54 protein-coding genes (1 of these 54 running past the window's edge) are annotated in these 55490 nt (G+C 64.1%); 20 read left to right on the forward strand and 34 right to left on the reverse strand.

What is annotated here, in order from left to right; all coding sequences use genetic code 11:
- Positions 1-91: 91 nt before the first annotated feature.
- A complete protein-coding gene (locus AAHM40_RS19735; protein WP_342246149.1) occupies positions 92-1057 on the reverse strand; it encodes an SDR family oxidoreductase in 966 nt (321 codons plus the stop codon).
- Complete coding sequence (locus AAHM40_RS19740; protein ID WP_342246150.1) at positions 1045-1959, reverse strand: bile acid:sodium symporter family protein; 915 nt, start codon at positions 1957-1959, stop codon at positions 1045-1047. The genes AAHM40_RS19735 and AAHM40_RS19740 overlap by 13 nt, the downstream gene beginning before the upstream one ends.
- Positions 1960-2149: 190 nt before the next feature.
- Here AAHM40_RS19740 and AAHM40_RS19745 point away from each other — a divergent pair, with 190 nt between their 5' ends.
- Both AAHM40_RS19745 and AAHM40_RS19750 read left to right on the forward strand, forming a co-directional pair.
- Positions 2150-2653 carry a GNAT family N-acetyltransferase gene (locus tag AAHM40_RS19745; RefSeq protein ID WP_342246151.1) on the forward strand — a complete coding sequence of 168 codons (504 nt, stop codon included), beginning with the start codon at positions 2150-2152 and terminating at the stop codon, positions 2651-2653.
- 93 nt (positions 2654-2746) lie between these two features.
- The gene (locus AAHM40_RS19750) at positions 2747-3790 is read left to right on the forward strand and encodes a DUF5924 family protein (RefSeq protein WP_342246152.1); all 1044 of its coding nucleotides are present in this window, start codon (positions 2747-2749) and stop codon (positions 3788-3790) included.
- Between the two features lie 142 nt (positions 3791-3932).
- On the opposite strand, the gene AAHM40_RS19755 is transcribed toward AAHM40_RS19750, so the two are convergent.
- Positions 3933-5159 (reverse strand): nucleoside recognition domain-containing protein, encoded by a 1227-nt coding sequence (locus AAHM40_RS19755; RefSeq protein ID WP_342246153.1) that lies wholly within the window; start codon positions 5157-5159, stop codon positions 3933-3935.
- A gap of 197 nt (positions 5160-5356) precedes the next feature.
- A complete protein-coding gene (gene gltP / locus AAHM40_RS19760; protein WP_342246154.1) occupies positions 5357-6688 on the reverse strand; it encodes a glutamate/aspartate:proton symporter GltP in 1332 nt (443 codons plus the stop codon).
- Between the two features lie 306 nt (positions 6689-6994).
- Here gltP and wrbA point away from each other — a divergent pair, with 306 nt between their 5' ends.
- Positions 6995-7591 carry an NAD(P)H:quinone oxidoreductase gene (wrbA, locus tag AAHM40_RS19765; RefSeq protein ID WP_342246155.1) on the forward strand — a complete coding sequence of 199 codons (597 nt, stop codon included), beginning with the start codon at positions 6995-6997 and terminating at the stop codon, positions 7589-7591.
- A 226-nt stretch (positions 7592-7817) separates the two neighbouring features.
- Here wrbA and AAHM40_RS19770 read toward each other — a convergent pair whose 3' ends face one another.
- Complete coding sequence (locus AAHM40_RS19770; protein ID WP_028627098.1) at positions 7818-7979, reverse strand: DUF1328 domain-containing protein; 162 nt, start codon at positions 7977-7979, stop codon at positions 7818-7820.
- A gap of 201 nt (positions 7980-8180) precedes the next feature.
- On the reverse strand, positions 8181-8420 hold the full coding sequence (locus AAHM40_RS19775) for a hypothetical protein (protein WP_342246156.1): 240 nt from the start codon (positions 8418-8420) through the stop codon (positions 8181-8183).
- Positions 8421-8869: 449 nt separating this feature from the next.
- Here AAHM40_RS19775 and algB point away from each other — a divergent pair, with 449 nt between their 5' ends.
- Positions 8870-10216, forward strand: a complete 1347-nt coding sequence (gene algB, locus AAHM40_RS19780; RefSeq protein WP_342246157.1) for a sigma-54-dependent response regulator transcription factor AlgB — start codon at positions 8870-8872, stop codon at positions 10214-10216.
- Between the two features lie 13 nt (positions 10217-10229).
- Entirely contained in the window at positions 10230-12005 is a 1776-nt protein-coding gene (locus tag AAHM40_RS19785; RefSeq protein ID WP_342246158.1) for a KinB sensor domain-containing domain, read from the forward strand.
- Positions 12006-12011: 6 nt separating this feature from the next.
- Here AAHM40_RS19785 and AAHM40_RS19790 read toward each other — a convergent pair whose 3' ends face one another.
- Positions 12012-12791, reverse strand: coding sequence for an N-acetylmuramoyl-L-alanine amidase (locus tag AAHM40_RS19790; RefSeq protein ID WP_342246159.1), 780 nt, complete (start codon positions 12789-12791; stop codon positions 12012-12014).
- Positions 12788-13381, reverse strand: a complete 594-nt coding sequence (locus AAHM40_RS19795) for a MarC family protein (RefSeq protein ID WP_342246160.1) — start codon at positions 13379-13381, stop codon at positions 12788-12790. Before AAHM40_RS19795 ends, AAHM40_RS19790 begins: the two co-directional genes overlap by 4 nt.
- A gap of 261 nt (positions 13382-13642) precedes the next feature.
- Between AAHM40_RS19795 and AAHM40_RS19800 the strand changes: the two genes are divergently transcribed.
- Complete coding sequence (locus AAHM40_RS19800) at positions 13643-15061, forward strand: DASH family cryptochrome (RefSeq protein WP_342246161.1); 1419 nt, start codon at positions 13643-13645, stop codon at positions 15059-15061.
- Positions 15062-15075: 14 nt separating this feature from the next.
- On the opposite strand, the gene AAHM40_RS19805 is transcribed toward AAHM40_RS19800, so the two are convergent.
- The 5 genes from AAHM40_RS19805 to AAHM40_RS19825 form a co-directional block, all read right to left on the reverse strand.
- The gene (locus AAHM40_RS19805) at positions 15076-17004 is read right to left on the reverse strand and encodes a diguanylate cyclase (RefSeq protein WP_342246162.1); all 1929 of its coding nucleotides are present in this window, start codon (positions 17002-17004) and stop codon (positions 15076-15078) included.
- Positions 17001-17879 (reverse strand): endonuclease/exonuclease/phosphatase family protein, encoded by an 879-nt coding sequence (locus tag AAHM40_RS19810; RefSeq protein ID WP_342246163.1) that lies wholly within the window; start codon positions 17877-17879, stop codon positions 17001-17003. Before AAHM40_RS19810 ends, AAHM40_RS19805 begins: the two co-directional genes overlap by 4 nt.
- A gap of 16 nt (positions 17880-17895) precedes the next feature.
- The gene (locus AAHM40_RS19815; RefSeq protein ID WP_342246164.1) at positions 17896-18528 is read right to left on the reverse strand and encodes a thiol:disulfide interchange protein DsbA/DsbL; all 633 of its coding nucleotides are present in this window, start codon (positions 18526-18528) and stop codon (positions 17896-17898) included.
- Positions 18529-18670: 142 nt separating this feature from the next.
- The gene (locus AAHM40_RS19820; protein ID WP_342246165.1) at positions 18671-19276 is read right to left on the reverse strand and encodes a c-type cytochrome; all 606 of its coding nucleotides are present in this window, start codon (positions 19274-19276) and stop codon (positions 18671-18673) included.
- A 51-nt stretch (positions 19277-19327) separates the two neighbouring features.
- The gene (locus AAHM40_RS19825) at positions 19328-19618 is read right to left on the reverse strand and encodes a c-type cytochrome (protein ID WP_028627087.1); all 291 of its coding nucleotides are present in this window, start codon (positions 19616-19618) and stop codon (positions 19328-19330) included.
- Between the two features lie 175 nt (positions 19619-19793).
- Between AAHM40_RS19825 and yihA the strand changes: the two genes are divergently transcribed.
- Positions 19794-20435, forward strand: a complete 642-nt coding sequence (gene yihA, locus AAHM40_RS19830) for a ribosome biogenesis GTP-binding protein YihA/YsxC (RefSeq protein ID WP_342246166.1) — start codon at positions 19794-19796, stop codon at positions 20433-20435.
- A 278-nt stretch (positions 20436-20713) separates the two neighbouring features.
- Here the strand turns inward: yihA and polA are convergent, their stop codons facing one another.
- On the reverse strand, positions 20714-23461 hold the full coding sequence (gene polA / locus AAHM40_RS19835) for a DNA polymerase I (protein WP_342246167.1): 2748 nt from the start codon (positions 23459-23461) through the stop codon (positions 20714-20716).
- Between the two features lie 74 nt (positions 23462-23535).
- Here polA and AAHM40_RS19840 point away from each other — a divergent pair, with 74 nt between their 5' ends.
- Complete coding sequence (locus AAHM40_RS19840; protein WP_342246168.1) at positions 23536-23817, forward strand: DUF2782 domain-containing protein; 282 nt, start codon at positions 23536-23538, stop codon at positions 23815-23817.
- A gap of 31 nt (positions 23818-23848) precedes the next feature.
- Complete coding sequence (locus tag AAHM40_RS19845; protein WP_342246169.1) at positions 23849-24799, forward strand: homoserine kinase; 951 nt, start codon at positions 23849-23851, stop codon at positions 24797-24799.
- Between the two features lie 971 nt (positions 24800-25770).
- Here AAHM40_RS19845 and AAHM40_RS19850 read toward each other — a convergent pair.
- The 3 genes from AAHM40_RS19850 to AAHM40_RS19860 form a co-directional block, all read right to left on the reverse strand.
- Complete coding sequence (locus AAHM40_RS19850; RefSeq protein ID WP_342246170.1) at positions 25771-26457, reverse strand: TSCPD domain-containing protein; 687 nt, start codon at positions 26455-26457, stop codon at positions 25771-25773.
- Between the two features lie 16 nt (positions 26458-26473).
- On the reverse strand, positions 26474-29737 hold the full coding sequence (locus AAHM40_RS19855; RefSeq protein ID WP_342246171.1) for an LAGLIDADG family homing endonuclease: 3264 nt from the start codon (positions 29735-29737) through the stop codon (positions 26474-26476).
- 151 nt (positions 29738-29888) lie between these two features.
- Entirely contained in the window at positions 29889-30806 is a 918-nt protein-coding gene (locus tag AAHM40_RS19860) for a zinc ABC transporter substrate-binding protein (RefSeq protein WP_342246172.1), read from the reverse strand.
- Between the two features lie 64 nt (positions 30807-30870).
- Between AAHM40_RS19860 and AAHM40_RS19865 the strand changes: the two genes are divergently transcribed.
- The 3 genes from AAHM40_RS19865 to znuB are packed head-to-tail and all read left to right on the forward strand — an operon-like array spanning position 30871 to position 32946.
- Positions 30871-31371 carry a Fur family transcriptional regulator gene (locus AAHM40_RS19865; protein WP_342246173.1) on the forward strand — a complete coding sequence of 167 codons (501 nt, stop codon included), beginning with the start codon at positions 30871-30873 and terminating at the stop codon, positions 31369-31371.
- On the forward strand, positions 31368-32168 hold the full coding sequence (gene znuC / locus AAHM40_RS19870; RefSeq protein ID WP_342246174.1) for a zinc ABC transporter ATP-binding protein ZnuC: 801 nt from the start codon (positions 31368-31370) through the stop codon (positions 32166-32168). The genes AAHM40_RS19865 and znuC overlap by 4 nt, the downstream gene beginning before the upstream one ends.
- Positions 32161-32946 carry a zinc ABC transporter permease subunit ZnuB gene (gene znuB / locus AAHM40_RS19875; protein WP_342246175.1) on the forward strand — a complete coding sequence of 262 codons (786 nt, stop codon included), beginning with the start codon at positions 32161-32163 and terminating at the stop codon, positions 32944-32946. The genes znuC and znuB overlap by 8 nt, the downstream gene beginning before the upstream one ends.
- Here the strand turns inward: znuB and AAHM40_RS19880 are convergent.
- Complete coding sequence (locus tag AAHM40_RS19880) at positions 32918-34546, reverse strand: GMC family oxidoreductase (RefSeq protein ID WP_342246176.1); 1629 nt, start codon at positions 34544-34546, stop codon at positions 32918-32920. The genes znuB and AAHM40_RS19880 overlap by 29 nt on opposite strands.
- Positions 34547-34746: 200 nt before the next feature.
- Here AAHM40_RS19880 and AAHM40_RS19885 point away from each other — a divergent pair, with 200 nt between their 5' ends.
- From AAHM40_RS19885 to AAHM40_RS19900, 4 genes are all read left to right on the forward strand, one after another.
- Complete coding sequence (locus AAHM40_RS19885) at positions 34747-35592, forward strand: PA5502 family lipoprotein (protein ID WP_342246177.1); 846 nt, start codon at positions 34747-34749, stop codon at positions 35590-35592.
- A 164-nt stretch (positions 35593-35756) separates the two neighbouring features.
- The gene (locus AAHM40_RS19890; RefSeq protein ID WP_342246178.1) at positions 35757-36764 is read left to right on the forward strand and encodes a methionine ABC transporter ATP-binding protein; all 1008 of its coding nucleotides are present in this window, start codon (positions 35757-35759) and stop codon (positions 36762-36764) included.
- Positions 36764-37429: a methionine ABC transporter permease gene (locus AAHM40_RS19895; RefSeq protein ID WP_028627074.1), complete on the forward strand. Its 666-nt coding sequence runs from the start codon at positions 36764-36766 to the stop codon at positions 37427-37429. Before AAHM40_RS19890 ends, AAHM40_RS19895 begins: the two co-directional genes overlap by 1 nt.
- A gap of 52 nt (positions 37430-37481) precedes the next feature.
- Positions 37482-38258 carry a MetQ/NlpA family ABC transporter substrate-binding protein gene (locus AAHM40_RS19900; protein WP_342246179.1) on the forward strand — a complete coding sequence of 259 codons (777 nt, stop codon included), beginning with the start codon at positions 37482-37484 and terminating at the stop codon, positions 38256-38258.
- 98 nt (positions 38259-38356) lie between these two features.
- On the opposite strand, the gene AAHM40_RS19905 is transcribed toward AAHM40_RS19900, so the two are convergent.
- From AAHM40_RS19905 to AAHM40_RS19925, 5 genes are read right to left on the reverse strand one after another with little or no spacing between them, the layout of a single operon-like run.
- Positions 38357-38992, reverse strand: a complete 636-nt coding sequence (locus AAHM40_RS19905; protein WP_280285100.1) for an SCO family protein — start codon at positions 38990-38992, stop codon at positions 38357-38359.
- The gene (gene cyoE / locus AAHM40_RS19910) at positions 38989-39894 is read right to left on the reverse strand and encodes a heme o synthase (RefSeq protein ID WP_342246180.1); all 906 of its coding nucleotides are present in this window, start codon (positions 39892-39894) and stop codon (positions 38989-38991) included. The genes AAHM40_RS19905 and cyoE overlap by 4 nt, the downstream gene beginning before the upstream one ends.
- Before the next feature lie 12 nt (positions 39895-39906).
- Positions 39907-40992, reverse strand: coding sequence for a COX15/CtaA family protein (locus AAHM40_RS19915; RefSeq protein ID WP_342246181.1), 1086 nt, complete (start codon positions 40990-40992; stop codon positions 39907-39909).
- 37 nt (positions 40993-41029) lie between these two features.
- Positions 41030-41611 carry a hypothetical protein gene (locus AAHM40_RS19920; RefSeq protein WP_446731597.1) on the reverse strand — a complete coding sequence of 194 codons (582 nt, stop codon included), beginning with the start codon at positions 41609-41611 and terminating at the stop codon, positions 41030-41032.
- Entirely contained in the window at positions 41586-42314 is a 729-nt protein-coding gene (locus AAHM40_RS19925) for an SURF1 family protein (RefSeq protein ID WP_342246182.1), read from the reverse strand. The genes AAHM40_RS19920 and AAHM40_RS19925 overlap by 26 nt, the downstream gene beginning before the upstream one ends.
- 69 nt (positions 42315-42383) lie before the next feature.
- Here AAHM40_RS19925 and AAHM40_RS19930 point away from each other — a divergent pair, with 69 nt between their 5' ends.
- Positions 42384-42587: a twin transmembrane helix small protein gene (locus AAHM40_RS19930; protein ID WP_028627068.1), complete on the forward strand. Its 204-nt coding sequence runs from the start codon at positions 42384-42386 to the stop codon at positions 42585-42587.
- A 30-nt stretch (positions 42588-42617) separates the two neighbouring features.
- Here the strand turns inward: AAHM40_RS19930 and AAHM40_RS19935 are convergent, their stop codons facing one another.
- The 4 genes from AAHM40_RS19935 to coxB are packed head-to-tail and all read right to left on the reverse strand — an operon-like array spanning position 42618 to position 46830.
- A complete protein-coding gene (locus AAHM40_RS19935) occupies positions 42618-43505 on the reverse strand; it encodes a cytochrome c oxidase subunit 3 (RefSeq protein ID WP_342246183.1) in 888 nt (295 codons plus the stop codon).
- Between the two features lie 25 nt (positions 43506-43530).
- Positions 43531-44082, reverse strand: a complete 552-nt coding sequence (locus AAHM40_RS19940; RefSeq protein WP_342246184.1) for a cytochrome c oxidase assembly protein — start codon at positions 44080-44082, stop codon at positions 43531-43533.
- A 1-nt stretch (position 44083) separates the two neighbouring features.
- Positions 44084-45673 carry a cytochrome c oxidase subunit I gene (gene ctaD / locus AAHM40_RS19945; protein ID WP_342246185.1) on the reverse strand — a complete coding sequence of 530 codons (1590 nt, stop codon included), beginning with the start codon at positions 45671-45673 and terminating at the stop codon, positions 44084-44086.
- Positions 45674-45702: 29 nt separating this feature from the next.
- The gene (gene coxB / locus AAHM40_RS19950) at positions 45703-46830 is read right to left on the reverse strand and encodes a cytochrome c oxidase subunit II (protein ID WP_342246186.1); all 1128 of its coding nucleotides are present in this window, start codon (positions 46828-46830) and stop codon (positions 45703-45705) included.
- A gap of 385 nt (positions 46831-47215) precedes the next feature.
- Here coxB and AAHM40_RS19955 point away from each other — a divergent pair, with 385 nt between their 5' ends.
- On the forward strand, positions 47216-47875 hold the full coding sequence (locus AAHM40_RS19955) for a hypothetical protein (protein ID WP_342246187.1): 660 nt from the start codon (positions 47216-47218) through the stop codon (positions 47873-47875).
- A gap of 57 nt (positions 47876-47932) precedes the next feature.
- On the opposite strand, the gene AAHM40_RS19960 is transcribed toward AAHM40_RS19955, so the two are convergent.
- The 5 genes from AAHM40_RS19960 to prlC form a co-directional block, all read right to left on the reverse strand.
- Positions 47933-48640 (reverse strand): carbonic anhydrase, encoded by a 708-nt coding sequence (locus tag AAHM40_RS19960; RefSeq protein WP_342246188.1) that lies wholly within the window; start codon positions 48638-48640, stop codon positions 47933-47935.
- 110 nt (positions 48641-48750) lie between these two features.
- On the reverse strand, positions 48751-49809 hold the full coding sequence (locus AAHM40_RS19965; RefSeq protein ID WP_342246189.1) for a PA0069 family radical SAM protein: 1059 nt from the start codon (positions 49807-49809) through the stop codon (positions 48751-48753).
- A 175-nt stretch (positions 49810-49984) separates the two neighbouring features.
- A complete protein-coding gene (locus AAHM40_RS19970) occupies positions 49985-50764 on the reverse strand; it encodes a DUF3658 domain-containing protein (RefSeq protein ID WP_342246190.1) in 780 nt (259 codons plus the stop codon).
- A gap of 21 nt (positions 50765-50785) precedes the next feature.
- Positions 50786-51052: a YheV family putative zinc ribbon protein gene (locus tag AAHM40_RS19975; RefSeq protein WP_342246191.1), complete on the reverse strand. Its 267-nt coding sequence runs from the start codon at positions 51050-51052 to the stop codon at positions 50786-50788.
- The gene (gene prlC, locus AAHM40_RS19980; RefSeq protein ID WP_342246192.1) at positions 51049-53097 is read right to left on the reverse strand and encodes an oligopeptidase A; all 2049 of its coding nucleotides are present in this window, start codon (positions 53095-53097) and stop codon (positions 51049-51051) included. Before prlC ends, AAHM40_RS19975 begins: the two co-directional genes overlap by 4 nt.
- Positions 53098-53209: 112 nt before the next feature.
- Here prlC and AAHM40_RS19985 point away from each other — a divergent pair, with 112 nt between their 5' ends.
- Positions 53210-53755 carry a gamma carbonic anhydrase family protein gene (locus AAHM40_RS19985; protein ID WP_342246193.1) on the forward strand — a complete coding sequence of 182 codons (546 nt, stop codon included), beginning with the start codon at positions 53210-53212 and terminating at the stop codon, positions 53753-53755.
- A 4-nt stretch (positions 53756-53759) separates the two neighbouring features.
- Entirely contained in the window at positions 53760-54404 is a 645-nt protein-coding gene (locus AAHM40_RS19990; protein WP_342246194.1) for an HAD family hydrolase, read from the forward strand.
- A gap of 548 nt (positions 54405-54952) precedes the next feature.
- Here AAHM40_RS19990 and AAHM40_RS19995 read toward each other — a convergent pair.
- On the reverse strand, positions 54953-55186 hold the full coding sequence (locus AAHM40_RS19995) for a DUF1161 domain-containing protein (RefSeq protein WP_342246195.1): 234 nt from the start codon (positions 55184-55186) through the stop codon (positions 54953-54955).
- A gap of 58 nt (positions 55187-55244) precedes the next feature.
- Positions 55245-55490, reverse strand: the end of a protein-coding gene (locus tag AAHM40_RS20000) for an aminopeptidase (protein ID WP_342246196.1). The gene runs 831 nt beyond the window's last position; 246 of the gene's 1077 nt are visible here — the last part of the coding sequence; its start codon lies off the right edge, out of view; it ends in the stop codon at positions 55245-55247.

A 55490-nucleotide genomic window follows, 5' to 3' on the forward strand; every position in this document is an offset into this window, starting at 1 on the left:
AAAGCCAGCTCCTACAAGGCTCTTGGCCAGAGGGTAAATCGCTCGCAACGGCTAACGCAGACATAGCGAATGAACTCGCCCCTACAAGGAGTCAGCCCACCTCGGGTGCAATTCCCCGCGCCTTGAGAAACGCCAGGAACGCCTCACGGCTGGAATACGTCGGCCGGTAGCCGAACTCTTCCTTCAGGCGGCGGTTGTCCAGTACCGGGCGATAGCGCAGGAAATCCAGTTGCTCCGGGCCGTACTGGGTCAGGCCGAGTGGCTTGAGCAGGGCCAGGGCGGTGCGCAGCAGGCCGGCAGGGAGGGGGCGATAGGGCTTGCCGAGTATGCCGGCAATCTCGGCCATGCTCAGCGCACCATCACCGGCCAGGTTGTAAATACCTTCGGCGCTGCGCTCCAGGCCCTCGCGAATGATCGCCACCACGTCCTGGTCCCAGATGAACACGAAGCGGCTCTCATGACCCCTGATACCCAGCACCGAGCGCTTCTGGAACAGTTCGGTGATTTGGTTGTTCACCTGCTCGCCGAGGATGGTGCCGGGGCGCAGGACCAGTTGGCGCAGCTGCGGATGTTGCCTTCGCGCATCGGCCAGCAGCAGTTCCACCTCACGCTTGTGACGGGCATAGGCGAAAAGGTCGTGGCCACGCAGCGGGTGCTGTTCGTCGATCCACTCGGCGTTCTCCGGGTAATAGCCGTAGGCGGCGCCGGAACTGGTGACGATCAACTGGCCCACGCCATGAGCCACAGCCGCGTCCAGCACCGCACGGGTGCCGCCGACGTCGATGGCGTGCAGGCGCGCTTCACTCATGCCGCGCGGCGGCGTCACCACCGAAGCCAGGTGCACGATAGCGTCGGGCTTCCAGCGCTGCACGCAGGCGGCCACTTCGCGGGACAGGCTGATGTCCAGCGACACCGGCTCGATGTTGGACTTTAGCCCTTTATGACTCAGCGGACGGATGTCCGCGGCCACCAGGGTCCAGTCCGGGTGACTCGCGGCCAGGTCGTCCAAGACCTGCAGGCCAATGAAACCGGCGGCGCCGGTGATCAGGACACGCACGGCATTTCCTCCTGGACACGGGGCGCACGGCGCCGCCAGACAGCCACCAGCAAGAGGCCGGACACGATGTGCCAAAGCCCCCAGAAGCCCGCCACCAGGGCCATGTCCAACTGGCCGCCGAACTGGGTCAGGATCAGCCCCAGCGCCAACCCGGAGTTCTGCATGCCAACCTCGATGGTCAGGGCGCGGCGGTCTGCCTCGGCCAGTCCGACCAGACGCGAGGCGCTCCAGCCCAGCAGCAAGGCGCTGGCGTTGTGGCCAACCACCACCAGCAGCACCAGGCCAGCGTTGGCCACCAGCAATTGCCAATTGCCTGCTGCCGCCACGACCAGGAATCCACCAAAGGCCAGCAGCGAAAAGCGTTTGAACCAGGGCAGTACGCGTGCGCTCAGGGCCGGCGCGAGGTTGCCCGCGGCCATTCCGGCCAACAGCGGCAGCACCAGCAGTACAACCAGGCCTCCGATGATGCCGCCGGCATCGACATCCAGGCTGCTCATCTGGCCCTGGAGGAAGGCGGCGGTGTCCGGATTGAGGCTGGCGGTGGCGGCGAAGTTCAGCGGCAGGCTGATGATCGCCAGCAGGCTCGAAAGGCTGGTAACGCTTACCGACAGCGCGGTATTGCCGCGCGCCAGATGGGTGATGACGTTGGACAGGTTGCCGCCAGGGCACGCGGCGACCAGCAACATGCCCAGCTCCAGGCCGGGGCGCAGATCAAGGAAGAGGGTGACGACGAGGGTCAGCCAGGGCAGCAGCAGGCACTGGCAGAGCAGCCCCACCAGGGCCGGCAGCGGCCGTTTCAGTACCAGGAGGAAATGGGCCAGGCGCAGTTCCAGGGCCACACCGAACATCAGCGCGGCGAGCACCAGCCCGAGTATCAATTGCTGACTGCTGTCGTAGTTCATCGAGGAGAGTCTCTTGGTGTTCTTCTGTCGCCAATGCAGGCACAAGGCCAGAGCAGCTTAGCCCCCAACCCTCGCGGCGGCAGTGGCCGACATCGCCAGGCCGAGTGGCCAATCGCGACAGGCACCGGCCGGTTGCCAGGCCACGCGCACTGGGCCAGAGTGCCAACATTCGCCCCGGAGCAGGACGCCCATGTCGATCAGGAAACTGCGCATCAGCGATATCGAAGCCTTGCACCGGCTGTTCGCCGACGTCAGCGCCGAAGGCGAGTTTCTCCTGCGCGCCGAAGCGCCGCCGATCGAGCCTATGCGCGCCATGCTACTGCGCGCGCTGCCATTGAACCTGCCGCAGTTCGTCGCCGATTCGGAAGGCGAGCTGGTGGGCTCCATCGAGATTTTCCCGGCCAGTTTCTGCCAGCAAGAGGACGACTCGGGCGAAGACTTCGGCTTGCTCGGCATGCAGGTGCTCAAGGCCCATCGCGGCCAAGGCCTGGGAGGCTTGCTGATGGAAGCGGCGCTGGAGCAGTGCCGGCTACTGGGCATGCCGCGGGTCGACCTGACGGTGCTGAAGTCCAACCTCCCGGCCATCCGCCTCTACAAGCGCTTCGATTTCCACTGGGTGGAAGACCTGCCGCCCGTGACCCTGCCCAACGGCCGCCCCGACCAACCGCAGAAGATGCGCTTGCGCCTGGTCTGAGCCGCAGGCCGTCAGGCCGGTCGCCGCGCGCCTTTTCAGGGCTGGCGGGGGGCAGTATCCTGCGCGCCTCAGCCCCCAGCCCTGTGGCGACCGATGCTGCTGCCCGCCTTCAAACCCCATGTCCTCAAGCTGATCGAGCTGTTGCAGCGTCACCCACGACTGATCGCCCTCTATGGCTTCTGCTCGGGCATGGCGAGCTTCTTCCTGGTCGATCGGGGCGCGCGGGTGGCCAAGGTGATCGCCATCCTGTTGCTGGTGAGCTGGGTCTGGCTGATGCTGGAGAACATTTTCCGGCGTGGCGTCGAGCGGCTCTTCGGTATCGAACTACCGCCACCCTTGATGCGCTTCCTGACCCAATTGATCCACCAGGAAAGCCTGTTCTTCGTACTGCCGTTCTTTGCCATCACCACCAGTTGGAACAGCGGCCAGGCCCTGTTCACCGGCCTGCTGGGCGCGGCAGCGCTTTGCTCGATTACCGACCCGATCTACAACCGCCATCTGGCGCCGCGCCGCTGGCTGTTCCTCGCCTATCACACGCTCACGCTGTTCGCCGTGCTGCTGGCGGCGCTGCCGCTGATCCTCCAGCAGACCACCGCTCAGAGCTACCGCTGGGCGCTGGGCATCGCCGTGGCGCTGTCCTTCGTCAGTCTGTTCGGTGTCATCCGCGTGCAGAGCTGGTGGCGCGGCCTGGGGCTGGTAGGCCTGACGCTGGCCCTGGGTGGGCTGGGCTGGGTGACGCGGAGCTGGGTGCCGCCGGCAACCCTCTGGCTCACCGAGGTGGCGGTCACCCCTGACCTGGACAACCACAAGCGCACGCCGGGTGATGGCATCAAAGAAGTCAGCGCCGCCGAACTGCATAGCAAAGGGCTCTACGCCTATACCGCAATCAATGCGCCGCGCGGGCTGAACGAACGCATTTACCACGTGTGGCGCTTCAACGGCCGCGAAGTGGACCGCATCGCCCTGGATATCCATGGCGGCCGCGAAGCGGGCTACCGCGCCTGGACCCACAAGCAGAACTTCCCCGGGAATCCCGTGGGCCGCTGGCAGGTGCAGGTGCTGACCGAGGCGGGGCAGATGATCGGCACCCTGCGCTTCCGGGTGACACCGTCAGAGCTGCCGCCCAAACCCCATTGAGCTCGCTCCCGTGGATCAGCGGCGTAGGATGGGTGGAGCGGAGCGATACCCATGCTGACTGGGCGGGTGGATATCGAAAGCACCACCCATCCTAAGAACTCAGGAGGTGGTTTCCCAAGTTCAATTGAATTTGCTACCGAGGTCAGCCGAAGAACCAGTAGCAGACACCGATGGCCGCCAGCACGCCGGCCAGTTCCGCTGCCAGGGCGCAGCCCACGGCGTGGCGCACACGCTGGATACCCACCGAGCCGAAATAGACCGCCAGCACGTAGAAGGTGGTTTCCGTGCTGCCTTGCACCGTGGCCGCAACCAGCGCCGGGAAGCTGTCGACGCCCTGGCTCTGCATGGTCTCGATCAGCATGGCGCGGGCCGCGCTGCCGGAGAACGGTTTGACCAGGGCGGTTGGCAGGGCCTCGACGAAGCGGGTGTCCCAGCCGAACCACTCGACCATCGCGCGAATGCCATCCAGGCCGAAGTCCAACGCGCCGGAAGCACGCATCACGCCAATCGCGCAGAGCATGGCCACGAGATAGGGCAGGAGGTTCTTCGCTACATCGAAGCCTTCCTTGGCACCCTCCACGAAGGACTCGTAGACCGGCACGCGCTTCAGTGCGCCCACCAGGAGGAAGATCAGGATGATGCCAAACAGCGTGAGGTTGCCGAGCAGGGAAGACAACGCCGCCAGGGCCGTAGCGGAGAGGCCGGCGAGCAACGCCATGAAGCCCCCCAGCAGCAGCGCACCGGGCACCAGGTAAGCCAGCACCACCGGGTCCCACAGCCGCAGGCGTTGCACCAGGGCCACCGAAAGCAGCCCCACCAGGGTGGACGCGCTGGTGGCGAGGAGGATGGGCAGGAACACCAGGGTCGGGTCCTCTGCGCCCTGTTGTGCGCGGTACATGAAGATCGACACCGGCAGCAGCGTCAGGGACGAGGCGTTGAGCACCAGAAACAGAATCTGCGCGTTGCTCGCCGTTGTCGAACTGGGGTTGAGATCCTGCAGGGCGCGCATCGCCTTGAGCCCGATGGGCGTGGCGGCGTTGTCCAGCCCCAGGCCATTGGCGGCGAAGTTCAGGGTGATCAGGCCGAGGGCGGGGTGTCCCTTGGGTACTTCGGGCATCAGGCGGTGGAACAGCGGTGCGAGAATACGCCCGAGCCACTCCACCAGGCCGGCCTTCTCGGCGATGCGCAGGAAGCCCATCCATAGGGTCAGGGTGCCGAATAGCAGGATCATCACTTCGACAGAGAGCTTGGCCATGGCGAACAGGCTTTCCACCATCGCCGCCCAGACACCCGGGTCACCCCCGATCCAGCGCCCCAGCGCGGCCACTGCCGCCACCAGGAAAAACCCCAGCCACAGGCCGTTGAGCATTTGCAGTCCCCCCGAAATCAATGAGGCGGATTCTAGCGGGACGGCTTGTGTGGGGGCGAATTCAATCTGCTGAACTCCCCTCTCCCTCTGGGAGAGGGGCCATGGGTGAGGGCGTTGAGCCCCCGCTGGAGCTTGAGCCAATGCGCCAACAAAAAAGCCCCGACCAGGTCGGGGCTTTCCGTCGATCAGATGAAGGCTCAATCGATCACCGCACGGCCTTGGCGCCGCGCTTTGCCGTTGCGAACGCTCGGCAGGGAAGCCAGGTAGCGCTCGCCCTTCTCGGCGTCGTACATGCCCTCCCACTTGGCGATGACCAGCACTGCCAGGGCATTGCCGATCACGTTCAGGGCGGTGCGGGCCATGTCCATGATGCGGTCGACACCGGCGATGAAGGCCAGGCCTTCCAGCGGAATGCCCACGCTGCCCAAGGTAGCCAGCAAGACCACGAAGGAAACGCCCGGCACGCCGGCGATGCCCTTGGAGGTGACCATCAAGGTCAGCACCAGCAGCAGTTGCTGGCTGATGGACAGGTCAATGCCGTAGAGCTGGGCGATGAAGATGGCGGCGATGCTCTGGTAGAGGGTCGAGCCATCGAGGTTGAAGGAGTAGCCGGTGGGCACCACAAAGCTGCTGATGGCGCGTGGCGCGCCGTAGGCTTCCATCTTCTCGATGATGCGCGGCAGTACCGTTTCTGAGCTGGCGGTGGAGTAGGCCAGCACCAGCTCGTCCTTGAAGATGCGCATCAGCTTGACGATGGAGAAACCGAACAGGCGCGCCACCAGACCGAGGATCATGAAGGCGAAGAAGGCGATGGCGAAGTAGACCAGCACCACCAGCTTGGCCAGCGGCAGCAGGGAGGCGAAGCCGAAGTTGGCCACGGTCACGGCGATCAGCGCGAACACGCCAATGGGGGCGTAGGCCATGATCATGTGGGTGACCTTGAACATGGTCTCGGACACGCCCTGGAACACCCTGACCAGGGGCTCGCGGGTTTCCGTCGGCAGGCTGGACAGGCCAAGGCCGAACATCACCGAGAAGAAGATGATCGGCAGCATCTCGCCACGGGCCACGGCGGCGAAGATGTTGGACGGGATCAGGTTCAGCAGGGTCGAGATCAGCGCGTGGTCGTGCTGCACTTCCTGGGCGGTCTGCTGGTACTTGGAGATATCCACAGTACCCAGCGTGCTCATGTCGATGCCGGTGCCGGGTTGGAAGAAGTTGGCCAGCAGCAGGCCAACCACGATTGCCACCGTGGTGATGATTTCGAAATAGAGGATGGTCTTCAGGCCGATGCGGCCAAGCTTCTTGGCGTCGCCGACACCGGCAATGCCGACGATGAGCGAGGCGATGACGATCGGGATGACGATCATCTTGATCAGGCGGATGAAGATGTCACCAGCCGGTTGCAGGACGTTGGCGATCCACCAGGCCTTCTCGGCACTGAAGTGGTTGAGCAGGGCGCCAATGGCGATACCCAGCACCAGCCCGATGAGAATCTGCCATGCGAGGCTCAGTCTGGCCTTGGTCATAGTCGTCACCCTCTGATTTCTTGTGGAAGTAGGGAGCACGGCACCGTCCGGGATGGCCGAGCGGACCGCAAAAAGGGGCGACATGATTCATAGGGGGCTAACGATCGTCTAATGCCGTAACCGTCTACCCCATGCCGAATCGGCATGAGCCTGCGCGCATGGGACGATGGTTCCAGCGCTATCCGTATGGCGACTTCGGCATAGGTCTTTTCCTAGGACTGCGGCGGCAAAGTGCATGCACACCATCTAGGCTGACTGGGTCCGGCCCGATCGGGCCGCCAATCTGTGGCTGAATGGAGAACGTCGATGAAGAAGGTCCTGGTGCTGTATTACTCGATGTACGGTCATATCGAACGCATGGCGGAATCGGTCGCCGAAGGTGCGCGCAGTGTGCCGGGCGTGGAGGTGACCCTGAAACGGGTGCCGGAAACCATGCCTGAGGACTTAGCCCGCAAAGCCGGCGCCAAGCTGGACCAGGCTGCACCTGTCGCCAGTCCGCAGGAGCTGGCCGACTACGACGCCATTCTGTTCGGCACGCCGACCCGCTTCGGCAACATGACTGCACAGATGCGCAACTTCCTCGACCAGACCGGCGGACTCTGGGTGAAGGGGGCGCTGATCGGCAAGGTCGGCAGCGTCTTCACCTCCACCGGCACCGGCGGTGGCTCGGAAACCACCATCACCTCGTTCTGGAACACCCTGGCGCACCACGGGATGCTGATCGCCGGCCTCCCTTACTCGGCGCCGGAACTCGGCGATATCAGCGAATTGCGCGGCGGTTCACCCTATGGCGCGGCCACCGTGGCCGGCGCTGACGGTTCGCGCACGCCAAGCGCCAAGGAACTGGCCCTGGCGAAATTCCAGGGCGCACACGTGGCGACTTTGGTGAGCAGGATGAAGTGAAGGGAGGCGCGCGAAGCATTCAGTACCGAGACAGTATTTTTCCGCTGCCCACCCGGAGCTGGAGCATTTCCAGCTCCCGGCAGCAGCTTGCCTGACCCAGCCCGCATGACTGCGGAGGCACCCCGTCTGCCCCTGGGTCACGCCGCTCCTGATGACGCGGAATAACCCGGCCCCCTGGTCCATCAGCCCGTTACCGGGCATTGATCCCTAAAGCTTTCGAACCTCGTCAGCCGGATCGGCGCCCCATGATGAAGGACACGATGAACAGCACCAGGAAGATAATGAAAAGAATCTTCGCGATGCCCGCGGCGGTCCCGGCGATGCCGCCAAAACCCAGCACGGCGGCAACGATGGCAATGACCAGGAATGTAAGTGCCCAGCTCAACATGGCCTTTCTCCTTCTGCTTTTGGTGTTGTCAGCGCAGCGGCCGTTGGCGCGACTGCGCAAGGACTACCGGCACGACACAGGGTTGTCGGGTCGGCAGGTGTTGCGATTCTGTTGAATGCGCTGCGCAAAACGCCGAAGCGGCACAGCAAGAAGGTCAGGGCGACGATGAAGTTCCACATGGCGAAACGCCTCCCAAGAGATTCAGAAGACCCAGCGCGGCTGGATACCGATATCGGCCTGGATGCGCGAGCTCACCCCGTGCAGCGGGCCGTCGGCGCGAACCGATGCCGTCGAGCTGCTTTGCTCCGCAGCCGGAATCTGCAGTGGCCTGGGCTGGACGCGATCGCGCAAGTGGTGTTCGGCAAGCGTGCCGAGTACCACGACCAGTGCGATCAGCAGGGTCATGAGCCACTTGGATGAGCACCATGGGAAACCGTTCATCCTCGAATCCTCCCTTGGGACGGATTTGCGACCTCGAGACTTCAAGTGCATGGCCCATGCCACTCGTGGCCGTTGAAGAAGCATCGCCAATTCAATTGGTTAAGCCAGCGCTCCAGCCTGGCCTGACGGCGTTTTGCACGATCCGGATCTGCTCATCGGGCAAATTGCACGCTTTCAAAAGGCCCGGAACTTCCCTGTTCCAGGCGGAGTGCTCCTGGAGTGCGCAGGGGTCACAAGAGGTAAAAAGGCCCATGTACATTCAGGTACAGGGGAAATCGCAAGGCCTGTGCCAGTCTTTCAAATTGATAAATATCCCTATGAATCAAATAGTTAGAATATAAGCCAGGACTTCCTACACTTGCATGCTGCAAGAGCTGTAGGAAAAGCGCGTGCAACTTGCACGATATTTCTTGGACTAACTTTCTATGACTCGGAAATGGAGTGAGAGCATGGAACAGGTAACCGAGAACCAGGGACGAATCCTGCTGGTGGATGACGAAGCCGCCATCCTGCGTACCTTCCGCTACTGCCTCGAGGACGAGGGCTACAGCGTCGCCACCGCGGGCAGCGCGGCGCAGGTCGAAGCACTCCTGCAGCGACAAGTGTTCGATCTGTGCTTTCTCGACCTGCGCCTGGGTGAAGACAACGGCCTGGATGTGCTGGCGCAGATGCGCGTACAGGCCCCCTGGATGCGCGTGGTGATCGTCACCGCGCACTCAGCGGTGGATACCGCGGTGGACGCGATGCAGGCCGGAGCCTCTGATTACCTGGTCAAGCCCTGCAGTCCGGATCAGTTGCGCATGGCTGCGGCAAAGCAATTGGAAGTGCGCCAACTCACAGCACGCCTGGAAGCCCTGGAGGGCGAGATGCGCCGGGCCGGTGACGGCCTGGATTCACAGAGTCCAGCCATGATGACGGTGCTGGACACCGCCCGGCAGGTGGCCGCTACCGACGCCAACATCCTCCTCCTTGGCGAGTCCGGCACCGGCAAGGGCGAACTGGCCCGCGCCATCCATGGCTGGAGCAAACGGGCGAAGAAGTCCTTTGTCACCATCAACTGCCCCTCGCTTTCGGCAGACCTGATGGAGAGCGAACTGTTCGGCCACAACCGCGGCGCCTTCACCGGCGCCAGCGAAAGCACCCTGGGCCGGGTCAGCCAGGCCGACGGCGGCACCCTGTTCCTCGACGAGATCGGCGACTTCCCGCTGAGCCTGCAGCCCAAGCTGCTGCGCTTCATCCAGGACAAGGAGTACGAGCGGGTAGGCGACCCGGTAACGCGCCGCGCCGATGTACGCATCCTCGCCGCGACCAATCTCGATCTGGACGAGATGTCCCGCGATGGCCGCTTCCGTGAGGACCTGCTCTACCGCATCAACGTGATCGCCCTGCGCTTGCCGCCATTGCGGGAACGCCACGAGGACACCCTCGACCTTGCCGAACGCTTCCTGGCTCGCTTCGTCAACGAGTACGGACGCCCCGCACGTGCCTTCAGCGAAGAAGCACTGGCGGCGATGGTGGGGTATCGCTGGCCGGGCAACGTGCGCGAACTGCGCAATGTGGTCGAACGCGCCAGCATCATCTGCAACCAGGAGCAGGTAGAAATCAGCCACCTGGGCCTGGGCGACTCCCCCATCGCCAACTCACCACGGGTGGGCGGCCCGCTGAGCCTGGAAGAACTGGAGCGTGCACATATCGCCGGTGTCCTGGCCAGCTGCGAGACCCTTGACCAGGCCGCTCGCACACTCGGCATCGATGCCTCGACCCTGTACCGCAAGCGCAAGCTCTACGGCCTCTGAACGAGCCGCCGCCATGCGACTGCGTACCAGGCTGTTCCTGAGCATCTCCGCGCTGATCACCGTGGCCCTGGTGGGCGTCTTGCTGGGGCTGGTCAGCGTGATGCAGATGGCCGGTTCACAGGAGCGTCTGATCAATCAGGCCTTCTCCACCATCGATATCAGCCTGCGCATGCGCCAGCACCTGGGCGACCAGATGGTCAACCTGATGGGCAAGGACCTCGATTCGCCGGCCCTGCAGGCCTCGCAGCAGAAGTTTCTCGCCGCGCTGGAAGAGGGTCTGAATTCGACGACGGATGCGCCGACCCGCGAGCACTTCCAGCGGATCGCCGCGTCCTACCAGGTGTTCCTCGATGTGATGCGCCAGCCCGCCAGCCTGCGCTGGAGCCTGCTGGACGACGATGATTTCAGCCACGCGCTGGACATCCTGCGCACCAGCATGGTGGAACTGCAGCGCCATTCGCTGTCGGTCGTGGGAGACGCGGAAAGTGCGGCGCGCGACCGCGCCTTGCTGATCGCAAGCTTGCTGGGACTGCTCGGGGTGGCGGTGCTGCTGATCGGTTTCGTCACCGCTCAGGGAATCGCCCGGCGCTTCGGTGCACCCATCGACGCACTGGCCAAGGCGGCCGATCAGATAGGACGCGGGGACTTCCGGGTCACCCTGCCCCTTTCGCCGGTAAACGAGGTGGCGGCGCTGGTCCGCCGCTTCGGCCTGATGGCCGAGGCCCTACGCCAGGTCAAGGAAACCAATGTCGAGAAACTGCTGGCTGAACAACAGCGTTTGAAAGCGGTGCTCGACAGTATTGACGACGGCCTGCTGATCGTCGATCGCCAAGGGCGCATCCAGCACGCCAATCCGGTGGCCCAGCGGCAGCTGTCCTGGGCGGAAGCGCCGCTCGGCCGGCCGCTGTCGCAGGCCCTCGGCCGACCGGATCTGGACGAGTTGGCGCAACGAGTCTTGCGCGGCGAACCCCTGGAGGACGAGCCTGAAGACCTGGTGATCGAAGCCGATAGTGAGCAACGCCTGCTCAGTTGGCGGCTGACGCCGGTGCTGCTGGACGAGGGGCGCCTGCTGGGCGGGGTGATGGTGTTGCGCGACGTCACCGAAGAGCGCGCCTTCGAACGGGTACGCAACGAATTCGTGCTGCGTGCCTCCCACGAACTGCGCACGCCGGTGACCGGCATGCAGATGGCCTTCGGGCTGCTCAATGAGCACCTGCGTTTCGATCCGGAAAGCCGCGAAGCCGACCTGCAGAGGACGGTAGACGAAGAGATGCAGCGACTGGTGCGGCTGATCAACGACCTGCTGGATTTCTCCCGCTACCAGAGCGGTGTGCAGGTCCTGGAGCGTCAGCCCTGCGACCTGGAGGAGCTGCTCGCCGCCTTGCGCCAGCGCTACAGCGCCCATGCCGGCGAGCGCGGCATCGAGATCGAGCTGGAACTGCACCCACCGCTGCCACGGGTAAAACTGGACCGCCTGCAGATCGAGCGCGTGCTGGACAACCTGGTGGGTAATGCCATGCGCCACAGCGCGGAAGGCGGACACATTCGCCTGCAGGCCCGTCGCCATGGCGAACGGGTGTTGTTGAGCGTGGCGGATGACGGCGAGGGCGTGCCTTACAGCCAGCAGGCGCGGATCTTCGAGCCCTTCGTGCAGGTCGGCCACCGCAAGGGTGGCGCCGGCCTCGGGCTGGCCCTGTGCAAGGAGATCGTGCAACTGCATGGCGGCCGCATCGGCCTCTACTCACGGCCGGGGCAGGGCGCACAGTTCTATATGACGTTGCCGGTGTAGACGCCCCTACAGCTTCATCCCGTTCAACACCAGCAGCAGGGCGGCGGTTTCGGCGTCGGGCTGGCCGTCGTAGAGACGCTGGCGGTACTTCATCTGGAACGCGGCGAGGACGTTGCGGGTTTCCTTGTCCAGCACGCCGGTCTGCGGGGTGGTGTAGCCTTGGCGGGCGAGCTGCTGCTGGAACCAGCCGACGGTGGGCAGGGCAACGGCGAAGCGCGCCTGCTCGCGGGCTACTGCGCGAGCGTCAGGCCAGGGCACCAGGCCGGCGTCGGCGAGGCGTTTCCAGGGGAACAGCGGACCTGGGTCGACCTTGCGCTGGGGCGCGATGTCGCTATGCCCGATGATGCTGCCCAGCGGCAGGTTGTGGCGCTGGACGATGTCCTTGAGCAGCAGGATGAGGGCCTCGATCTGCTCTTCACTGTAAGGTTGGTAGACCCGTCCGGCAGGGGTATCGCGGTAACCGTCGTTGACCAGTTCAATCCCGAGGGTACTGGCGTTCAGCCAGGTTCGGCCCTGCCATTCGCTCTCCCCGGCATGCCAGGCGCGACGGTTCTCATCCACCAGGCGATAGATCCTGGCCGGCTGATCGCCGATCAGGTAATGGCTGCTGACGCCATCACGGGTCAGCAGGCGCAGGGAGTTCTCCATGTTGGTGGAGGTGTAGTGCAGTACCACGTACTGCACGCGACTGCTCTGGCTTACAGAGCGCTGGCTGTCATCGATGCGCAGGCCGCCGGCACAACCACCGAGCAGGAGCAAGGCGAGACTTAGAACGAAGGTCTTCATGGGTTCAGGTGCAGGATGCTTTGCAGGTTATCAAGCAACATGTCGATGCTGAGCATGATTAGCAGCATGCCGGTCAGGCGCTCGACGGCCATCAGGCCGCGGTCGCCGAGGAAGCGCTGCAGGAAGGCGGCTTGCAGCAGGATCACAGCGGTGCAGGCCCAGGCCAGCAGCACCGCGACGTAGAGTTCCCAGAGCGCCCCCTGATGGGTGTTGCGCAGGGTCATCAGGACGGCGAGGGCCGAGGGACCGGCCACCGCCGGGGTGGCCAGGGGCACCAGCATGGGCTCGCCGCCGGGCAGATCGCCGAGCACGCCCTCCGGACGCGGGAAGATCAGGCGCAGCGCGATGATGAACAGGATGATGCCACCCGCGATGGCGATGGACTCACGGGACAGGCCGAGGCCGCTGAGGATCTTGTCGCCGAAGGTGAGGAACAAGAGGAGCAGCGCCAGGGCGAACAACAACTCCCGCAGGGCTATGCGCAGACGTCGTTCGGGTGCCACGCCTTTGAGGGCGGCGATGAAGATGGCGATATTGCCGAACGGGTCGGTGACCAGAAAGATCAGGACGGCAATGCCTAGGATTTCCATGGGGGACTCCCCTTAACCAATGGGCAGAAGTGTAATGGCCGGATGCGCCGGCGTCTGCGCGCAGGCTCGTGCGCAGCACGGCGAACCTGTTGCGAAATCTTCCCCAGGCACGCCGAAAGGAAAAATGGGGGCGCGGATTATAGCGCGAGGCCAGCATGGTAATCGGACATGGGGCCTACAGGCCTGGATGAACGGCGCGATGGCTTTTCCGGCTGCAGGTAATGTTGTAGGTAGGGGACACCCCAGCCGAGGAAGACCGCCATGCGCCGCGCGCTGCTCTGGTTGAAGCAGGATCTCAGACTCGACGACCACCCGGCGCTACAAGCGGCGCTCCAGGCCGATCGCCTGTTGCCCGTGTACGTCATGGACCCGGCCTTGCTTCGCCCCTCACCCTTCGGCCCACGACGGCTCGGCGTGCACCGCGCACGCTTTCTGCTGGAAAGCCTGGCGGCCCTGGATTCGGGCCTGCGCCAGCACGGTTCGCGGTTGCTGGTGGTGCACGGTCGCGCCGAGCTTGTGATTCCCACGCTGGTGGATCACCTGGGCCTGGACGAAGTGCTGACCCTGGAGGAGGTGGCGCCTTACGAGCGCAATGAAATGCGCCGCGTGCGCCATGCTCTGGGCGTACCGCTCATCGAACTGCCGGGAAACAACCTGCTGCGCGAAGAGGAGCTACCCCGGCCGCTGAACGAACTGCCGTCGGTCTTCAACCAGTTCCGCGACCTGATGGAGGAGCGCCTGCACGTCTTCCAACCGCGCCCGGCGCCGACCCACCTGCCACCACTGCCCAGCGGCGCTGCAAGCCTGATGGCGCCCCTGCCGACCTTGTCGCGGCTGGGCCTGGGTGAGCCCCAGGGAGTACCGACTACCGCCTTCCCTTTTTCCGGCGGCGAACCCGCCGCCCTGGCGAGACTGCGCGACTACCTCTGGGAAACCCAGAGCGTGCAACGGCACCAGGAGTCCCGCAACGGCATGATCGGCAGCGAGTATTCCTCCAAGCTGTCCCCCTGGCTGGCCAACGGCTGCCTGTCACCGCGCCGGGTGGCTGCCGAGTTGCATCGGCTGGAGGCGCAACGCGGCCGCAACGAGTCGACCCAGCAGCTGTGGATGGAACTGCTCTGGCGCGAGTTCTTCCGGTGGACACTGTTGCGTTATGGCAGCGCCCTGTTCCGCGCAGACGGCCTGAAGGCCACCGCTCGGGCGCCGGCGAATCTCGATGAGCGCTACCTGCGCTGGTGCAACGGGCGTACGGGCATGCCACTGGTGGACGCCAACTTGCGTGAGCTGGTGATGACCGGATGGATGTCGAGCCGTGGTCGTCAGGTGGTGGCCGCCTACCTGGTCAACGATTTGCAGCAGGACTGGCGCTATGGCGCGGCGTGGTTCGAGGAACACCTGCTGGACTACGACCCGGCAAGCAACTGGGGAAACTGGGCCTACCTCGCCGGAGTGGCCAGCGATCCGCGTCGCGCACGGGCCTTCAACGCCCTGCGCCAGGCCCGCCAGCATGACCCGGACGCCACCTATGTCAGCCTCTGGCTACCGGAGTTGCGCGGCTTGCCGGCAGAGCATCGGCACACGCCCTTCATGCTGAGCGAGCCGCAGTTCGCCGGGCTGGACTACCCACGTCTGGAGCATATTCCGGAAAACTGGAAGCCCTACATCTCGAGTGCCGCCTGAGTACCCGAACCCGTTCAGCCTGGTTCCGGCAGCCCTTGCGGATCGGGTTCGTTGTGACCGGCTGACGGCTGCGCGAGCGCCAGTTCGATGCGGTTGCGACCCTGACGCTTGGCGCGGTAGAGCGCCTGGTCGGCGCGCTGGAATGCGGCGTCGCTGGGCTCACCCGCGAACAATGCAGTGAGACCGGCGGAAAGGGTGATGGACACCCGCTCGCCCTTGAAGTGGAAGGGACAGACCTCGATGGCCAGGCGCAGGTTGTCGAGCAATTGCTGGCCACCTTCCATGGGCGTCGAGGGCAACAGCAGGACGAACTCTTCACCGCCGAAGCGGGCGATGAAGTCGGTCTTGCGCAGGCGTCGGCTGAGTTCGCCGGCAATGATCTTCAACACCTTGTCGCCGGCCAGGTGGCCGAAGCCGTCATTGATCCGTTTGAAGTGATCGATGTCGATCACCGCCAGCAGCAGGTCACCACCATAGCGCTGCTGCCGGGCCAGTTCGATTTCCAGTCGCTCGTTCCAGGCCGCACGGTTGGGCAGGCCGGTGAGGGGGTCTTGCAAGGCCCTCAGGCGCTGAACTTCGAGGTTGTCGTGGAAGGTCTTGGCCTCTTCTTCCATGGTCGCCACCCGCGTCATCAGCACCTGCAGACGTTCACCCACTTCGTGCTCGCGGGCCGTGCGCTGTTGCTGGTAGCGGTGCATGGTGTCGAGCAGACCGTCCAGGCGCTGCTCCAGGCTCTGTTTCAGGTGGTCGAGGTCGGTGGCGTCCTGCACGCTGGCCTGCAGGCCGCTGACCTGCTCGCGCAGCTGGTCGTCCAGCGCGCGGGCATTGCCCAGCGACTCGGCATAGCCTTCCTGGGCCGCGCTGAGGTGTTCGAGGAACAGCACCAGGCGCTGATTGAGTTGCTTGAGGTAGCCGGCGAACTCACGATGACCACTGTCGGTTACGGCCAGCACCAGCACGCCGAGGTCGTCCAGCACCGGTACCAGCTCGTACCAGTTGAGACCGCCTTCCAGGCGCTGGCGCAGCGCCACGGCCTGGGGTTGGTGATGCTCGGGCAGGTCCAGCTCATCGAGCAGTGAGCGCAGGCTGTCGGCTACATGAGGGGCAATGGCGCTGTATCCCGGCTCCGGCGGGGCGGGCAAGGCATAGTCGGGGTCGCCTTCGCCGGTGAGGATGGCGGCGGCCAATGGCAGGCTGTCCAGTGCGCTGCTCCGTACAGGAGCAGCCGGGGTCACCCGCGGCTGTAGGGCTTCGACAGGAGCATGCGCCTGCGGCGGGGGAGCCGGCTCGGCGGCGGGCGGTGTCTCGTCGACGGGCACCGGTGGGGTGTCATCGCGCGCGGCTGTAAGTTCGGCTTCGCGGGGTACCACGGACGGCGTGGCTGGCACCGGCGCGGCCTCCGTCGGCATCTCGTCCCGACCGCTGCCGAACAGGCGCTGCAGCAGCCCCGGCTTGACCACCGTCGCGTCGTCGCTGGACAACGCCTGCAGGGCCTGGCCCTGGAGTACGCCCAGCTCAGCCAGCAGTGCCGGCATTTCGCGCGATTGGCGCGCGCGTTCGTCGATCCTTTTCGCGAACTGCTTGAGGCTCTTGCGCACCTCCCGCGGCAAGTCGAGTGCAAGCATGCGGTCGGCAATGCCGGTGAGGGCGCTGACGTTCTGTTCGATTCGCTGCTGACGGCGCTGCTCGGAGTCCAACACGGCCTTTTCCAGTCGCGGGATCAGGGCCGAGAGGCCGGCGTCCATCTGCTCGCTACGGATAATTTCGCGCAGCTCCTGCATGCACAGGTCGACCGCCTTGTCGGAACCCTCGGCCGCCAGGGAACTGCGTACCAGGCCGCGACGCAGCAAGTCGAGGCGGGCGTCCCAGCGCTTCTCGATCTTCTCCTGCTGTTCGAGGTTTTCCAGGTATTTGGCTTTCCAGCGCTGGGCGTCGTCGCTCATGCAGGGATTCCGCGCTTGGGTTCGCTGAGGGTAAGGGGCAGATCGGCCCGCAGTTCGTCGGGCAAGCGTATGTCCACCGCCACCGGCAGGTGGTCGGAGATCGACTGGCTGAGTACTGCCACTCGCTCCAGGGTCAGGCTGGGGCTGAGCAGGATGTGGTCGAGGCAGCGTTGCGGGCGCCAGCTGGGGAAGGTCGCTTCGACCTGGGGGGCCAGGAGGCCGAGATCACGTAGGGGCGAGAACTCCAGCAGGTCGTTGGCGTGGGTGTTCATGTCACCCATCAGCACCAGGTGGCGGTAGCCGCTCACCAGCTCGCGGATGTAGGCCAGTTGGCGGGTGCGGGTTCGGGCGCCGAGGGACAGGTGCATCATCACCACGGCGAGCGCATCGCGCCCCTTGCCGAAGCGCATCAGGATCGCGCCACGGCCGGGCGGCCCCGGCAGCGGGTGGTCTTCCAGCAGGTTGGGTTGCAGGCGACTGAGCAGGCCATTGCTGTGCTGGGCGATGCGCCCGAGATTGCGGTTGAGCTGCTGGTACCAGTAGGGGAAGTCACCAAGCTGGGCGAGGTGCTCGACCTGGTTGATGTAACCGGAGCGGATGCTGCCTCCGTCAGCCTCCTGCAGAGCGACCAGGTCGTAGTCGCCGAGCAGGGCGCCGATGCGCTGGAGGTTCCCAGCGCGCCCGTTGTGCGGCAGCAGGTGCTGCCAGCCACGGGTCAGGTAGTGATGGTATCGCTCGGTGCTGATACCGACCTGGATGTTGAAACTGAGCAAACGCAAGCGGCCATCAGCAGGCAGCTTGCCTTTGTCGCAATGGGGGTTCACCCGTGCATCGCACGAGCTTGCCGCCCTTTCACCCACCCAGCGTCTGAGCATCGGGCGAATGCGCCGCTTATTTCGCGGCGCGCTCCTTCTCGATCAGGTGCTCGGCGACCTTGAGGGTCTGCTCCGGACCACCCGAGGAGCTGATGTCGAAACGGTACTTGCCGTTGACCACCAGGGTCGGCACGCCAGTGATCTGGTAGGCCATGGCCAGCTTCTTGGCTTTTTCCATCTGGCTCTTCACGCCAAAGGAGTTGTAAGCCTTGAGGAAGGCGTCCTTGTCCACACCTTGAGCGGCAAGGAACTCCGCCATTTCATCCGGGGTAGCGAGCTTCTTGCCTTCCTTGTGGATGGCTTCGAACACGGCTTTGTGCACCTGATGTTCAACCTTCATGCTTTCGAGGGTGATGAACAACTGGCCGTGGACGTTCCACAGGCCGCCGAACATGGCAGGAATACGAACGAAGTTGACGTCTTCCGGCAGCTTCTCGGCCCAGGGGTTGAGCGTCGGTTCGAACTGGTAGCAGTGCGGGCAGCCGTACCAGAACAGCTCCACCACTTCGATCTTGCCGGGAACGGATACCGGGACCGGGCTGCTCAGCTCGACATACTGCTTGCCGGCCTCGATGTCGTCAGCCTGGACGGCGCTCATGCCCAGCAGGCTGGCACCGGCAAGAACGGCGGAAAGTATCAGGTTACGCATGCTTCACTCCTTGAGGGGTAATGGGGCCGCAGGGGCCATGATTCGACCTGCGGCAATGCGGCGGGTTCCGGCCATTGTAACGGGCCTGGGAACGAAAAAGGGTGGCCTAAGCCACCCTCCTTCCGGTTCCAGACATCGACCCTTAGTGTAGGCCCTGGATGTAGCTGGACACCGCTTCGATGTCCTTGTTGCTCAGCTTGGCCGCGATGCCGCGCATGATCATGCTGTCGCCATCGTTGGTGCGGTTGCCTTCGCGGAAATCGGTCAACTGCTTGGCCACGTACTGGGCATGCTGACCACCCAGATGCGGGAAGCCGGCGGCCGCGTTGCCGGAGCCATCAGGAGCGTGGCAGCCGGTGCAGGCCGGCATGCCCTGATCGAGCTTGCCGCCACGGAACAGCGCTTCGCCACGAGCGACCACTTTTGGATCGGCGGCGCCAACGCTGCCTTTCTGGCTGGCGAAGTAGGCGGCGATGTCAGCCAGGTCCTGATCGCTGAGGTTGTTCAGCAGACCGGTCATTTCCAGCACGGTGCGGTTACCGGCCTTGATGTCCTTCATCTGCTTGAGCAGGTAGCGCTCGCCCTGGCCAGCCAGTTTCGGGAAGTTCGGGGCGGCACTGTTGCCATCCGGGCCATGGCAGGCACCGCAAACAGCGGCTTTGGCCTGGCCAGCCTTGGCGTCACCAGCGGCGTGGGCCATGCCGGTGATGCCAAGGGTCAACAGCAGACTCACGATTACTTTGTTCATCAGCTAATCCAACTACGGCTAAAGGGTAAAGGTGTTATGCGCCGGGCTACTTTATTGGCTCATCCACTGGATGACGGCCTTGTAGTCCTCGGCACTGCAATCCATGCACAGACCTTTCGGCGGCATGGCGTTCAAACCATTGGTGACGCTCTGCACCAGAGTGTCCATGCCCTTGGCCATGCGCGGTTCCCAGGCAGCCTTGTCGCCTTTCTTCGGCGCCATCGGCAGCTGACCACTATGACAGGCAGCGCAGGCCCGGTTGAAAACCGCTTCCGGATCCTGAGCTGCTTGCGCGGCGAAGGACAGCGCCGCAAGGCTAGCGACGAGCAGTATTTTCTTCATGATCAACCTCATCGGAGGGCATTGCCGCGCATTCTGTCGTGCGTCGGTCGCTGCCGTGGACACCAGACCCTGGGGGATAAAGCGCACACTAAATCCGCGGCATTATATACTGGCGATGCATAAACGGAAACGAAACCGCCCTCTGCGACACCGCGTCGCACCCCTTGGATTCCCCATGTCATTGAAGAACCCCATACTCGGTCTGTGCCAACAGGCCCGCTTTCTCATCAGTGCCGCCAAGGTCGACCAGTGCCCTCCGGATAGCGGCCTGGAAGTGGCTTTTGCCGGCCGTTCCAACGCCGGCAAGTCAAGTGCGCTGAACACCCTGACCCACGCCAGCCTGGCGCGCACCTCGAAAACGCCGGGACGAACCCAGCTGCTGAACTTCTTCTCCCTGGATGAAGACCGTCGCCTGGTGGACCTGCCAGGCTACGGTTATGCGAAGGTGCCGATTCCCCTCAAGCAGCACTGGCAGCATCATCTGGAGGCCTATCTGAGCAGCCGCGAAAGCCTCGCCGGCCTGATCCTGCTGATGGACATCCGCCACCCGCTGACGGACTTCGACCGCCTCATGCTGGACTGGTCCAGCGCCGGCAACATGCCGATGCATATCCTCTTGACCAAAGCCGACAAGCTGGCCTTCGGTGCGGCGAAGAACGCACTGCTCAAGGTGCGCCAGGAAATCCGCAAGGGTTGGGGCGAAGGTGTGTCCATCCAACTGTTCTCGGCACCCAAGCGCCAAGGCATCGAAGAAGCCCATGCCGTGCTCGCGCACTGGCTGCAGCTGGACCTGGAAGAAGGCGAGGCCGAAGTCTGAATCGCAGGCAAAAAAAACCCCGGACTTCGTATGGGGAGGGGGAAGTTCGGGGTTTAAGTCTGAACCGCTAGGGCGGGGTTCAGATATCTGCCAACACTAAACACAGCAAAAGGAGCATCGAAGGGCTTCACCAGCCGTTCAGTTGTGTGACTCCCCCGCCTCGCAGAAAGTTCAGACTGATTATCAAAACAGTTTGCTATGAAAATAAACCCGTTTATTCGATCAAGAACTAAGCGTCTGTTTCATTCCTGAAACAGGCGCTCGCTCCGAGGGCGCACTCAATGCGCCTCGTCCCAGTTGTCACCCACGCCCACTTCCACGACCAGCGGCACGTCCAGTTCGGCGGCACCACTCATCAGCGGACGAATCCGTTCGCTCACCTGCGCCACCAGGTCCTCCCGCACTTCCAGCACCAATTCGTCGTGAACCTGGAGGATGACGCGGGCATCCAGACCGCTTTCCTGCAGCCAGTCGTCCACAGCGACCATGGCGCGTTTCATGATGTCCGCCGCGGTGCCTTGCATCGGTGCGTTGATCGCAGTGCGCTCGGCACCCTTGCGCATGGCCTGGTTCTTCGAGTGGATTTCCGGCAGATACAGGCGACGCCCGAACAGGGTCTCGACGAAGCCCTGCTGCGCGGCCTGCTCACGGGTGCGTTCCATATAGGCCAGCACGCCGGGGTAGCGGGCGAAATAGCGATCGATGTAAGCCTGGGCCTCTTTGCGGTCGACGCCGATCTGCTTGGCCAGGCCGAAGGCGCTCATGCCGTAGATCAGGCCGAAGTTGATCGCCTTGGCACTGCGACGCTGGTTGTTGCTGACTTCGTCCAGCGGCACGCCGAAGACCTCGGAGGCGGTGGCGCGGTGCACGTCGCGGTCGTGGCGGAAAGCATCCAGCAGGCCTTCATCCTTGGCCAGGTGAGCCATGATGCGCAGCTCGATCTGCGAGTAGTCCGCCGCCAACAGCTTGTAGCCCTTGGGCGCAACAAAGGCCTGGCGGATGCGACGCCCCTCGGCGGTGCGGATCGGGATGTTCTGCAGGTTCGGATCGGTCGACGACAACCGCCCTGTGGCCGCTACCGCCTGATGGTAGGACGTGTGGATGCGCCCCGTGCGCGGGTTGATCTGCTCCGGCAGCTTGTCGGTGTAGGTGCTCTTGAGCTTGCTCAGGGAGCGGTACTGCATGATCACCTTGGGCAGCTCGTAATCCTGCTCGGCGAGGTCCGCAAGCACGTTCTCGGCGGTGGACGGTTGCCCGGTCGCGGTCTTGGCCAGCACCGGCAGACCCAGTTTCTCGTAGAGAATGGCACCGAGCTGCTTGGGCGAACCGAGGTTGAATTCCTGCCCGGCCAGGTCATAGGCCTGGCGCTCCAGCGCCACCATCTTCTCGCCCAGCTCCAGGCTCTGCTGGCCCAGCAGCTTGCCGTCGACATAGGCGCCATTGCGCTCGATGCGCGCGAGCACCGGCACCAGCGGCATCTCGATCTCCTTCAGCACCTTGGCCAGGGACGGGATGGCTTCCAGCTTCTGCCAGAGGGCCTGGTGCAGGCGCAGGGTGACGTCCGCATCCTCGGCCGCATAAGGACCAGCCTGCTCGAGGGCGATCTGGTCGAAGGTCAGCTGTTTGGCGCCCTTGCCCGCAATGTCCTCGAAACGGATGGTGCTGTGGCCCAGGTACTTGAGGGCCAGGCTGTCCATATCGTGGCGGGTGGCCGTAGCGTCCAGCACGTACGACTCGAGCATGGTATCGAAGGCAATGCCCTGCATGGTGATGGGCGTCGAGGCATTGGCCAGGACGTTCATGTCGTACTTGGCGTGCTGGCCAACCTTGGCCTTGGCGGGGTCCTCCAGCAGCGGCTTGAGGGCCTTGAGCACGGCGTCGCGGTCCAGCTGCGCCGGCACGCCCATGTAGCTGTGGGCGAGCGGAACATAGGCGGCTTCCCCAGCCTCGACGGCGAAGGACACACCCACTACCTGCGCCTGCTGGGCGTCGATGCTGGTGGTCTCGGTGTCGAAAGCAAAGAGCTGCGCGGCTTCAAGCTTCTTCATCCAGGCGTCGAACTGCGCTTGCTCCAGCACGATCTCGTAGCGCTTTTCGGCCTCGGCCACCGGCGCTTCTTCCAGCGCGAGCTGCTCGCCACTGGACTTGGCCTGGCGTTGCAGATCATCCAGCCAAGTCTTGAATTCCAGGATGCGGTAAAGCTCGGCCAGGGATTCGCGGTCCGGCTCGCCGGGGTGCAGGGAGTCGATTTCGACGTTCAGCTCCACGTCACACTTGATGGTGGCCAGTTTGTAGGACAGGTAGGCCATGTCCTTGTGCTCTTCGAGCTTGGCCGGCAGGCCCTTGGCGCCTCGGATCGGCAAGGCGGGCACCTTGTCCAAGCTGGCATAGAGCACGTCGAGCCCCCCACCCACACCGGTGAGCAGGCCGAGGGCGGTCTTCTCGCCGACGCCGGGCACGCCCGGGATGTTGTCGACCTTGTCGCCCATCAGCGCCAGGTAGTCGATGATGAGTTCAGGACCGACACCGAATTTCTCCTTCACGCCATCCACGTCCAGCGCGCTACCGGTCATGGTGTTGACCAGCGTAATGTGCCCGTCGACCAGTTGCGCCATGTCCTTGTCACCGGTGGAGATCACCACCGGGCGGCCGCCCGCGGCGCTCTGCCGGGCCAGGGTGCCGATCACGTCGTCGGCTTCCACGCCTTCCACACAGAGCAGCGGCAGGCCGAGGGCACGGACGCTGGCGTGCAGCGGCTCAACCTGCACCCGCAGCTCGTCCGGCATCGAGGGACGATTGGCCTTGTACTCGGCGAACATCGCATCGCGGAAGGTGCCGCCCTTGGCGTCGAAGACCACCGCGAAGGGGCTGTCCGGATACTGCCGACGCAGGCTCTTGAGCATGTTCAGCACACCTTTGATCGCACCCGTGGGCAAGCCGGCGGAGGTGGTCAGCGGCGGCAGGGCATGGAAGGCGCGGTACAGATAGGAGGATCCGTCCACCAGGACGAGGGGGGCTTGGCTCATGCGTGAAATCAACCTTTATTCACCGGACCCGAAGTAGAATGGACCGATCATTGACGAGAAGGGACAAGGTTACCATGCGCGCACTGAACCGCCTTTTGCTGGCCGGCCTGCTGGCCGTCGCTCCAGTCGCCTCGTTCGCCGCCGACGAGCCATCCGGGGAACCGGACGTCACCATCCGCCAGGAAGGCGACAAGACCATTCAGGAATACCGCGTCAACGGTTTCCTCTACGCCATCAAGGTGACCCCGAAGGGCGGCAAGCCGTACTTCCTGGTTCGTGCCGACGGCGAAAGCAACTTCGTCCGCTCGGACAACCCCGACATGCTTATCCCTGCGTGGGAAATCTTCAGCTGGTAGCGCACACGCAACCCCGTAACAAGGTAGTCCAATGTCCGTATTCACCCCGCTCGAACGTCCGGAACTGGAAGCTTTCCTCGCCCCTTACGGGCTGGGCCGGCTGAAGGATTTCCAGGGTATTGCCGAAGGCTCCGAGAACAGCAACTTCTTCGTCAGCCTGGAACAGGGTGAATACGTGCTCACGCTGGTTGAGCGAGGGCCGAGCCACGACCTGCCCTTCTTCATCGAACTGCTCGACGTGCTTCACGACGCGAACCTGCCGGTGCCCTTCGCCCTACGTACCAAAAGCGGTGAAGCCCTGCGTGAGCTGGCAGGCAAGCCGGCGTTGCTGCAACCGCGCCTGCCGGGCAAGCATGTACACCAGCCCAATGCCCATCACTGCGCGGAAGTCGGCAGCCTGTTGGCGCGCCTGCACCTGGCCACCCGCGAGCGGGTGCTGGAGCGCAAGAGCGATCGCGGACTGGACTGGATGCTCAATGAAGGCCCGTCGCTGGCCTTGCAACTGGACGGGCACGCGCTGCCGCTGCTGCGCGATGCGCTGAAGGAAATCGCCGAGGTGAAGCAGCGCTTCCTCGCCCTGCCACGCGCCAACCTGCACGCCGACCTGTTCAAGGACAACGCGCTGTTCGACGGCACCCACCTGTCCGGGGTTATCGACTTCTACAACGCATGCGCCGGCCCCATGCTCTATGACCTTGCCATCTGCCTGAACGATTGGTGCTCGGACGCCGACGGTCGCCTCGACGCCCCCCGCGCCCGCGCCCTGCTCGGCGCCTATGCCGCACTGCGGCCGTTCACCGCCGCCGAAGCCGAACTCTGGCCGACCGCACTGCGCATCGCCTGCGTGCGCTTCTGGCTGTCCCGCCTGATCGCCGCCAACACCTTCGCCGGGCAGGACGTGCTGATCCACGATCCCAATGTGTTCCAGATGCGGCTGGCGCAGCGGCAGAAGGTCGAGGTGGCGTTGCCGTTTGCCCTCTAAGCCCAGGTCGGGCGCGCTTTTCTGTAGGGGCGAATTCATTCGCCAAGGGCAGCGCAGCTGCCCCCTTCAAACCTGCAGGGCAGGCCTTCGGCCTGCTTGGCGAATGAATTGGCTATGTCTCCGTTAGCTGTTGAAACGTTGAGTGAAGCCTTCTAGCGCGGGCCCTCTAGGCTTCCGCGCCAGCCGGATACAACCCTCACCCCCGCCCCCGCCCTGCGCCCCGGCCTGATCGCTTCGCGCTCAGGCGTTCATCGCCACCGGAAGCATTGCTTCCGAAAGCGTGCCTCTTCACCCCAGAGGGCAAGGGGTGACTCGCGCCGACGAGGCATGAGTCATCCTGAAGCCCACACGGGCCTGATACCAGGCAGACGAGGTGGGGCAGAGACTGCGCCCCTTCAGGAGGCTGAGCGGAATCGTTGTGAAACGGAGCGAAGCGAAGTAACAGCCGAAGGCTGGCCCGCAGGGCGAGCGTAGCGAGTCAGGGGGACGAGCGGCATGGATGCCGCGAGTGGCGTGTGGGGCCAAGGATGGCCCCTCGCGCCGTGCCCCCGGACGCTGCTTGCAGCGAACGCACTTCAGTGCGGCCCGAAGGGCGAGCGAAGCGAGTAACAACGATGGAGGGAGGGAACCCCGGCGAAGCCGGGGCCGGATGCAGGGGCAAGCCCTTTGGTTCCTTTCTGGCGTTTGAGAAAGGGACTCGCCTGGGAAGGCGAAACCAGAAACATCCGCAGAACTCGGCAAGCAGCCTGGCTCAGGACGTTCTAGCAACACTTAATGCAGACATAGCCAATGAATTCGCCCCCACGAGGTTCGTTTCGGTCTGACGCCCTTCAAAACGCATGCTCTGCCCTCGCAAAGACCAAATCGGTGGCAGACATCCCTGTCGTTACTCCTCTGCCCAAGTTCAACCCCGGCCCGGCCATCCATGGCCGGTCATTCGCCGGGGCATCGCAAGCGTTGCCTTTTCCGGCTCACCCACACTTGGAATGCCCACAGTTGAGACAGGTGGCGCAACCATCCATCTGCACCACAGCCTGTGTGCTGCATTTGCCGCAGAGCTGGGCGCCCGGCGGGAAACCCTCACCGGGCTCGGCGGTGGAGGTGCCCAGGCTGGCTTCGTAGGCGGCGCGCTTTTCGGCCAGGTAGAGCTTGTGCTCCTCGTCCAGCTTCTGGCCTTCCATCAGGCCGATGGCCACCAGGTGGCGCTCCAGCACGGCACCGATCTCGGCCACCAGCGACGGCATGTAGACGCCTCCACGCTTGAGGTAGCCGCCACGCGGATCGAACACGGCCTTCAGTTCTTCCACCAGAAACGTGCAATCGCCGCCCTTGCGGAACACCGCCGACATGATGCGGGTGAGAGCGACTATCCACTGGAAGTGCTCCATGCCCTTGGAGTTGATGAAAATCTCGAAGGGCCGGCGCTGCTCAAAGGCGGTGCCCAGGTTGAGCACGATGTCATTGATGGTCACGTAGAGCGCGTGCTCGAACAGCGGCGACTTGATCTTGTAGGTGGCACCGACCAAGGTCTCCGGGCGCTGCAGGGTCTCGTCCATCTGCACCACGGCAGCCGCTTCCTCGGCGGCTTTGCGGGCCTTTTCCTGGTCCAGGTCCACCAGGCTGAAGCCCTTGATCTTCTTTTCGATCTTGATGGTCATGGCGGCCTCCGACCGTTCAGTACTTGCCGTAATAGCCTTCCTTCAAAGCTTCGAAGAGATTGGCGGCGGTATGCACTTCACCGTCGTACTCCACTTCCTCGTTACCGCGCAGCTCCACTTGGGTGCCGTCCTCCAGCTCGAAGCGGTAGACGGTCCTTTCCAGGTCCGCATCCTTCACCAGCACGCCCTGGAAGGCGGCTGGATTGAAGCGGAATGTGGTGCAGCCCTTGAGGCCCTGGCGCCAGGCCTGAAGGTAGATGTCCTTGAACTCTTCGAAGGGGAAGTCCGTGGGCACGTTGGCAGTCTTGGAAATGGAGGAGTCGATCCACTTCTGCGCCGCCGCCTGCATCTCTACGTGCTCGGCTGGGCTGATGTCGTCGGCGCTGACGAAGTAGTCCGGCAGGCGCTGCGCCGGGTGCTCGGCATTCGGCCGCGCCCGGCTGTTGACCAGCGCACGGTAGGCGAGCAGCTCGTAGCTGCACACCTCGATCTTCTCCTTGGTCTTGCGTCCGGGGCGGATCAGGTTGCGCGAATACTGGTGGGCGTAGCTCGGCTCGATGCCGTTGGAGGCGTTGTTCGCCAGGCTCAGGCTGATGGTCCCGGTGGGCGCGATGGAGCTGTGATGGGTGAAGCGCGCGCCCACTTCGGCCAGCTCGGCCACCAGCTCCGGCGCATGTTCGGCAATGCGCTGCATGTAGCGGGAATAGCGGGCATGAAGGATGCGGCCGGGCACCCGGTCGCCGACCTTGTAGCCGTCATCCACCATCTCCGGACGTTTGCGCAACATGGCGGCGGTCACTTCGTAGTCCCGGGCCAGGATGGGGGCTGGGCCTTTCTCCCGGGCCAGCTCCAGGGCGACCTGCCAACCGGCCAGGGCCATCTCCCGCGCAACCTCTTCGGTGAACACACAGGCCTCGGTGCTGCCATAGCGCAACCTGAGCAGCGCCAGGGCAGAGCCCAGGCCGAGGAAGCCCATGCCATGACGGCGCTTGCCAAGGATCTCTTCGCGCTGTTGCTCCAGCGGCAGGCCATTGATCTCCACCACGTTGTCGAGCATCCGGGTGAACACCCGCACCACGGCGCGGAAACGCTCCCAGTCGAAATGGGCGTCTTCACTGAAGGGCTCCTCGACGAAAGCGGTGAGATTGATCGAGCCGAGCAGGCATGATCCATAGGGCGGGAGGGGCTGTTCGCCGCAATTGTGGGCATGCAGGCCATTGCCATCGAAGGCATTGATGCCGGGAACACTTGCGTCGAAGACAGGCTCCTCTGCGCACTCATCCAAGGCTTCCACCGTGGCGATGAAGCGCTGACGATTGGGGGCGCGCTGGTAGCCGGCGAGGGCGGTTTCAAGCCGTTGCGCCTTGTTCCGGTCGGCAAAGCCGATCAACTCGGCATAGCGCACCAGGGATTCGCCGCTGATCACCAACTCGTGCTGAGCCTGGGTGTGATAGAGCGCCTGACCGCTGCGACCATCGGGTAAATAACGCTCTCCGGCTGGCCGTCGCTCGCGGTAGAGGGTAGAGACGACGCCCAGGCGAAGCAGGATGCGCTGTACGGTCTGCAGGCGCGCCAGATCGGACTGCGCCAAGCGGACGGATACGCCCTTTTCCTGTATCCCCTGGACGGAACCGTCGGCATCGAAAAAGCCTCGCAGGAAGCCACGGCAAGCGTCGCTGGAAAGGCGCTCCAGGTTCGGGGTGAGGCACTTGTCCCCGGGTTTCATGCCCAGGGAATAAGCGAGGTCCCGCAGGGCCGCGGACTTCATCCTCCACTCGCCACGCCCGCTTACAGCCACCCACCCGGAAAAGTCCGCCCTGTGACCCAGCCGACGGATACAGCGTAGCGCTTCGTCCATCAGGGAACGGTCAATGCCGCAGTCGTTCTCCGCAGCGGCCAACGGCCAGGCGGAGAGAATCGCCGTGTCCGCCTTGAGGGTGCCGTCGCCCACCAACAGCCCCAGAAGGTAGCCCTCCTCCTGACCGAGATCCCCTGGCCATGCGGCGTTGGCGCGGTGATCAGCAAGCAATACCTGGTCGCCGGGTCGCAACTCGCTGGCGGCGCACCACTGGGTTTCCAGGCGCCAGCGAGTGGTTGCGGTGACCCTGCGCACGCGGTGATCGGCGGTCAGGCGCAGTTGATATCCCTCGCGAGTACGCAGGGCCAACACGGGTCGAATACCGGTCTGGAAGAAACCCTGAGCAGTGGACGGGTAGTCGACACCGTCGACCCGTGCCCAGAAGGGCTGGCCCAGCAATTCACGCACCTGGCGCGGTCCCTCCGCGGTATGCACCCAGGTATCCGCGGTAACGCAAGGATTGGTCGCGCGGATCGCCTCGCACCACCAGTTGTTGTTCAGCTCGTTGACCCGGTCGATGAGGATGAAGCCTGGCTCCGCGAAGTCGTAGGTGGAGACCATGATCATGTCCCACAGGTGCCGGGCCTGGACGCGGCCGTAGACCTTGCAGGCCACCAGGCCGTCCTCGCGGACGATGTAACCGTCGTGCACCGGCCAGTCGCGCCAGATCATCTGGGCAGAGTCGCTGAAGTCCAGCTCATCACGCTCTTTGGGGTGTACCGGGTAGAGCAGTGGCCATTCGGTGTCGTTCTCCACCGCGTGCATGAAAGCGTCGCTGACCAGCAGGCTGAGGTTGAACTGGCGCAGGCGGCCATCCTCGCGCTTGGCGCGAATGAACTCGCGCACGTCCGGGTGGCAGACATCGAAGGTGCCCATCTGCGCGCCGCGGCGGCCGCCGGCGGAGCTCACGGTGAAGCACATCTTGTCGTAGATATCCATGAAGGACAGCGGCCCGCTGGTCTGCGCGCCAGCCCCGGAGACGTACGCGCCATGCGGACGCAAGGTGCTGAACTCGTAGCCGATGCCGCAGCCGGCCTTGAGCGTCAACCCGGCTTCGTGGACCTTGCCGAGGATGTCGTCCATGGAGTCGCGGATGGTGCCGGAAACCGTGCAGTTGATGGTCGAGGTGGCCGGCTTGATGTCCTGGGCGCCTGCATTGGAGATGATTCTTCCAGCAGGAATGGCGCCGTTTCGCAGGGCCCAGAGGAAGCGTTCATACCAATGCTCGCGCGCCGCGGTGTCGGCCTCCACCTCGGACAGTGCACGAGCCACGCGCTGCCAGGTGGCGTCCGGGGTGAGATCGATCGGCGTACCGTCCTTGTGCTTGAGGCGATACTTGCTGTCCCAGATATCCTCCGAGGCCGCCTGCAAGGCAATGCCATGGCTGCCCTGGACCTGCTTGGGCGCTCCCGTCCTGGCCATCCGCTGCCCTCCTTCAATGAAGAGTCCAGACTAGTCTGACCACGAATGCCGGCCGCTGATTCGCATCAATGCGGCCCGCGGCCCCTCTTTCACCTTAGCAGGCACTGCCGATCACCCATGCAAGGTGGGCTGAAGCCCGCCCTTGGGGCGGTTACAACGCTTCCAGGCAGCCGGCGAGACCATCGCCGAGACTCTGCAAAAGGGTCTCGTAACCATTGGCGGCGACCGGTGCATTCATGCCCAGGGCATCCAGCTCGGCCAAGCGCACTTGCAGGCCGGCGGTCAGGGTGTCGGCGAGGCGCGGGCGCACCGGCGGTTCGCTGAACACGCAGCTCGGACCGGCTTTCTGCAGGCGCTCACGCATGGCGGCGACATGGCGGGCGCCGGGCTGCACTTCACCGGCCACGCTGAACACACCGGTATGGCGCAGGCCATAGGCTGCCTCGAAGTAATCGAAGGCTTCGTGGAAGACGAAGAACGGCTTACTGGAAACCTTGGCCATGCGTGCCTTGAGGCGGGCGTCGAGCTGGTCGAGGCGGCCTTCGAATGCTTTCAGGTTGGCTTGGTAGCGGGCGGTGTTGGCCGGATCAACAGTGGCAAGATCGGCGGCCATGCGCGCGGCGATCACCCGAGCATTGGCCGGCAGCAACCAGAGGTGGGCGTCCAGGGAGCCCGGACGGTGGTCATGGTCGTGCTCATGTTCATCGTGGCCCTCCTCTTCATGCTCGTCGTGAAGGGCTTCGAATTGCCGCAGTTGCATGCCAGGAAGCGCCTGCAGCACTACGTTGGGCTTGTCGCGCCCCTGCAGCACTCGAGGCAGGAAGCCTTCCAGGTCCGGGCCGACCCAGTAGAACAGATCCGCCTCGCGCACCCGACGTACGTCGGATGGGCGCAGGGCGTACTGGTGCGGCGAAGCGCCGGGGGGCAATAGCACGTCGGGCTGGCCGGCGCCATCCTGCACGGCGGCAGCGATCAGTTGCAGCGGTTTGATGCTGGTCAGCAGGCGCACGTCGGCCTGGGCCGACAGGGCGCAAGCGCTGAGGAACAGGGAGACGAATAGACGGAACACGGCACAGACTCGGCGGCAAAAGAGTTATAGAATAACGTCTCTTTCCCCAAACGTCGCCGCCACCATGCTCAAGCCGATCAGCGTGAAAGCTCCCCTGGCCTGCCGCCCCCACGACCACTCCCATTGCGTGTCCAGTGCCCTGGCCGAAGCCGATGCCATCTGCAGCCGCGAGGGCCTGCGCCTGACCACCCTGCGCAAACGGGTGCTGGAACTGGTCTGGCAGAGCCACAAGCCGCTGGGTGCCTACGACATCCTTGGCGTGCTGGCCGAAGAAGACGGTCGCCGCGCGGCGCCGCCCACCGTTTACCGTGCCCTGGACTTCTTGCTGGAGAATGGCCTGGTACACCGCATCGCCTCGCTCAACGCCTTCGTCGGCTGCAACCATCCGGGTGATGCCCACCAAGGCCAGTTCCTCATCTGCCGCAACTGCCAGACCGCCATCGAGTTGGAGCAATCCAGCATCAGCCAGGCCATCGTCGACAGCGCCAAGTCCGTCGATTTCGTCGTCGAAGGCCAGACCGTGGAGGTTGTCGGTCTCTGCGCCAGCTGCCAGGTGGCCGCATGAGCGATGTGCTGATCCGCCTGGACAAGGTCGGCGTCGACTTCGCCGGCCAGCCGGTGCTGCAGGACGTTCACCTGGCGGTGAAGGCAGGGGAGATCGTCACCCTGATCGGCCCCAACGGGGCTGGCAAGACCACCCTGGTACGCACCGTACTCGGCCTGCTCAAGCCCGACAGCGGCGAGGTCTGGCGCAAACCGCGCCTGCACATCGGCTACATGCCGCAGAAGCTCCAGGTGGACGCGACGCTGCCTCTGACCGTACTGCGCTTCCTGCGCCTGGTGCCGGGCGTGGACCGCACGAAGGCGCTCGCGGCCCTGGACGAAGTCGGCGCCACCCAGGTCATCGACAGCCCGCTGCAAACCATCTCCGGCGGCGAGCTGCAGCGCGTACTGTTGGCCCGCGCCCTGCTGCGCGAGCCTGAACTGCTGGTGCTGGACGAGCCGGTGCAGGGCGTCGACGTCGCCGGCCAGGCCGAGCTCTACCGCCTGATCACCCGCCTGCGCGACCGCCACGGCTGCGGCGTGCTGATGGTCTCCCACGACCTGCACTTGGTGATGAGCACCACCGACCAGGTGGTCTGCCTGAACCGCCACGTCTGCTGCTCCGGCCACCCGGAACAAGTCAGCTTCGATCCGGCCTTCGTCGAGTTGTTCGGCCAGGACGCCAAGAGCCTGGCCGTCTACCACCACCATCACGATCATGCCCACGACCTGCATGGCGAAGTGGTGAAGACTCCCTTCCCCAACGGCACCCGTTTCACTCCCGTCCACAAGCACGGCCCCGACTGCAACCATGGCTGACTTTCTACTCAACGCCCTGCTCGCCGGCCTCGCGCTGGCCCTGGTGGCCGGCCCCCTCGGTTCCTTCGTGGTCTGGCGGCGCATGGCCTATTTCGGCGACACCCTGTCCCACGCCGCCCTGCTCGGCGTGGCCCTCGGCCTGATGCTGGACGTCAGCCCGACCCTCGCGGTAACCGTCGGCTGCGTCCTGCTCGCCGTGCTGCTGGTGACCCTGCAACAACGCCAGCCGCTGGCCTCGGACACGCTGCTGGGAATCCTCGCTCACAGCACACTGTCACTCGGCCTGGTGGTGCTGAGCTTCATGAGTGAGGTGCGCATCGACCTGATGGCCTACCTGTTCGGCGACTTGCTGGCAGTGAGCCGCACCGACCTCTACTGGATCCTCGGCGGCAGTGCCCTGGTGCTGCTGGTGCTGATCCCCATGTGGAGGCCGTTGCTGGCGATCACCGTGCATGAGGAGCTCGCGCGGGTCGAGGGCCTGCCGGTGGCGGCGATCCGCCTGGCCCTGATGCTGCTGATCGCCATCGTCATCGCCGTCGCCATGAAGATCGTCGGCGTGCTGCTGATCACCTCATTGCTGATCATTCCGGCAGCGGCGGCCCAACGCCACGCCCGCAGCCCTGAACAGATGGCCCTGGGTGCCAGCCTGCTGGGCCTGGTGGCCGTGTGCGTCGGCCTCGCGCTGTCCTGGTTCAAGGACACCCCGGCCGGCCCGTCCATCGTGGTTTCCGCCGCCAGCCTGTTCCTCTTCAGCTTTGCCCTGCCGCGGCGCGCCTGAGGTCGGCAAGCACCAGGGACGCGGCCTTCTCCGCGATCATCAACGTCGGTGAGCAGGTGTTGCCGGAGACGATCTCCGGCATCACCGAGGCATCGGCGATGCGCAATCCCGGCACCCCGTGCACCTTCAGTTCGGCGTCCACCACGGCCTCCTGCCCCTGGCCCATGCGGCAGGTGCCCACCGGGTGGAAGATAGTGGTGCCGATCTGGCCCGCCGCCTCATGCAGATCCTTTTCGCTCTGCAGCGCCGAACCTGGCAGGTACTCTTCCGGCCGATAGCGCGCCAGGGCCGGCGCGGCTGCAATGCGCCGGGTCAGGCGGATGGCGTCGGCCGCCACACGCAGATCCTCGACGTGACTCAGGTAGTTGGGCTGGATCAGCGGCGGTGCCCTGTGATCGACGGAACGGATATCCACCCGACCCCGACTCTGTGGACGCAGGTTACACACCGAAGCGGTGAAAGCCGGGAAGGGGTGCAGCGGCTCACCGAAGCGCTCCAGGGACAACGGCTGCACGTGGTACTCGAGGTTCGCGCGCGTCTGCTCCGGACCTGAGCGAACGAAAGCACCCAACTGGCTCGGCGCCATGGCCAGCGGCCCGCTGCGGCTGGCCAGATAACGCAGCCCCATGCCGAGCTTGCCCCACAGGCTGCCCGCCATCTGGTTCAGGGTTGGCACGCCGGACACCTTGAAGATCAGCCGAAGCTGCAAGTGGTCCTGCAGGTTGCCACCCACTCCGGCCAGTTCATGTCGCACGCCGACACCGAGGCGCTCCAGCAATGGCCTGGGGCCGATCCCTGAACGTTGCAGCAGCACGGGCGAGCCGACCGCGCCGGCACAGAGGATCACCTCTCGCCTCGCGCGAAACTCCTGCTGCAGACCCTCCCAGCGTCCTGACACACCCACCGCGCGGCCTTGCTCCAGCAACAGGCGATGCACCTCGACGCCCGCCCAAACCGTCAGGTTCGGTCGCTGCAGGACCGGTCGCAGGAACGCCTTGGATGCGTTCCAACGCACGCCGCTGCGCTGGTTGACCTGGAAATAGCCACAGCCCTGGTTGTCACCGGTGTTGAAGTCTTCCACCGGGGCGATGCCGCATTCACCGGCGGCCTGGCGGAACGCATCGAGGATTTCCCACGACAGCCGCTGGCGCTCCACTCGCCATTCGCCGGTGTCGTTGTGGAACTCACTGGCGCCGGCGAAGTGGTTCTCGCTCTTGCGGAACAATGGCAGCACGTCGTCCCAGCTCCAGCCCGGATTGCCCAGCTCGGCCCAGCGGTCGTAGTCGGCGGCCTGGCCGCGCATGTAGATCATCCCGTTGATCGAGGAACTGCCGCCCAGCACCCGTCCACGCGGGTAGCCCAGGCTGCGGCCATGCAGGCCGGGTTCGGCTTCAGTGCGAAAGCACCAGTCGGTGCGCGGGTTGCCGATGCAATAAAGGTAGCCGACCGGGATATGAATCCAGGGATAGCTGTCGCGACCGCCAGCCTCCAGCAGCAATACGCGCACGCTCGGATCGGCCGAGAGCCGATTGGCCAACAGGCAACCGGCCGGGCCGGCGCCGACGATGAGGTAGTCGAATTCCTGGTGGACTGGGTACATGGCACTCCTCGCCGTTCCTGTCGTTATGGCCAGCCATCTTGCAGCAACTCCAGGCCGGACAGGAGCCGAGAAAGGTCCGCAAGACCGATCAGATGCCTCCAGAAATGCCATCCTCGCGGCCGATTTGCCCCTACTTTTTGTCCTGAGCAGTGCCACCGTGTAGAATCGCGCGTTTTTTGAGCAATCAGAGACCCGCCGGAATGAAGCTGTTCGCCACTCGTTGCCTGCCCGTTGTCGCCTTTTCCCTGCTGCTGGCTGCCTGCCAGACCGCCCAGCAAGTGGCCGACGTACCAACGGACGAACTGGTTAGCAGCTTCCGCCAACTTGACCAGGACCTGTCCGAAGGCAAGCTCACCGAGGCCGAAGGCCGCCTCAAGGGCCTCGAAAGCGCCGCCGCTGGCGATACTCGCCTCGAGCAATACCAGCGTCAGCTTGCCGATGCCTGGCTGAAGCGCGGCCAGACCGCGCTGCAGCAAGGCGACCTGGACACTGCCGCCAAGGCGCTCAGCCATGCCCGCAGCCTCCTGCCCCAGGCCCCCGCCTTGGCCACCGGCCTGGGCGGCGCCCTCGACAAGGCCCGTGAAGCGGCCGAAAACCGTGCCGAGGAAGCCCGCCACGCCGCCGAGGCCGCAACCGCCAAGGAAAATGCGGCTCGCCTGGAGCAGGCCCGCCAACTGCGCGAAGCGGCCGAGCGCCAGGCCGCGGCTATCCAGGCTCAAACCACCCTGCCCAATGCGCCCCAGGGCGACAACCCCATCGTCCAGACCACCAAGCCGCTGCGCGCCCTGTCGCCGCTGGTGGAAATGCCAATGCTGGATCGCGATGACAACGAAAACCTGCGCCGCCTGCTGGACAGCGTGGCCACTGACATCGTTGCCCACGACTGCGCCGTGCAGATCCAGGTGCGCGAAGCCAAGGACTACCCCTGGGTCGCCGCCCTGCTGTCGGCACGGGTGAAAAAGCTCGACCCCAACTTCAAGACTCAATACAGCCAGGCCCTGAAGCCCGACCAGGTGCCGCGCCTGGTACTCAGCCCGCGTCACTGAACGCTTCTCGCTGGCGGCATCTAGACTGGGCGAAGTCCGTCTATCGCTTATTCCTTGTTGCTATAGCCATAGGTCCAGAAAGATTTTCTGTGCCTATGTGCCAACAGGTAAACTTGCCGGTTTTTAGCCGATCCGGCTAACGACGAACCCACAAGGTTTCCGCAGTGATCGAATTTCATAACGTCCACAAGGCGTACCGCGTCGAAGGCCGCGAGATCCCAGCCCTGCAGCCGACCGACCTGGCCATCCAGAGTGGCGAAGTGTTCGGCCTGATCGGTCATTCAGGCGCCGGCAAGAGCACCCTGCTGCGCTTGATCAACCGCTTGGAAGAACCCTCCGGCGGTCGCATCGTCATCGATGGCGAAGACATCACCGCCCTCGACAGCGAAGGCCTGCGCCGTTTCCGCCAGCGCGTTGGGATGATCTTCCAGCACTTCAATCTGCTGTCGTCCAAGACCGTGGCCGAGAACGTCGCCCTGCCACTCAAGCTAGCCGGTGAACTGTCGCGCAGCGAGATCGATCGCCGCGTTGCCGAACTGCTGGCCCGCGTCGGCCTAAGCGACCACGCGCGCAAGTACCCGGCTCAGCTTTCCGGCGGCCAGAAGCAGCGCGTCGGCATCGCCCGCGCCCTGGCCACACAGCCGAAGATCCTACTCTGCGACGAGGCCACCAGCGCCCTCGACCCGCAGACCACCGCGCAGGTTCTGCAACTGCTGGCCGAGATCAACCGTGAACTGAAACTCACCATCGTCCTCATCACCCACGAGATGGATGTGATCCGCCGGGTCTGCGACCGCGTGGCAGTCATGGATGGTGGCGTGATCGTCGAGCAAGGTGCGGTGGCCGATGTTTTCCTGCATCCCCGGCACGCCACCACCCAGCGCTTCGTGCTCGAGGACGAGCACGTCGACGAGGGCGAGCAGCGCGATGACTTCGCCCACGTCGCCGGCCGCATCCTGCGCCTGACCTTCCGCGGCGAAGCGACCTACTCCCCGCTGCTGGGCACCGTCGCGCGCCAGACCGGCGTTGACTACAGCATCCTTGCCGGGCGCATCGACCGCATCAAGGACACCCCCTACGGCCAGCTGACCCTGGCCCTGACCGGCGGCGACATTGACGCCGCGCTTGCCTGCTTCCGCGAGGCCGACGTGCACCTGGAGATCCTGCGCTGATGGACGCCCTGCTCGCCAATATCGACTGGTATGAAATCTGGCTCGCCACCGTCGACACCTTCCTGATGCTAGGCGGCTCGCTGCTGTTCACCGTGCTGCTCGGCCTGCCGCTGGGCGTGCTGCTGTTCCTCACCGGCCCGCGCCAGCTGTTCGAACAGAAGGCCGTGTACGGTCTGCTGTCGCTGCTGGTCAACGTGCTGCGCTCGCTGCCCTTCATCATCCTGCTGATTGTGATGATTCCCTTCACCGTGTTCATCACCGGCACCTCCCTGGGCGTTGCCGGTGCCATCCCGCCGCTGGTGGTCGGTGCCACACCGTTCTTCGCGCGCTTGGTGGAAACCGCCCTGCGCGAAGTGGACAGGGGCATCCTCGAAGCGACCCAGGCGATGGGCGCCACCACCCGGCAGATCATCGTCAACGCACTGCTACCGGAAGCGCGGCCGGGCATCTTCGCTGCCATTACCGTCACGGCCATCACCCTGGTGTCCTACACCGCGATGGCGGGTGTGGTGGGCGCGGGCGGCCTGGGCGACCTGGCCATCCGCTTCGGCTACCAGCGTTTCCAGACCGACGTGATGGTAGTCACCGTGATCCTGCTGCTGGTGCTCGTACAAATCCTGCAAACCGTCGGCGACAAGCTGGTGGTGCACTTCTCTCGTAAATAACCCAGGCCGGCGCAGACCGCGCCGCCAGATGACTTCCCACAAGGAGCCGCTCATGAAGAAACTGCTGGTGGCCTTCGCCGCCCTGACCGCCCTCTCCGCCCAAGCCGACACCCTGAAAGTCGCCGCCACCCCGGTGCCCCACGCGGAGATCCTCGAATTCATCCAGCCGCAGCTGGCCAAAGAAGGCGTGGACCTGCAGGTGAAAGTCTTCACCGACTACGTACAGCCTAACGTGCAGGTCGCCGAAGGCCGCCTGGACGCCAACTTCTTCCAGCACCAGCCCTACCTCGACGAGTTCAACAAGGCCCGTCAGACCAAGGTGAAACTGGTATCCGTGGTGGGTGTGCACGTCGAGCCCTTCGGCGCTTACTCCAGCAAGGTGAAATCCCTGGCCGAACTGCCCGAAGGCGCCCAGGTGGTCATCCCCAACGACGCCACCAACGGCGGCCGTGCCCTGCTGCTGCTGGACAAGGCCGGCGTGATCAAGCTGAAGGACAACACCAGCATCACCGCCACCCCGAAGGACATCCTCGAGAATCCGAAGGGTATCAAGGTGCGCGAGCTCGAAGCCGCGACCCTGCCGCGCGTGCTGAACCAGGTTGACCTGGCGCTGATCAACACCAACTACGCCCTGGAAGCCAAGCTGAACCCCACCAAGGACGCCCTGGTGATCGAAGGCAGCGACTCGCCCTACGTGAACATCCTGGTTGCCCGCGAGGACAACAAGGCCAGCGCCGACATGCAGAAACTGGCCAAGGCCCTGAACAGCCCCGAGGTGAAGAAGTTCATCGAGGAGAAGTACAAAGGCGCCGTGGTGCCGGCGTTCTGATCGCTATCGCTGCAATGAGAAAGCCCGCTCAGATGAGCGGGCTTTTTTGTGGATGTCTGTAGGGGCGAATGAATTCGCCCCTACAAGGTCTCCCGCATTCAGCCCTTCGGCGTCACCAACCCCGGCAGTTGCTCCTTGAGCTTCTGGTTGTTCAGCGGCGAGCGGATGAAGCCGCGCTGGGTACCGTCCGGGCCCAGGACCACCAGGTTGCCGCTGTGGTCGACGGTGTAGTTTTCCTTGCTGGTGTCAGCCGGTATGAAGGGGATGCTTACCGCATTGGAGAGTTTCTGCAGGGTCGGCAGGTCGGCGGTCAGGCCGATGAAGGCCGGGTCAAAGTAGCCCAGGTACTGCTTGAGCTGTTGTGGTGTGTCGCGGTTGGGGTCGACGCTGACGAGGATGATCTGCAGGTTGTTGCGCGCCGCCTCCGGCAGCAGGCCTTTGAGTTCGCGCATCTGCGCCAGTGTGGTGGGGCAGATGTCCGGGCAGAAGGTGTAGCCGAAGAACACCAGGCTCCACTTGTCCTTGAACTGGTCGACGCGCATCTTTTCACCGTCCTGGTTAGTCATTTCCAGCGCCGGCAGGGTGCGGCTCTGCGGCAGCAGGACGATGCCGGCATCGAGCAATTTGGTCGGGTCGGCCTGAGCCTGGCTGGTCAGGACTTTGTGCACGGTGAGGCCGAGCACCACAGCAACCAGGGCGACGAGGACGAATACGGTTTTCTGGATTCTGGTCATAGGTTCAGCATCAGGTAGTGGTCCACCAGCAGGGCGATGAACAGCAGGAAGAGGTAGGCGATAGAGTACTTGAAGGTCCTGATCGCCGCGTGTGGTTTGCTGTCACGGTACAGCACCCAGGCCCACTGCAGGAACCGCGCGCCCAAGGCCACCGCGCATACCAGGTACAGCACGCCGCTCATGTGGATGGCGTACGGCAGCAGGCTCACGGCGAACATCACCAGGGTGTAGAGCAGGATGTGTACCTTGGTGTAGTGCTCACCGTGCGTTACCGGCAGCATCGGGATATCGGCCTTGGCGTATTCCTCTTTGCGATGAATGGCGAGCGCCCAGAAGTGCGGCGGGGTCCAGGCGAAGATGATCAGTACCAGCAGCAGCGGTTCGGCGGACAGGTGACCGGTGACCGCCACCCAGCCGAGCAGCGGCGGTGCGGCACCGGCCAGGCCGCCGATGACGATGTTCTGTGGCGTGGCGCGCTTGAGGAAACCGGTGTAGAGCACCGCATAACCCACCAGCGAAGCCAGGGTGAGCCAGGCCGTCAGTTCGTTGGTGAAGGCCAGCAGCAAAGCCTGGCCGACGAGCGCCAGGATGAAGGCGAACGCCAGGGCCGCGACCGGAGAGACCCGCCCATTCACCACCGGGCGCTTCAGCGTCCGCGCCATGATCGAATCGATGCGCCGGTCCACCACATGGTTGACGGCCGCTGCAGCGCCCGCGCAGAGGCCGATGCCGAGATTGCCGAACAGCAGCACCGTCCAGGGCACACCGGCGCGCGTGGCGAGGAACATGCCCACCAACGAGGTGATCAGCATCAGCACCACCACCTTGGGCTTGGTCAGCTCCAGATAGTCGCGCCAGCTGGCGTGGGCCTGGCTGTGTCCTTGGCTGAGCAGAGTGGCCATGGTGTGTTCTCCTTATTTGCTGTGCGAAGTGATCACCGTAGGAGCGAGCTCTGCTCGCGAATCCCCGGCAATTTCGCGTTCGCGAGCAGAGCTCGCTCCTACTAAGAGACCCGGGTGACGCACCCGGTAATTCACTGAAACCAGCACCAGCAGCAGCAGAGCGCCGCCGCCGTTGTGAGCCACTGCCACCGGCAGCGGCAGATGGAACATCACGTTGCTGATGCCCAGTCCCACCTGCAGGCAGAGCGCCGCCAGCAGCAGTCCGGCAAGCCGTGACAGTCCGTTGCGATGGAGTTGCCAGATGACGCCCAGCAGCACGAGGGTCACGGCCAGCGCACCGAGGCGGTGAGTCATGTGAATGGCGGTGCGGGCGTCGCTGTCGAGCTGGCCGCCCAGGTAGTTCGGGCCAATGTGCTGAGTCAGGTGGAAGCCATTGGCGAAGTCCATCGCTGGCCACCACTCGCCGTGGCAGGTGGGCAGGTCGACACAGGCTACCGCGGCATAGTTGGAGCTGACCCAGCCGCCCAGCGCGATCTGCCCGACCACCAGTACCAGCCCCAAGGCTGCCCAGCGCCGCAGTCGGGACGGCAGCTCGACAGCGGGGAAGGCGTTGGACAGCCGCAGACAGAGCAGCAACAACAGTGACAGGGTGGTGAAACCGCCCAACAGATGAGCGGTGACGACCTGAGGCCAAAGCTGCAGGGTCACCGTCCACATGCCGAACGCGGCCTGTGCGATCACCACGCCCACCAGCAGCAACGGCAACTTCAGTGGCTGTCCGTCTTGACCACGCTGGTGCACGGCATGGACGGCAAGGCCGAGGATCACTAGCCCCAGGGTACCGGCGAAATAGCGGTGGACCATTTCGTTCCAGCCCTTGTCGGCTTCCACCGGTGCGTGGGGGAAGTTGGCTTCGGCGTGGGCCAGTTGGGCTTCGGTCTGCGGCACGGCGATGAAGCCGTAGCAGCCGGGCCAGTCCGGGCAACCGAGGCCGGCATGGGTCAGGCGGGTGTAGGCACCCAGTAGCACGACCACCACTGCCAGCAGCGTGGCGAACAGCGCGAGGCGGAATCCGGGCCGGCTCTTGTACTTATCCACAGCAACCGCTCCTCACCTTTCCAGTGAAAGGGCTCGTTCAACCGATATTGGACAGCTTCAGCAGGTGGCGCAGGTCGTTGAGAATCTGCTTTCCCTTCGTGGTGCCGTCATAGCGCAGGACCAGGTTGCCATGGGGGTCGACTATCCACAGCAAGGCGCCGCCCAGGTTCTCGGTGCTCTTGCCGTAGGCGCCGGCATCCAGGCCATAGCGCTTGAGCTGTGGGTACTCTTGCTTGAGCTTGTCGGCGTAATCCGCTGGCAACCCGGTAACGGCCAGGGCGTGGCTGGCGCGGGAGGCATCGCGACCCAGACCAATATGGATTTGCCGCGCGGCATAGACCAACGCCTGGCAATCGGCCTCGCAGCCGGCCGGAGCGGTCACCAGCAGTTGCCAGGTTTCCTGCGGCGCCGCGTCCTGCACGCCGAGGTCAGCCAGCGTCTGTCCATTGCCAATCAGGACGCCGTGATAGCTGCGGCCTTCCGGCACCCAGAAACTGAACTTGTACATGGCCGTGGCAAGCATCATCGGGCCGATCACCACCATCAGGATCAGCAGCAGTTGAATCCGCCCACGGCGGCGCGGCGGTGCGGCCTCAGGCATGGCGAGTGCTGGGTTCATTGTTGTTCTCCCGTCCTTTGCGCAATCCGAAATAGATGAAAAGACCGAACAGGGCCGCCGCCAGGGCGAACCACTGCACGGCGTAGCCAAGGTGCTTTTCCGGTCCCATGGCGACCACCGCCCAGTCGGTGCGGTAAGCCGCCGCGCCTTCTTCCAGGCGCAGCTCCAGGGGCAGGCCGCTGCGACCGAGGTGCTGCCAGAGACCCGCGGTATCCACCTGGTTGATCAGTTGCGGCCAGCCGGCCGTTTCGAGATGTTTGAGTTCGAAGGCAGCGCCCGGCGGCACGTAGGCCCAGGCAACGAGTTCCAACTCGCCTACCGGGGTAGTGAAGGCTGGCGCCACGCGGCGGTCCGGCCAGGGCAGCCAGCCACGGTTGACCAGGAGCCATTGCCCGCTGGTGCTGTCCTGAAAGGGTTGCAGCAACTCGATGCCGGCCTTGCCGTCGCGGATGCGGCTGTCCAGAAGCAGGCTGTGCGCCGCGTCGAAATGGCCGTGCAGGCGTACACGCAGGTAGGCGGGAGCGGGGCTGGCGAAGAGGTGCTCGATCGCAACAGGCGAGGCAATGCGGCGGGCATCAGCGGCGGCCAGTAGCTGGCGTTTTTCTTCCGCGCGGGAGAGCTGCCAGAAGCCCAGCCCGAGCAACACCGGCAGCAGGGCCAGCACCACCAGGGTGGGCACCAGGCCGGGCCGGAAGGCGCTCACGAGCGCCGTCCGTGAGGCTGAGCAGGGCTGGCTATACTGCACAACATCCCCCTTCCCCCGGAGTCACGCATGCTCAAGGCAGCGATCGTCCTCATGTTGCTTGCCACGGTGGTCAGCCTGTTCAGCGGCCTTTTCTTCCTGGTCAAGGACGAAGGCCGCAGCTCCCGCGTGGTCAATGCGCTAACGGTTCGTGTGGTCCTGGCCGCCCTGACCCTGGCGCTCATCGCCTGGGGTTTCTACAGCGGCCAGTTCGTTTCTCAAGTCACCTGGTAGACCGGAAGCCCCCACCTCCGGCCACCGTTTTCACAGCACGTAGACGAATGTGAACAGGCCGATCCACACCACGTCCACGAAGTGCCAGTACCAGGCCGCCGCCTCGAAGCCGAAATGGTGATCGCTGTCGAAGTGGCCACGCAGGATTCGGATCAGCATCACCGTCAGGATCAGCGCCCCCATGGTTACGTGGGCACCGTGGAATCCGGTGAGCATGAAGAAAGTGGCCCCGTAGATGCCCGACCCCAGGGTCAGCCCCAGCTCCTTGTAGGCATGGATGTATTCCTCGGCCTGGAAGCCCAGGAACACCACACCCAGCAGGATGGTCGCCGCCAGCCAGGCCTTGAGCGGGCCACGCTTGTTTTTGCGCAGGGCATGGTGGGCGAAGGTCACGGTGAAACTGGACGTCACCAGCAAAAGGGTGTTGATCAGCGGCAGGTGCCAGGGGTCGATCACCGCCTTGGGCGGTGGGAACAGCTTGGAATCCGGGTTCTCCAGCAGCGGCCAGGCGTACTCGAAACTCGGCCAGAGCATGTTGGCGATACCCTTGTCGCCTTCGCCTCCAAGCCAGGGGCCGGCGAAGTAGCGAACATAGAAGAGGGCGCCGAAGAAGGCGGCGAAAAACATCACTTCGGAAAAGATGAACCAGCTCATGCCCCAGCGGAAGGAACGGTCCATCTGCCCGCTGTACAGGCCCGACCGGCTCTCGCGGATCACCGCGCCGAACCAGCCGAACATCATGTAGGCGATCAACAGTCCGCCGACGAAGAATATCATCGGCCCGTTGGATTCCGGGCGGTCGTACTTCAGGTCGTTGAACCAGGTTCCCAGCCCATAGACCGTGACCAGCAAGGCAATGGTGGCGATGATCGGCCACTTGCTCTGGGCCGGAACGTAATAGTGCTCGTGACTTGCCATCGTTGTTGTTCTCCTTATCGTCCCGTCAGCCGTCATTCCTGGCGACTGGTGGCTTGCGGGCGGTGATATCGAACAGCGTGTATGCGAGGGTCAGGTGATGCACATCGGCCGGCAGGTCACGGTCAACGATGAAGCGCACCGGCATCTCGATGCGCTCGCCGGGCTGCAGGACCTGCTGGGTGAAACAGAAGCATTCGGTCTTGTGGAAGAACGCCGCCGCCTTGGATGGCGCCACGCTGGGAATGGCCTGAGCCATCATCGGCTTGTCGGTGGGGTTGTAGGCGATGAACAGCATCTCGTTGCTCGCGCCCGGATGCACCACCAGGTCGTCCGCCTTGGGGCGAAATTCCCAGGTCATCCCGGCCGCGTTGGTGGCGAGGAACTGCACCCGCACCTGGCGCTGCTGGTCTTCGGTCTGGGCGCCCTCGTAGGCCGACCCCGTGGTCTTGCCGTTGATGCCGAAGGCCTGGCACATCACGTCGTAGATCGGCACCAGGGCAAAACCGAAGCCGAACATCGCCACCACCAGCACCAACAGGCGCTGGATCAGGCGGCGAGTGCTCAATTCCCCGCTCATCTCACTTCACTTCCGGTGGCGTGGTGAAGGTGTGGTAAGGCGCCGGCGAAGGGACCGTCCACTCCAGCCCCTCGGCGCCATCCCAGGGCTTGGCCGGGGCTTTCTTGCCGCCACGGATGCACTTGATGACGATGAACAGGAAGAGGAACTGGGTCGCGCCGAAGCTGAAGGCGCCGATGGACGAGATCATGTTGAAGTCGGCGAACTGCAAGTTGTAGTCCGGAATCCGCCGCGGCATGCCGGCCAGCCCCACGAAGTGCATGGGAAAGAAGGCCATGTTCATGCCGATGAAGCTCAGCCAGAAGTGCAGTTTGCCGAGGGTCTCGTCGTACATGTGGCCGGTCCATTTCGGCAGCCAGTAATACGCCGAGGCGAAGATGCCAAAGATGGCGCCCGGCACCAGCACGTAATGGAAGTGCGCCACCACGAAGTAGGTGTCGTGGTACTGGAAGTCCGCCGGTGCGATTGCCAGCATCAGCCCGGAGAAGCCGCCGATGGTGAACAGGATGACGAAGGCCACGGCGAACAACATCGGCGTCTCGAAGGTCAGCGAGCCTTCCCACATGGTGCTCACCCAGTTGAACACCTTCACCCCGGTGGGCACGGCGATCAGCATGGTGGCGAACATGAAGAACAGCTCACCGGTCAGCGGAATGCCCACGGTGAACATGTGGTGCGCCCAGACGATGAACGAGAGGAAGGCAATCGACGCCGTGGCGTAGACCATCGAGGTGTAGCCGAACAGCGGCTTGCGGCTGAAGGCCGGAATGATCGAGCTGACCGCACCGAAGGCGGGCAGGATCATGATGTACACCTCAGGATGGCCGAAGAACCAGAACACATGCTGGAACAGCACCGGGTCACCGCCGCCGGCAGCACTGAAGAAGCTGGTGCCGAAGTGGATGTCCATCAGCATCATCGTCACGCAGCCGGCCAGTACCGGCATCACCGCGATCAGCAGGAAGGCGGTGATCAACCAGGTCCAGACGAACAGCGGCATCTTCATCAGAGTCATGCCTGGAGCGCGCAGGTTGAGGATGGTGGCGATCACGTTGATAGCCCCCATGATCGAACTGATGCCCATCAGGTGGATGGCGAAGATGAAGAAGGTCACGCTCTCCGGCGCGTAGGTCGTGGATAACGGCGCATAGAAGGTCCAGCCGAAGTTGGGCCCTCCGCCGGCGGAGAACAACGTGCTGACCAGCAGGCCGAATGCAGCCGGCAGCAGCCAGAAGCTGAAGTTGTTCATCCGCGGCAGCGCCATGTCCGGCGCGCCGATCATCAGCGGGATCATCCAGTTGGCCAGGCCGACGAACGCCGGCATCACCGCGCCGAAGACCATGATCAGGCCGTGCATGGTGGTCATCTGGTTGAAGAACTCGGGCTGGACGATCTGCAGGCCGGGCTGGAACAGCTCGGCGCGGATCACCATGGCCATCGAGCCGCCCAGAAGGAACGCGGCGAAGCTGAACCACAGGTACATGGTCCCGATGTCCTTGTGGTTGGTGGTCAACACCCAACGCATCAGGCCCTTGGCCGGACCGTGGTGGTGATCATGCCCGGCATGATCGTGGTCGATCACTGCACTCATGTCAGTCTCCCTATAGGCCGGTGTCTTCTTCATTGGCTTTCCGCCTGCTTCAGGGCGAGTACTTCCTTCGGTGTCACCATGTCGCCGGTGTTGTTACCCCAGGCGTTTCGTTCGTAGGTGACGACGGCGGCGATATCGACCTCGGAAAGCTGCTTGCCGAAGGCGGCCATGGAGGTGCCTGGCTTGCCGTGGAAGACGATGTTCAGGTGATCTGCCTTGGGTCCGGTGGCGATCTTCGAACCCTTGAGCGCCGGGAACATGGGCGGCATGCCCTGGCCCTCCGGCTGGTGACAGGCCGCGCAGGCGCTGTGGTAGACCTTGTCGCCGCGCTCGACCAGCTCTTCGAGCGTCCATTCCTTGTCGGTCAGCTCCTTGAGCTTGGCGGTCTCTTCCTTGCGCTGGGCCAGCCACTTGGCGAAGTCCTCCTGGGACTTTGCCTCGACCACGATGGGCATGAAGCCGTGGTCCTTGCCGCACAGTTCGGTGCACTGGCCACGGTAGAGGCCGGGCTTCTCGATACGGGTCCAGGATTCGTTGACGAAGCCGGGAATCGCATCCTTCTTCACTGCCAGCGCCGGCACCCACCAGGAGTGGATCACGTCGGCCGCGGTAATCAGAAAGCGCACCTTGGTGCCCACCGGAACCACCAGCGGCTGGTCGACTTCCAGCAGGTAGTGCTCGTCCTTCGGCGCCTTGTTGTGGATCTGATCGGCAGGTGTGGCCAGGTTGCTGAAGAACTCCACGTCCTGGCCCAGGTACTTGTAGTGCCATTTCCACTGGTAACCGGTGATCTGCACATCCAGTCCGGACTCGGAGGTGTCATAGATGTCGATCAGGGTCTTGGTCGCCGGCACCGCCATCAACACGAGGATGACGAAGGGCACGACGGTCCAGAGGATTTCCACCGTGGTGCTTTCGTGGAAATGCGCCGGCTGCTGGCCGGTCGAGCGGCGGTGGATGATCATCGACCAGAACATGGCACCGAAGACCAGTACGCCGATGACGACGCAGATCCAGAAGATGGTCATGTGCAGATCGAAGACGGTGCGGCTGACCTCGGTAGCACCAGGCGCCATGTTGACTGTCCAGGCAGCCTCCGCCTGGCTGAGAACAGACAGCAGCAGGAGTCCCATCCAGACTCGTGGATGTCGCATCATTGCGGGTTCCCCTTCTCGTTCTTGTTATCCCGCCGGCTGGGCCAACGGCTTGGGGACGGCTGTCCGGACTACCACACTCGGACCGCCGACCTCGGCACGCAGGTGCACAGTCGGGTTCCATCAGGTAATGCCTTTCGAGTCGGAGTATAGACAGGGACTTCGGCTGCGCAACGCGCCGCAGAAAATGGCTGAAGGCGCGTAAGCCTTGTCCTAAACGCCACGGCTGGCGTGGGTCGGCAGCAGATGTCAAAGTGCTGTTATAGCGCGCCCGAATAACTGTGAAGCGATTATGACAATCCGGTCTTAGCGGTTTCGTCGGGCGAGCTAAGGTCTCTTCTTCACCTGTTATTCCCCGCAAACCGCCATGTCCTTTTCAGGAGCAGTCATGAACACCGCCGCACTGCGCGAAATCATCCAGCGCGCCCTCAAGAACGAAGCAGCCTCTAGCCAACTGACCCAGATTCTCGACACCCAGATCGATAGCCTGCACCCCGCCATTCGCCTGCCGGCGGACGATGCGCAGGGCGTGCTCGCCCGTTTCATCGCCGCCTACGTGGAACAGGTTCCGGACGTGCTGGATGCCGCCGCCACCGTCGCCCGCGAAGCCGGCATCGAGTCCCACATCAAGCCAGTGCTCAGGGTCGCCGAACAATTCTTCCTGCAACCGCCTGCCCTGATGGCCGGCCACGAAGGCCTGGAAGGCCTGCTCGACGAGGCCTACCTGGCCCATCGTCTGGTGGAGGAAGTCAACGACCGCTACATCGTCCACTTCGGCCAGCCGCTGATACCGCTGGATACCACAGTGGCCAACCTGATCGCCCACCAGTTGATCGGCGAACCCTTCGCCAACCAGCTGGATGAAGCCGTGCACCACGCAGTCGACGGCCTGCTCGACGAGGACGTGTTCAGCCAGCCCTCGGCCCAGGCCTATCGCCAGCAGCTGCACGACCCCAAGGTGGAGGCAGCCTGGAAACGCTGGCCGTGCCTGTCCGAGCAACTGGGTGTCGGGCTGGAACTCAACCCGGGCCAGCGCGCGGTAAGCTGAGCGGGAGACTATTCAACCTGGAAATGAAAAAGGGCTGCACCGGCAGCCCTTTTCTCATTACTCCGACAGGTAACGCGGCCTCGGCGTGGCCATCGGCAGTGGACCATCACCAATCACCCGGAAGCGACCCTGCTCGGCGTCGTAGGCCTTGATCACCGAGGTCTCGATGTCATAGACCCAACCGTGGATGAACAACTGCCCGCTGGCCAGGCGCGCCGCCACCGAGGGGTGAGTGCGCAGGTGGTCGAGCTGGGCCACCACGTTCTCTTCGGTGAGCACTTCGAGCGTCTCGTGATTGGCGCAGCCACAGTTCTCCTGCACCACGATCTTCGCCACTTCGGCATGGCGCAGCCAGGCTTTAACCGTCGGCATGCGCTCCAGTGTCTGCGGGTCCAGCACCGCCTTCATGGCGCCGCAGTCGGAGTGGCCGCAGATGATGATGTGGTGCACGCCGAGGGCCATGACCGCGAACTCGATCGCGGTGGAGACACCGCCGTTCATCTGGCCATACGGCGGCACCACGTTGCCGACGTTGCGGGTGACGAAGAGATCGCCCGGGGAGCTCTGGGTGATCAGTTCGGGGACGATGCGCGAATCGGCGCAGGTGATGAACATGGCGCGGGGTTTCTGTTCATGGGCGAGCTTCTTGAACAGTTCTTCCTGCTGCGGGAAGACCTCATCGCGGAACCGCTGGAAGCCCTCGACTATGTTCCTCAGGGCCTCTTCGGCACTTTCACTACCCAGTTTGTCGTGCTCGTTGCTCATGCTGCGAACCTCGGTCATCGTAGGAATTGTCTTGTATGCCGCCCATTATCCACTGATTGTCGGCATTTGAATTCCTACAGGACTGTCGTTACCGCCCACCGAGTCACACCTCAAAGTAACGTCATTTGTCCGCCGGGCGGACAGAAGCGCGAACAATCCAGTTCGTAATCGCGCCGACGATTGAGCCCAAGCTTGCGAATCGCCACGGCGAAGCGCTGGGCCAGCAGCTCGGCGAAGGGTCCCTCGCCCTTGAAACGGTGGCCGAAACGGCTGTCGTAGATTTCCCCGCCACGGCACTGGCGGATGATGCTCATCACATGGGCAGCGCGCTGCGGGTAGTGCGCCTCCAGCCACTCTTCGAAAAGCGGGCCCACTTCCCTGGGCAGGCGCAGCAACATGTAGTTCGCCTGCCGCGCCCCGGCATCACGCGCCGCTTCCAGCAGAGTCTCCAGCTCCATGTCGTTGATCATCGGAATCATTGGCGAACACAGCACGCCAACCGGAATACGGTTCTCGCTCAGCACGCGGATCGCCCGCAGTCGCGCCGACGGGGCCGCGGCACGAGGTTCGAGGGTACGTTTCAACTCATCGTCGAGGGTAGTGAGGCTGATCATCACCGTCACCAGGTTCTGCTCCGCCAGCTTGGTGAGCAGGTCGAGGTCACGCAATACCAGCGACCCTTTGGTAACGATGGTCACCGGATGGCGGTAGCGCAGCAGCACTTCCAGGGTCTGGCGGGTGAGGCGATGTTCGCGCTCGATGGGCTGGTAAGGGTCGGTATTGGAGCCGAGATTGATCGGCGCGCACTGGTAACCAGGCTTGGAGAGTTGCTGCTCCAGCAAGGCAACGGCGTTGGTCTTGGCGATCAGCCGCGTCTCGAAATCCAGCCCCGGCGACATGTCCCAGTAAGCATGACTGGGCCGCGCGTAGCAGTAGATGCAGCCATGTTCACAACCGCGATAGGGGTTCACCGAGCGGTCGAACGGCAAGTCCGGGGACTGATTGCGGGTGATGATGCTTTTGGCGGTTTCCAGCCTGACTTCGGTCGCACGGCTGGGCAGGACTTCCTGGAACCAGCCGTCATCCATCGCCACCGAGGTGGTCGGCGCGAAGCGATTGAAAGGATTGCTGGCCGTGCCACGGCCACGGGGTGGGAGAGGGGCGGGCATGGGGAGAATCTCCGTAAACTGTATATTCATACAGTATATGGAGGTTCTTCCTACGACTAGCCAGATTCAGCCGGGCGGCACGCTCTCAGCGGGCATTCCGTAGGTTGGGTTGAGGCACGAAACCCAACGAGCTGGACATCCGACAAGCGTTGGGCCTCGCTTCGCTCGGACCAACCTACGGGATCAGGCGGACGGTGAGTCCGCCATAACCATGCTGGCCGGCGTTGCCGCCCAGTTCTATACGCCGCAGGGCGGCCAGTTCGCGGGCGCGCCAGAAGGCGAAATAGTCGGTGACGAAGAAGCCGTCGGTGCTGGCCATCAGTTCGGCCATCACCCTCGGCAACGGTTGCCAGTCCGGGGTACAGGCGGCAAGGAAAATAGCGTCCACCACCTGGTGGTCTTCACTATGGAAGTCGCCATCCCGCCAGCGGCGAATAGCGGCATTGGCAGCCAGTGCGGAGCGCCATTGCGCGGCGAGCTGCGCCTTGCGCCCAGGCTCGACCTGGTGTGGCTGGTAGTAAGCACCCAGCGCGGCGGGCGCGATCATGCCCACCGCGCAGCGTTGCGGGACGCTGCTGTCCCCCGTGCCGCAAGAAATCTCCCAGAGGGGCAGGTCGCTGCCTTCCAGGGCAGCCGCGACACGGGCCAGCAGAAGTTGTTCGGAGCAACTGTCGGCCTGCCAGACGGTGACCGGCTGATCTTGCTGACTCAGCGCGGCGAGCCAGTCGGCATCGACGGAAAGGCCCGTGCCGAAGTCCGGCCGCGGCGTCACCGCGCTGGGCCAGACGTCCAGCCAGAACTGCGCGCGGACCGTGCAGGGCGGCGTCTCGACATCCACCAGAGGCCCCACAGCCAGGTCGTCACGCAGCACGCGCAATGCGCGGGCGGCGACGTCCTCACCGATGACGCGGGTTACGCCTTCGGCCGCCACATCACCACACACCAGATGCCACATGCGCCCTCCTTGGCATTCAGCTCACTCGCTGGGTTTCTTCAGTTTGGGATTGGGGAAGAACTGCACGCCCTGCACCTTTGGATCAGCCACCTTGGGCTTTGGCTGGTTGACCCGCGTGCCAAGTTCCTTCGGCACCGACTGACCCTGGGCGTTGAGGGTGTCGGCGTAACCGCAGGCCACGCACTCACGGTGCGGCACACCGTCTTCGTCCCACATCTGGATCTTGTCCATTTCGCTGCACGCCGGGCACACGGCACCGGCGATAAAGCGTTTCGGTGTCGCCGTCATGCTGCATCCTCCGTCAGGCCACTGTGGCGCAGCAGGGCGTCAATGGACGGCTCGCGACCGCGGAAATCCACGAACAGAACCATCGGCTCCTGGGAACCACCACGGGCCAGGATGGCGTCGCGGAAGGCACGGCCGGTGGCCGGGTTGAGCACGCCTTCTTCCTCGAAACGGGAGAAGGCATCGGCAGACAGCACTTCCGCCCACTTGTAGCTGTAGTAACCGGCCGCGTAACCGCCAGCGAAGATGTGCGCAAAGCTGTTGGCGAAGCGGTTGAACACCGGCGGTCGCATCACGGCCACCTCGTCGCGGATCGCTTCCAGCACGTCGAGCACGCTGCGACCGTCGCCGTGGGTGGCGTGCAGTTCGAAGTCGAACAGGGAGAACTCCAGCTGGCGCACCATCATCAGGCCGGACTGGAAGTTCTTCGCCGCCAGCATTTTGTCCAGCAGGTCCTGGGGCAGCGGCTCACCACTCTGGTAGTGACCGGAGATCAGGGCCAGGCCCTCTGGCTCCCAGCACCAGTTCTCCATGAACTGGCTGGGCAGCTCCACGGCGTCCCAGGCCACGCCGTTGATGCCGGAAGCCCCGGCGTGTTCGACGCGGGTCAGCAGGTGGTGCAGGCCATGACCGAACTCGTGGAATAGGGTGGTGACTTCGTCGTGGGTCAGCAGCGCGGGCTTGTCGCCGACGGCGGGGGTGAAGTTGCACACCAGGTTGGCCACCGGCGCGATCAGCTCGCCACCGGCGTTGCGGCGCTTGTCGCGGGCGCCATCCATCCAGGCGCCGCCGCGCTTGTTGGCGCGGGCGTAGAGGTCGAAGAAGAAGCGCCCGACATGCTGGCCGTTCTCGCTGATTTCGAACAGGCGCACGTCAGGGTGCCAGGTATCGAAATCCGACAGTTCGCGGATCTCGATGCCGTAGAGCTTCTGCACGATGGCAAAAAGCCCGGACAGCACCTTGTCGATGGGGAAGTAGGCCCGCAGGATCTCCTGGGAAATGCTGTAGCGCTGCTCGCGCAGCTTTTCGCTGAAGTAGCCCACGTCCCAGCTCGTGAGGTCAGCCACGCCGCGCTCGGCGGCAAAGGCCTTGAGCTCCTCCAGGTCCTTGGCGGCGAAGGGTTTGCTGCGCTTTGCCAGGTCACGGAGGAAACCCAGCACCTGTGCGGTGGACTCGGCCATCTTGGTGGCGAGGCTCAGGTCGGAGAAATGCGCGAAGCCCAGGAGTCGAGCCAGCTCCTGGCGCAGATCGAGGATTTCGGCCATCACCGGGCCGTTGTCATTCTGCCCGGCGTTTGGGCCCTGGTCGGAGGCGCGGGTGCAATAGGCGGTGTAAACCTCTTCACGCAGGGCACGGTCGTCGGCGTAAGTCATTACCGCGTAGTAGCTGGGGAATTCCAGGGTGATCAGCCAGCCGTCCAGGCCCTTGGCCTCGGCGGCCTGCTTCATCTGTGCCTTGGCCGAATCGGTGAGGCCGGCCAGGGCTGCTTCGTCGTGAATCTCCTTCGTCCAGGCCTGGGTGGCGTCCAGCAACTGGTTGGAGAAGCGGCTGCCCAGCTCGGACAGCTTCATCTGAATTTCGCCGTAGCGCTGCTGCTTGTCGGCCGGCAGGTCGATACCAGATAGGCGGAAGTCACGCAGGGCGTGGTCGAGGATGGTCTTCTGCGCCACCTCGTAGCGGGCCGCTTCAGGACTGGCGGCCAGGGCCTCATAGGCCTGGAACAGCGCACGGTTCTGGCCGATTTCGGTCCAGTACTCGGACAGCTTGGGCAGGCAGGCCTCATAGGCGTTGCGCAGTTCGGCGTTGTTGCAGACGGCATTCAGGTGGCTCACCGGGCTCCAGGCGCGGCCCAGGCGCTCGCCCAGTTCGTCCAGCGCCAGCACCAGGCCCTGCCAGGTCGGCGTGCCGTCCTGGCGCGCCAGCAGGTCAGCGATTGCTGCGCGGTTGTCGGCGAGAATCCTGTCGACCGCAGGCTCGACGTGTTCCGGACGAATGGCGGAGTAGGGCGGCAGATCGAAGTCTTGCAGGAGGGGATTGCTCAGGGTCACGGCATTCACCTGTATTCAGGAAGGGACGCGGGCTGGATGAGTAGACGAGACATAGCCCGGATGGGAGCCATCTTAATTACAATCGCCGGCTGACGCAGCCTCAGGAAATGCTATGAACCCGATCAGAACCTACCAGGGCACCACCCCGCAGCTCGGCGAGCGGGTCTTCGTCGACGCTTCCGCCGTGGTCATCGGCGACGTGCAACTCGGTGACGACAGTTCAGTCTGGCCCCTGGTGACCATTCGTGGCGACATGCACCGCATCCGCGTCGGCGCGCGTACCAGCGTGCAGGACGGAAGCGTGCTGCACATCACCCATGCCGGCCCCTTCAACCCGGACGGCTACCCGCTGGAGATCGGCGATGACGTGACCATCGGCCACAAAGCGCTGCTGCACGGCTGCAAGGTCGGCAGCCGAGTGCTGATCGGCATGGGCAGCATTGTCATGGACGGCGCGGTGATCGAGGACGACGTGGTGCTGGGCGCCGGCAGCCTGGTGCCGCCCGGCAAGCGCCTGGAGAGCGGCTACCTCTATGTCGGCAGCCCGGTGAAGCAGGCCCGCCCGCTCACCGACAAGGAGAAGGCCTTCTTCACCTACAGCGCGGCGAACTACGTGAAGCTGAAGGACCTGCACATTGCCGAAGGCTACGGGGTCTGACGCGATGCATTACCAGAACATCCTCTTCGACCTCGACGGCACCCTCACCGATCCGCGCGAGGGCATCACCCGTTCGGTGCAATACGCGCTGGCCAAGCTCGACATCCACGAACCGGACCTGGCGAACCTGGAGCACTTCATCGGCCCGCCGCTGCTGCAGTGTTTCATGCAGACCTACAGCCTGACCGAGGAACGCGCCTGGGATGCGGTGAATCACTACCGCGAGCGCTTCAAGGTCACCGGGCTCTACGAGAACCGCGTGTTCGACGGCATCGACGCGCTGCTCGGACGCCTGCGCGAACAGGGCCGCACACTGTTCATCGCCACCAGCAAGCCGACCGTGTTCGCCCGCGAGATTGCCCGGCATTTCGGGTTCGACCGGCACTTCAAACACATCTACGGCAGCGAGCTGGACGGCACCCGCACCAACAAGGTGGAACTGATCGCGCACCTGCTGGAGGAAGAAGGCCTGGACCGCGCCGATACGCTGATGATCGGCGACCGCAAGCACGACCTGATCGGCGCCAGCCGCAATGGCCTGCATGGCGCGGGGGTCGGCTATGGCTTCGGCAGCCGCGACGAGCTGATAGGGGAGGCGCCGGCCTACTATTTCGCCAGCCTGGATGAGCTGAGCCGGGCGTTTGGTTGAAAGGGTCAGTTGGATCAATGACTTGTGGGGGCGAATTCATTGGCTATGTCTGCGTTAGCTGTTGCGACGTTGAGTACAGCGCTCTAGTGCAGGCCTTCGAGGCTTCTGCGCCAGCCTGACACAACCCTCACCCCCGGCCTCGCCCTGCGCCCCGGCCTGATCGCTTCGCGCTCATGCGTTCATCGCCACCGGAAGCAATGCTTCGGAAAGCGTGCCTCTTCACCCCAGAGGGCGAGGGGGGACTCGCGCCGTGCCCCCGTAGCAACGATGGAGGGAGGGAACCCCGGCGAAGCCGGGGCCGGATGCAGGGGCAAGCCCTTTGGTTCCTTTCTGGCGTTTGAGAAAGGGACTCGTCCGGGAGGACGAAACCAGAAATATCCGCAGAACTCGGCAAGCAGCCTGGCTCAGGACGTTCTAGCAACACTTAATGCAGACATAGCCAATTCATTCGCCATGGGGCGCGAAGCGCCCCCAATGAATCAGCAGGGCAGACCGTCAGTCTGCTTGGCGAATGAGTTCGCCCCTACAGGGCCAGCCCAGGGTCGGCATCAATCCCCATTGCGCTGGTAAATGATCTTCTTGGTGCCGTTCTCGCAGGTCCCGACCACCATATTCTGGTCCTTCACTTCGGCGTTGGGGACTATCTCCAGGGTGTAGCTGGTCACCCCGGCGGCCTGGATCTTCACTTCGATCTCCTGCTTCAGCTCCTCGCAGGGCTTGGGTGCCGCCAGGGCGGTGCCTGCCAGCGCACTCAGCATCAGGACTACAGCAACTGTCTTCATCACCTGCTCCATTTCCGTGGTGTCCTGGCCGTTTGACTGGCAGCCAGCCTGGCAAGTTCTAGCGGTTTGCCACCAGGCTTTCCAGTGCCTTCGTACGTGCCTGCAGCGGTAGCTCACCCAGCTCACGAGCCCGCTGGTAGAAAGCCGGCCAGTCCCCGCCCACTTCCTGGAACAACGCGGCAAAGGCTGGCACCCACTGGTCATAAAGACCAAAGGGCAGCAGCTTTGCGTTGTTCATTGGACCCTCCACCCATGCGTCGTAGCGGTTGTAGCCGTCCCACTCGCGGTCACGCAGCGCACGGTA

The sequence above is a fragment of the Pseudomonas sp. OTU5201 genome (assembly GCF_038440135.1).
GTDB lineage: Bacteria > Pseudomonadota > Gammaproteobacteria > Pseudomonadales > Pseudomonadaceae > Metapseudomonas > Metapseudomonas resinovorans.

Bases quoted from the DNA above. Each gene is read 5' to 3' on its own strand.
- AAHM40_RS19885 (WP_342246177.1), top strand. From the start codon at position 34,747: ATGAAGCTGTTCGCCACTCGTTGCCTGCCCGTTGTCGCCTTTTCCCTG.
- AAHM40_RS19810 (WP_342246163.1), bottom strand. From the start codon at position 17,879: ATGCTCAGACGCTGGGTGGGTGAAAGGGCGGCAAGCTCGTGCGATGCA.
- algB (WP_342246157.1), top strand. From the start codon at position 8,870: ATGGAACAGGTAACCGAGAACCAGGGACGAATCCTGCTGGTGGATGAC.
- AAHM40_RS19995 (WP_342246195.1), bottom strand. From the start codon at position 55,186: ATGAAGACAGTTGCTGTAGTCCTGATGCTGAGTGCGCTGGCAGGCACC.
- AAHM40_RS19820 (WP_342246165.1), bottom strand. From the start codon at position 19,276: ATGAACAAAGTAATCGTGAGTCTGCTGTTGACCCTTGGCATCACCGGC.
- AAHM40_RS19805 (WP_342246162.1), bottom strand. From the start codon at position 17,004: ATGAGCGACGACGCCCAGCGCTGGAAAGCCAAATACCTGGAAAACCTC.
- AAHM40_RS19895 (WP_028627074.1), top strand. From the start codon at position 36,764: ATGGACGCCCTGCTCGCCAATATCGACTGGTATGAAATCTGGCTCGCC.
- AAHM40_RS19900 (WP_342246179.1), top strand. From the start codon at position 37,482: ATGAAGAAACTGCTGGTGGCCTTCGCCGCCCTGACCGCCCTCTCCGCC.
- AAHM40_RS19865 (WP_342246173.1), top strand. From the start codon at position 30,871: ATGCTCAAGCCGATCAGCGTGAAAGCTCCCCTGGCCTGCCGCCCCCAC.
- AAHM40_RS19975 (WP_342246191.1), bottom strand. From the start codon at position 51,052: ATGACGGCGACACCGAAACGCTTTATCGCCGGTGCCGTGTGCCCGGCG.
- yihA (WP_342246166.1), top strand. From the start codon at position 19,794: ATGTCATTGAAGAACCCCATACTCGGTCTGTGCCAACAGGCCCGCTTT.
- AAHM40_RS19930 (WP_028627068.1), top strand. From the start codon at position 42,384: ATGCTCAAGGCAGCGATCGTCCTCATGTTGCTTGCCACGGTGGTCAGC.
- gltP (WP_342246154.1), bottom strand. From the start codon at position 6,688: ATGACCAAGGCCAGACTGAGCCTCGCATGGCAGATTCTCATCGGGCTG.
- AAHM40_RS19935 (WP_342246183.1), bottom strand. From the start codon at position 43,505: ATGGCAAGTCACGAGCACTATTACGTTCCGGCCCAGAGCAAGTGGCCG.
- AAHM40_RS19855 (WP_342246171.1), bottom strand. From the start codon at position 29,737: ATGGCCAGGACGGGAGCGCCCAAGCAGGTCCAGGGCAGCCATGGCATT.
- AAHM40_RS19850 (WP_342246170.1), bottom strand. From the start codon at position 26,457: ATGACCATCAAGATCGAAAAGAAGATCAAGGGCTTCAGCCTGGTGGAC.
- wrbA (WP_342246155.1), top strand. From the start codon at position 6,995: ATGAAGAAGGTCCTGGTGCTGTATTACTCGATGTACGGTCATATCGAA.
- AAHM40_RS19920 (WP_446731597.1), bottom strand. From the start codon at position 41,611: ATGAACCCAGCACTCGCCATGCCTGAGGCCGCACCGCCGCGCCGCCGT.
- AAHM40_RS19755 (WP_342246153.1), bottom strand. From the start codon at position 5,159: ATGCTCAACGGCCTGTGGCTGGGGTTTTTCCTGGTGGCGGCAGTGGCC.
- AAHM40_RS19955 (WP_342246187.1), top strand. From the start codon at position 47,216: ATGAACACCGCCGCACTGCGCGAAATCATCCAGCGCGCCCTCAAGAAC.
- AAHM40_RS19985 (WP_342246193.1), top strand. From the start codon at position 53,210: ATGAACCCGATCAGAACCTACCAGGGCACCACCCCGCAGCTCGGCGAG.
- znuB (WP_342246175.1), top strand. From the start codon at position 32,161: ATGGCTGACTTTCTACTCAACGCCCTGCTCGCCGGCCTCGCGCTGGCC.
- AAHM40_RS19790 (WP_342246159.1), bottom strand. From the start codon at position 12,791: ATGAAGACCTTCGTTCTAAGTCTCGCCTTGCTCCTGCTCGGTGGTTGT.
- AAHM40_RS19800 (WP_342246161.1), top strand. From the start codon at position 13,643: ATGCGCCGCGCGCTGCTCTGGTTGAAGCAGGATCTCAGACTCGACGAC.
- znuC (WP_342246174.1), top strand. From the start codon at position 31,368: ATGAGCGATGTGCTGATCCGCCTGGACAAGGTCGGCGTCGACTTCGCC.
- AAHM40_RS19840 (WP_342246168.1), top strand. From the start codon at position 23,536: ATGCGCGCACTGAACCGCCTTTTGCTGGCCGGCCTGCTGGCCGTCGCT.
- AAHM40_RS19775 (WP_342246156.1), bottom strand. From the start codon at position 8,420: ATGAACGGTTTCCCATGGTGCTCATCCAAGTGGCTCATGACCCTGCTG.
- AAHM40_RS19750 (WP_342246152.1), top strand. From the start codon at position 2,747: ATGCTGCTGCCCGCCTTCAAACCCCATGTCCTCAAGCTGATCGAGCTG.
- ctaD (WP_342246185.1), bottom strand. From the start codon at position 45,673: ATGAGTGCAGTGATCGACCACGATCATGCCGGGCATGATCACCACCAC.
- AAHM40_RS19990 (WP_342246194.1), top strand. From the start codon at position 53,760: ATGCATTACCAGAACATCCTCTTCGACCTCGACGGCACCCTCACCGAT.
- AAHM40_RS19960 (WP_342246188.1), bottom strand. From the start codon at position 48,640: ATGAGCAACGAGCACGACAAACTGGGTAGTGAAAGTGCCGAAGAGGCC.
- cyoE (WP_342246180.1), bottom strand. From the start codon at position 39,894: ATGGCCACTCTGCTCAGCCAAGGACACAGCCAGGCCCACGCCAGCTGG.
- AAHM40_RS19795 (WP_342246160.1), bottom strand. From the start codon at position 13,381: ATGGAAATCCTAGGCATTGCCGTCCTGATCTTTCTGGTCACCGACCCG.
- AAHM40_RS19880 (WP_342246176.1), bottom strand. From the start codon at position 34,546: ATGTACCCAGTCCACCAGGAATTCGACTACCTCATCGTCGGCGCCGGC.
- AAHM40_RS19770 (WP_028627098.1), bottom strand. From the start codon at position 7,979: ATGTTGAGCTGGGCACTTACATTCCTGGTCATTGCCATCGTTGCCGCC.
- AAHM40_RS19905 (WP_280285100.1), bottom strand. From the start codon at position 38,992: ATGACCAGAATCCAGAAAACCGTATTCGTCCTCGTCGCCCTGGTTGCT.
- coxB (WP_342246186.1), bottom strand. From the start codon at position 46,830: ATGATGCGACATCCACGAGTCTGGATGGGACTCCTGCTGCTGTCTGTT.
- AAHM40_RS19965 (WP_342246189.1), bottom strand. From the start codon at position 49,809: ATGCCCGCCCCTCTCCCACCCCGTGGCCGTGGCACGGCCAGCAATCCT.
- AAHM40_RS19845 (WP_342246169.1), top strand. From the start codon at position 23,849: ATGTCCGTATTCACCCCGCTCGAACGTCCGGAACTGGAAGCTTTCCTC.
- polA (WP_342246167.1), bottom strand. From the start codon at position 23,461: ATGAGCCAAGCCCCCCTCGTCCTGGTGGACGGATCCTCCTATCTGTAC.
- AAHM40_RS19745 (WP_342246151.1), top strand. From the start codon at position 2,150: ATGTCGATCAGGAAACTGCGCATCAGCGATATCGAAGCCTTGCACCGG.
- AAHM40_RS19940 (WP_342246184.1), bottom strand. From the start codon at position 44,082: ATGAGCGGGGAATTGAGCACTCGCCGCCTGATCCAGCGCCTGTTGGTG.
- AAHM40_RS19740 (WP_342246150.1), bottom strand. From the start codon at position 1,959: ATGAACTACGACAGCAGTCAGCAATTGATACTCGGGCTGGTGCTCGCC.
- AAHM40_RS19815 (WP_342246164.1), bottom strand. From the start codon at position 18,528: ATGCGTAACCTGATACTTTCCGCCGTTCTTGCCGGTGCCAGCCTGCTG.
- AAHM40_RS19785 (WP_342246158.1), top strand. From the start codon at position 10,230: ATGCGACTGCGTACCAGGCTGTTCCTGAGCATCTCCGCGCTGATCACC.
- AAHM40_RS19970 (WP_342246190.1), bottom strand. From the start codon at position 50,764: ATGTGGCATCTGGTGTGTGGTGATGTGGCGGCCGAAGGCGTAACCCGC.
- AAHM40_RS19825 (WP_028627087.1), bottom strand. From the start codon at position 19,618: ATGAAGAAAATACTGCTCGTCGCTAGCCTTGCGGCGCTGTCCTTCGCC.